The 57,671-nt window shown below is 45.6% G+C and carries 48 protein-coding genes and 1 tRNA gene (1 of these 49 running past the window's edge); 37 read left to right on the top strand and 12 right to left on the bottom strand.

All coding sequences use genetic code 11. From position 1 onward, the window contains the following. Window positions 1-64: the start of an RIP metalloprotease RseP gene (rseP, locus tag QUA20_RS21625; RefSeq protein WP_333191076.1), read on the bottom strand. The gene continues 1,037 nt to the left of window position 1, outside the view; the window shows 64 of its 1,101 coding nt (coding positions 1-64); its start codon is at window positions 62-64; its stop codon lies off the left edge, out of view. 60 nt (window positions 65-124) lie between these two features. On the opposite strand from rseP, the gene QUA20_RS21620 reads away from it, so the two are divergent. The 7 genes from QUA20_RS21620 (at window position 125) to QUA20_RS21590 (ending at window position 7,341) form a co-directional block, all read left to right on the top strand. Then, window positions 125-250, top strand: coding sequence for a hypothetical protein (locus tag QUA20_RS21620; RefSeq protein ID WP_333191075.1), 126 nt, complete (start codon window positions 125-127; stop codon window positions 248-250). Window positions 251-304: 54 nt separating this feature from the next. Continuing rightward, window positions 305-982 (top strand): ATP-dependent Zn protease, encoded by a 678-nt coding sequence (locus tag QUA20_RS21615; protein ID WP_333191074.1) that lies wholly within the window; start codon window positions 305-307, stop codon window positions 980-982. Between the two features lie 119 nt (window positions 983-1,101). Then, window positions 1,102-1,653 (top strand): hypothetical protein, encoded by a 552-nt coding sequence (locus QUA20_RS21610; RefSeq protein ID WP_333191073.1) that lies wholly within the window; start codon window positions 1,102-1,104, stop codon window positions 1,651-1,653. 63 nt (window positions 1,654-1,716) lie between these two features. Next, window positions 1,717-2,040, top strand: coding sequence for a Uma2 family endonuclease (locus QUA20_RS21605; protein ID WP_333191072.1), 324 nt, complete (start codon window positions 1,717-1,719; stop codon window positions 2,038-2,040). Window positions 2,041-2,045: 5 nt separating this feature from the next. Beyond that, window positions 2,046-2,219 carry a Uma2 family endonuclease gene (locus QUA20_RS21600; protein WP_333191083.1) on the top strand — a complete coding sequence of 58 codons (174 nt, stop codon included), beginning with the start codon at window positions 2,046-2,048 and terminating at the stop codon, window positions 2,217-2,219. Between the two features lie 300 nt (window positions 2,220-2,519). Then, window positions 2,520-3,944, top strand: a complete 1,425-nt coding sequence (locus QUA20_RS21595; protein WP_333191071.1) for an MFS transporter — start codon at window positions 2,520-2,522, stop codon at window positions 3,942-3,944. Between the two features lie 1,039 nt (window positions 3,945-4,983). Further along, a complete protein-coding gene (locus QUA20_RS21590; protein ID WP_333191070.1) occupies window positions 4,984-7,341 on the top strand; it encodes a polysaccharide biosynthesis tyrosine autokinase in 2,358 nt (785 codons plus the stop codon). Window positions 7,342-7,570: 229 nt separating this feature from the next. Here the strand turns inward: QUA20_RS21590 and QUA20_RS21585 are convergent, their stop codons facing one another. After that, window positions 7,571-10,030 carry a CBS domain-containing protein gene (locus QUA20_RS21585; RefSeq protein ID WP_333191069.1) on the bottom strand — a complete coding sequence of 820 codons (2,460 nt, stop codon included), beginning with the start codon at window positions 10,028-10,030 and terminating at the stop codon, window positions 7,571-7,573. 268 nt (window positions 10,031-10,298) lie between these two features. On the opposite strand from QUA20_RS21585, the gene QUA20_RS21580 reads away from it, so the two are divergent. The 20 genes from QUA20_RS21580 (at window position 10,299) to urtE (ending at window position 29,430) form a co-directional block, all read left to right on the top strand. Next, the gene (locus QUA20_RS21580; RefSeq protein ID WP_333191068.1) at window positions 10,299-10,973 is read left to right on the top strand and encodes a HEAT repeat domain-containing protein; all 675 of its coding nucleotides are present in this window, start codon (window positions 10,299-10,301) and stop codon (window positions 10,971-10,973) included. Window positions 10,974-11,150: 177 nt separating this feature from the next. Then, window positions 11,151-11,405: a hypothetical protein gene (locus tag QUA20_RS21575; RefSeq protein WP_172188171.1), complete on the top strand. Its 255-nt coding sequence runs from the start codon at window positions 11,151-11,153 to the stop codon at window positions 11,403-11,405. A 233-nt stretch (window positions 11,406-11,638) separates the two neighbouring features. Beyond that, window positions 11,639-12,754: an inorganic phosphate transporter gene (locus QUA20_RS21570; RefSeq protein ID WP_333191067.1), complete on the top strand. Its 1,116-nt coding sequence runs from the start codon at window positions 11,639-11,641 to the stop codon at window positions 12,752-12,754. A 138-nt stretch (window positions 12,755-12,892) separates the two neighbouring features. After that, window positions 12,893-13,234, top strand: a complete 342-nt coding sequence (locus QUA20_RS21565; protein WP_333191066.1) for a metalloregulator ArsR/SmtB family transcription factor — start codon at window positions 12,893-12,895, stop codon at window positions 13,232-13,234. A 104-nt stretch (window positions 13,235-13,338) separates the two neighbouring features. After that, on the top strand, window positions 13,339-14,043 hold the full coding sequence (locus tag QUA20_RS21560) for an MIP/aquaporin family protein (protein WP_333191065.1): 705 nt from the start codon (window positions 13,339-13,341) through the stop codon (window positions 14,041-14,043). Window positions 14,044-14,050: 7 nt separating this feature from the next. Next, window positions 14,051-14,707, top strand: a complete 657-nt coding sequence (gene arsH, locus QUA20_RS21555) for an arsenical resistance protein ArsH (protein ID WP_333191064.1) — start codon at window positions 14,051-14,053, stop codon at window positions 14,705-14,707. A 36-nt stretch (window positions 14,708-14,743) separates the two neighbouring features. After that, window positions 14,744-15,139 carry an arsenate reductase, glutathione/glutaredoxin type gene (gene arsC / locus QUA20_RS21550; protein WP_333191063.1) on the top strand — a complete coding sequence of 132 codons (396 nt, stop codon included), beginning with the start codon at window positions 14,744-14,746 and terminating at the stop codon, window positions 15,137-15,139. A gap of 295 nt (window positions 15,140-15,434) precedes the next feature. After that, on the top strand, window positions 15,435-16,421 hold the full coding sequence (gene arsS / locus QUA20_RS21545) for an arsenosugar biosynthesis radical SAM (seleno)protein ArsS (protein WP_333191062.1): 987 nt from the start codon (window positions 15,435-15,437) through the stop codon (window positions 16,419-16,421). Between the two features lie 140 nt (window positions 16,422-16,561). Next, window positions 16,562-17,287 (top strand): TVP38/TMEM64 family protein, encoded by a 726-nt coding sequence (locus tag QUA20_RS21540; RefSeq protein WP_333191061.1) that lies wholly within the window; start codon window positions 16,562-16,564, stop codon window positions 17,285-17,287. A 440-nt stretch (window positions 17,288-17,727) separates the two neighbouring features. Beyond that, on the top strand, window positions 17,728-20,151 hold the full coding sequence (locus QUA20_RS21535; RefSeq protein ID WP_333191060.1) for an ATP-binding protein: 2,424 nt from the start codon (window positions 17,728-17,730) through the stop codon (window positions 20,149-20,151). A 261-nt stretch (window positions 20,152-20,412) separates the two neighbouring features. Continuing rightward, window positions 20,413-21,312: a methyltransferase domain-containing protein gene (locus QUA20_RS21530; protein ID WP_333191059.1), complete on the top strand. Its 900-nt coding sequence runs from the start codon at window positions 20,413-20,415 to the stop codon at window positions 21,310-21,312. Between the two features lie 64 nt (window positions 21,313-21,376). Further along, window positions 21,377-22,105, top strand: a complete 729-nt coding sequence (locus tag QUA20_RS21525) for an HAD family phosphatase (protein ID WP_333191058.1) — start codon at window positions 21,377-21,379, stop codon at window positions 22,103-22,105. A 120-nt stretch (window positions 22,106-22,225) separates the two neighbouring features. Further along, window positions 22,226-22,298 (top strand) — tRNA-Ala (locus tag QUA20_RS21520). 562 nt (window positions 22,299-22,860) lie between these two features. Further along, entirely contained in the window at window positions 22,861-24,180 is a 1,320-nt protein-coding gene (urtA, locus tag QUA20_RS21515; RefSeq protein WP_333191057.1) for an urea ABC transporter substrate-binding protein, read from the top strand. A gap of 308 nt (window positions 24,181-24,488) precedes the next feature. Further along, the gene (locus QUA20_RS21510; RefSeq protein WP_333191082.1) at window positions 24,489-25,643 is read left to right on the top strand and encodes an ABC transporter permease subunit; all 1,155 of its coding nucleotides are present in this window, start codon (window positions 24,489-24,491) and stop codon (window positions 25,641-25,643) included. Between the two features lie 27 nt (window positions 25,644-25,670). Beyond that, complete coding sequence (gene urtC, locus QUA20_RS21505; RefSeq protein WP_333191056.1) at window positions 25,671-26,813, top strand: urea ABC transporter permease subunit UrtC; 1,143 nt, start codon at window positions 25,671-25,673, stop codon at window positions 26,811-26,813. 185 nt (window positions 26,814-26,998) lie between these two features. Next, window positions 26,999-27,727, top strand: coding sequence for a TIGR00266 family protein (locus QUA20_RS21500; RefSeq protein WP_333191055.1), 729 nt, complete (start codon window positions 26,999-27,001; stop codon window positions 27,725-27,727). Window positions 27,728-27,854: 127 nt separating this feature from the next. Continuing rightward, window positions 27,855-28,601 carry an urea ABC transporter ATP-binding protein UrtD gene (urtD, locus tag QUA20_RS21495; RefSeq protein WP_333191054.1) on the top strand — a complete coding sequence of 249 codons (747 nt, stop codon included), beginning with the start codon at window positions 27,855-27,857 and terminating at the stop codon, window positions 28,599-28,601. Continuing rightward, entirely contained in the window at window positions 28,570-28,692 is a 123-nt protein-coding gene (locus QUA20_RS21490; RefSeq protein ID WP_333191053.1) for a hypothetical protein, read from the top strand. The genes urtD and QUA20_RS21490 overlap by 32 nt, the downstream gene beginning before the upstream one ends. A gap of 39 nt (window positions 28,693-28,731) precedes the next feature. Next, the gene (gene urtE / locus QUA20_RS21485) at window positions 28,732-29,430 is read left to right on the top strand and encodes an urea ABC transporter ATP-binding subunit UrtE (RefSeq protein WP_333191052.1); all 699 of its coding nucleotides are present in this window, start codon (window positions 28,732-28,734) and stop codon (window positions 29,428-29,430) included. A 191-nt stretch (window positions 29,431-29,621) separates the two neighbouring features. Here urtE and QUA20_RS21480 read toward each other — a convergent pair whose 3' ends face one another. From QUA20_RS21480 to QUA20_RS21455, 6 genes are all read right to left on the bottom strand, one after another. Beyond that, entirely contained in the window at window positions 29,622-30,362 is a 741-nt protein-coding gene (locus tag QUA20_RS21480) for a pentapeptide repeat-containing protein (RefSeq protein ID WP_333191051.1), read from the bottom strand. A gap of 62 nt (window positions 30,363-30,424) precedes the next feature. Continuing rightward, entirely contained in the window at window positions 30,425-30,901 is a 477-nt protein-coding gene (locus QUA20_RS21475) for a chemotaxis protein CheW (protein ID WP_333191050.1), read from the bottom strand. Between the two features lie 193 nt (window positions 30,902-31,094). After that, on the bottom strand, window positions 31,095-33,908 hold the full coding sequence (locus QUA20_RS21470; protein WP_333191049.1) for a hybrid sensor histidine kinase/response regulator: 2,814 nt from the start codon (window positions 33,906-33,908) through the stop codon (window positions 31,095-31,097). A gap of 217 nt (window positions 33,909-34,125) precedes the next feature. After that, window positions 34,126-39,915 (bottom strand): PAS domain S-box protein, encoded by a 5,790-nt coding sequence (locus tag QUA20_RS21465; protein WP_333191048.1) that lies wholly within the window; start codon window positions 39,913-39,915, stop codon window positions 34,126-34,128. Window positions 39,916-40,005: 90 nt separating this feature from the next. Continuing rightward, the gene (locus QUA20_RS21460; protein ID WP_172188842.1) at window positions 40,006-40,503 is read right to left on the bottom strand and encodes a chemotaxis protein CheW; all 498 of its coding nucleotides are present in this window, start codon (window positions 40,501-40,503) and stop codon (window positions 40,006-40,008) included. A gap of 258 nt (window positions 40,504-40,761) precedes the next feature. Continuing rightward, entirely contained in the window at window positions 40,762-41,127 is a 366-nt protein-coding gene (locus QUA20_RS21455) for a response regulator (protein WP_333191047.1), read from the bottom strand. 700 nt (window positions 41,128-41,827) lie between these two features. On the opposite strand from QUA20_RS21455, the gene QUA20_RS21450 reads away from it, so the two are divergent. Further along, window positions 41,828-42,889 carry an IS630 family transposase gene (locus QUA20_RS21450; RefSeq protein ID WP_333191046.1) on the top strand — a complete coding sequence of 354 codons (1,062 nt, stop codon included), beginning with the start codon at window positions 41,828-41,830 and terminating at the stop codon, window positions 42,887-42,889. Here QUA20_RS21450 and QUA20_RS21445 read toward each other — a convergent pair. Next, window positions 42,886-43,098 (bottom strand): hypothetical protein, encoded by a 213-nt coding sequence (locus QUA20_RS21445; protein WP_333191045.1) that lies wholly within the window; start codon window positions 43,096-43,098, stop codon window positions 42,886-42,888. The two genes, QUA20_RS21450 and QUA20_RS21445, sit on opposite strands and share 4 nt — an antisense overlap. A 90-nt stretch (window positions 43,099-43,188) precedes the next feature. Here QUA20_RS21445 and QUA20_RS21440 point away from each other — a divergent pair, with 90 nt between their 5' ends. The 4 genes from QUA20_RS21440 to QUA20_RS21425 all read left to right on the top strand — a co-directional run bounded on the left by QUA20_RS21440 (window position 43,189) and on the right by QUA20_RS21425 (window position 48,097). Continuing rightward, a complete protein-coding gene (locus tag QUA20_RS21440) occupies window positions 43,189-44,043 on the top strand; it encodes a phosphoadenylyl-sulfate reductase (RefSeq protein WP_333191044.1) in 855 nt (284 codons plus the stop codon). Between the two features lie 188 nt (window positions 44,044-44,231). Next, window positions 44,232-45,164: a class II fructose-bisphosphate aldolase gene (locus tag QUA20_RS21435; protein ID WP_172188838.1), complete on the top strand. Its 933-nt coding sequence runs from the start codon at window positions 44,232-44,234 to the stop codon at window positions 45,162-45,164. Between the two features lie 287 nt (window positions 45,165-45,451). Then, window positions 45,452-47,662, top strand: coding sequence for a Tex family protein (locus tag QUA20_RS21430; protein WP_333191043.1), 2,211 nt, complete (start codon window positions 45,452-45,454; stop codon window positions 47,660-47,662). 90 nt (window positions 47,663-47,752) lie between these two features. Further along, window positions 47,753-48,097, top strand: coding sequence for a Uma2 family endonuclease (locus tag QUA20_RS21425; protein WP_333191042.1), 345 nt, complete (start codon window positions 47,753-47,755; stop codon window positions 48,095-48,097). Here the strand turns inward: QUA20_RS21425 and QUA20_RS21420 are convergent. Both QUA20_RS21420 and QUA20_RS21415 read right to left on the bottom strand, forming a co-directional pair. Then, window positions 48,058-49,113, bottom strand: coding sequence for an NAD(P)-dependent alcohol dehydrogenase (locus QUA20_RS21420; RefSeq protein WP_333191041.1), 1,056 nt, complete (start codon window positions 49,111-49,113; stop codon window positions 48,058-48,060). The two genes, QUA20_RS21425 and QUA20_RS21420, sit on opposite strands and share 40 nt — an antisense overlap. A 368-nt stretch (window positions 49,114-49,481) precedes the next feature. Continuing rightward, window positions 49,482-50,561, bottom strand: a complete 1,080-nt coding sequence (locus QUA20_RS21415) for a PIN/TRAM domain-containing protein (RefSeq protein ID WP_333191040.1) — start codon at window positions 50,559-50,561, stop codon at window positions 49,482-49,484. A gap of 375 nt (window positions 50,562-50,936) precedes the next feature. Here QUA20_RS21415 and hemW point away from each other — a divergent pair, with 375 nt between their 5' ends. From hemW to QUA20_RS21395, 4 genes are all read left to right on the top strand, one after another. Further along, a complete protein-coding gene (gene hemW, locus QUA20_RS21410) occupies window positions 50,937-52,283 on the top strand; it encodes a radical SAM family heme chaperone HemW (protein WP_333191039.1) in 1,347 nt (448 codons plus the stop codon). A 227-nt stretch (window positions 52,284-52,510) separates the two neighbouring features. Further along, window positions 52,511-52,771: a hypothetical protein gene (locus tag QUA20_RS21405; protein WP_333191038.1), complete on the top strand. Its 261-nt coding sequence runs from the start codon at window positions 52,511-52,513 to the stop codon at window positions 52,769-52,771. A gap of 102 nt (window positions 52,772-52,873) precedes the next feature. Continuing rightward, window positions 52,874-53,146: a DUF1830 domain-containing protein gene (locus tag QUA20_RS21400; RefSeq protein WP_172188826.1), complete on the top strand. Its 273-nt coding sequence runs from the start codon at window positions 52,874-52,876 to the stop codon at window positions 53,144-53,146. A 268-nt stretch (window positions 53,147-53,414) separates the two neighbouring features. Continuing rightward, entirely contained in the window at window positions 53,415-54,980 is a 1,566-nt protein-coding gene (locus tag QUA20_RS21395; protein WP_333191037.1) for an FAD-dependent oxidoreductase, read from the top strand. A gap of 171 nt (window positions 54,981-55,151) precedes the next feature. On the opposite strand, the gene QUA20_RS21390 is transcribed toward QUA20_RS21395, so the two are convergent. Then, window positions 55,152-56,021 carry a lipid kinase gene (locus QUA20_RS21390; RefSeq protein ID WP_333191036.1) on the bottom strand — a complete coding sequence of 290 codons (870 nt, stop codon included), beginning with the start codon at window positions 56,019-56,021 and terminating at the stop codon, window positions 55,152-55,154. A gap of 224 nt (window positions 56,022-56,245) precedes the next feature. Between QUA20_RS21390 and QUA20_RS21385 the strand changes: the two genes are divergently transcribed. Further along, window positions 56,246-57,544, top strand: coding sequence for a HEAT repeat domain-containing protein (locus QUA20_RS21385; RefSeq protein ID WP_333191035.1), 1,299 nt, complete (start codon window positions 56,246-56,248; stop codon window positions 57,542-57,544). The last annotated feature ends 127 nt before the right edge of the window (window positions 57,545-57,671 follow it).

The following is a 57,671-nucleotide window of genomic DNA, read 5'->3' as shown; positions in this document are numbered from 1 at the left end:
AGTGGCCGAGTTCGTGAACGACAATCAAGATACCTAAAACTGCGATCGCTGCCAAAACTGACATGAAGGATTCCACTAACACTTTTACTGGACTTTGATTTATTTTAATATCTTTTTAATATCGGTGGCTTCGGAGCGACAATTTTCAGTCAAACTGGAAGATGGAGTTTTTGTCGGAAGTCCCGGGCGCTGCGATCGAACCGATGCTGCAAAACCGATCGCGCGATCGTACCTGAGTTTACCTCATTAGCAATTCCTCATTACCAATTCCCCATTACCAATTCCCCATTACTAATTCCCAATTATGAAAGACACTTCTTTGAATATTATCGCTATTTCTATCTTTGCCATCACCGTTTCAATATTGTTGGGCCCCGCATTCAACTTGCCAGAAGCCGTACCTGCGATCGCCACTTTTTGCCTGTTGGGGCTAGCCACCCTCGATAGTTTCCAGTGGCAAGGTCAAGGCGGTACAATTTTATTAGATTGGCTGGGAGGAACTTCCAAACAAAAGCGCGATCGTATCCTTCACCACGAAGCCGGACACTTCCTAGTCGCCCACCTATTGGGAATTCCCGTAACCAGCTACGCCCTCAGCGCTTGGGAAGCATTTAAACAAGGCCAAACAGCTCAAGGCGGCGTCCGATTTGAAGACGAACAATTAGCATCTCAACTGCAAAATGGCACTCTTTCCTCCCAACTTTTAGACCAATACTGCACCGTGTGGATGGCCGGAATAGTCGCCGAAAAATTTGTTTACGGCAGCGCACAAGGAGGAGCAGAAGACCGTACAAAAATTAGCGCAATTTTAACACAACTGCGCCGTCCCAGTTCAGAAATTCAACTCAAACAAAACTGGGGTTCGCTGCGAGCAAAAAACCTGATTGAAAGCCACAAATCAGCTTACGAAGCCCTAGTCGCAGCAATGGAAGAAAGAGCAACCGTCGCCGAATGCTGCGACATTATCCAGAAAAATTTATAAACAAAAATTACGCATTATTGCCTCGATCAACCCGGTTTATTTATAAATTTCTCACTAAAACCCATATTTTGCGTAAAAACCGGGTTTTTCTGCATAAATTTTATAGGGATTAAAAATTAATGTCAGAACCAAAAAATGCTGCAAAAACACTGCAAACAGCGAACCAAAATACAGAAAAATTGCTGTGGCTGTTCGGTTTTCGCATCGACCCCGACACCGAAGTACCAAATCTATATACTCTAATTGTCTACGGAGAACAAGAGCAGCCTTTAGTAGCCGGCGGTCAACTTGTATTTTTTACACGTCCAGAACTAGCGATTAACGCTCTCCAATTGTGCAATATCGATGTCAGCCAACTGGGAAAGCCACCCACACAAATAGATGCTATTTGTGACATTGCAGAAACGCTGTACTTGCTCGATGCAGAAGATATGGACGAATCAGGGACTATTCTTAACTGTTTGAACGCGCTGTTAAATTTAGTTAAAGCCACATTAACACCGATGCCCACAGAGTACAAGCCCGTGCTTTATGCTTTTGCAGACCACCTAAATATTGATGAAGAGTTTGCGAGTTTTTTAGCTGAAGAGGACATCCAGCGTTCGGAGATGGTCAATGCTATTTTGTGGTGTGTGGGAGCAATTACAGCAAAATCTAGATTGCTGACATAGCAATTTAATATAAAACTAGAATGTGCATCGATAATAAATAATATCGCCAAAGGAAATTGTGCCATGACTGTAACAGATTTACGCTTGTGGACTGTAGACGAATATCGCCGCATGGCCGAAACTGGCATTCTCAATCCCGATGAACGAATCGAATTAATTGACAGGAAAATTATCTCAATAAGTGCAAAAAATCCTCTCCACGCAGCAACTAATCTCTGTGCAGCGGACTATCTGAGAAATCTGCTGGCAGGACTTGCTTTAATTCGCATCCAAGACCCGATCGATCTGAGTGATAATTCAGAACCAGAACCGGATATTGCTGTAGTGCAAATCGACCCCCGGCTGTACCAAGATTTTCATCCCGCACCGCCAACATTTTCTGATTAGCATAAATAGCTGATACCACTTTAGAAACAGACCGCAAGCGAAAAGCACCGGCTTATGCTAAGGCGGGAATTCCTGATTATTGGATACTTGATGTTAACACGCCGCAAGTTTATGTTTTTCGCGAACCGATGGGGAGAAATTACAGGCAAGAAACTATATTTGATGAAGATGTAATTTGATCGATGCTGGCATTTCCCGAAATAGAAGTTCAGGTAGGGCGATTGTTTCCTTAACGTACAGTCTTGAACGCATGGAGGCTAGAAACCCGGTTTCTACGAATAATTTCCGAACCGCAACGAGAAATCTACGAAGAAACCGGGTTTCTGAGGTATGGGTGCATAAGTCCAATTATCAATTACCAATTACCCATTCTTCAGAATAATCCCGATCGCTACAAAAAACTTAGTATCAGGGCGTAGCGCGAGTTATACTCCTACTGGAAAGACTGTGACTGCCAAAAAATCCCGAAATCAAAGTTTATGAGCAACACTTCCCCGCCTCACCCAGCCGCCGACAACGCCGAAACAAAAAAACTCAGTTTCTCAACAAAATTAGCATACGGTGCCGGCGACCTCGGCCCCGCAATTACTGCGAATGTTTTGGTATTTTTCCTGCTGTATTTCTTTACCAACGTCGCCGGTTTGGCTGCAGGTACTGCTAGCAACATTTTGCTGATCGGCAAGGTTTGGGATGCCATAAATGACCCGATTGTGGGGGTTTTGAGCGATCGCACATCTCACCGCTGGGGGCGCCGATATCCTTGGATCGTTTACGGGGCAATTCCTTTCGGCATCTTCTTCTTTTTGCAGTGGATTGTTCCCAGCAAAGATCCAACGATACTATTTTGGTACTATGTGGCGATCGCCATTTTGTTTAACACGGCCTACACCGCCGTCAACCTGCCTTACACCGCCCTCACTCCAGAATTAACCCAAGACTACAACGAACGCACTAGCCTTAACAGTTTTCGGTTTTCTTTCTCGATCGGCGGCAGCATTTTGTCGTTAATTTTAGCGCAAAATATCTTTGAAAGAGTTCAAGATGACACCCAAAAATACTTAATCTTAGGCGCACTATGTGCAGTAATCTCAGTATTGCCTTTGTACTGGTGCTTTTTGGGAACCCGCAAACACGTACTCTCTCAATTGTCAGAAAATCCAGTAGCAGACGATTCAACATCCTTGCCACTGAAAGAACAGTTGCGGATTGCATTTAACAATCGCCCTTTTTTGTACGTAATTGGAATTTACCTCTGTTCTTGGCTGGGAGTGCAATTAACTGCTTCTATTTTGCCCTACTTTGTAATCGACTGGATGAAACTGCCAGCAGCAACTTTTACCCAAACTGCGATCGCAGTTCAAGGAACTGCACTCGCCATGTTATTTGTTTGGAGTAAAGTCAGCGAGAGATACGGCAAAAAAGCCGTATATTTTATGGGCATGAGTTTGTGGATTATCGCCCAAGCCGGACTGTTTTTCTTACAACCAGGTCAAGTAGTCCAGATGTATTTGCTAGCCGTCATGGCAGGTGTCGGAGTTTCCACTGCTTATCTCATACCTTGGTCGATGATACCGGATGTCATTGAACTCGACGAACTCCAAACAGGAGAAAGACGCGAAGGCGTGTTCTATTCGTTTATGGTGTTGCTACAAAAAATTGGTTTGGCGCTCGGTTTGTGGTTTGTGGGACAAGCATTAGAAGGAGCTGGATTTCTCGCCACAATTCAGGGACAGGCTGCGCCAGTACAGCCGGAGTCTGCACTGTTTGCTATTCGAGTTGCGATCGGGCCGCTGCCCACAATTGCTTTAATTGCTGGCATGATTCTTACATATTTTTATCCTATAACCCGCGAAGTTCATGCAGAAATATTGTTGAAACTCCGAGAAAGAAAAGCACAAAATTAGTAAGCTAATAAGGAGTAGTTGGCAAGTAGTAAAAGCGAAAAGTAACAACTACCAATAGCTAATCCGATCGAGATAGATAGCAATCCTCCCATCCTGTGCTAGCTCTTTTTTTTTCTTTAACAATGTGTCATCTTCTTATTGTATCGGTTAATTCAAAAAAAGCCTGTTGCGCGTTTCCCGAAAGGATTGTTATAGCTTGCTCGGAGGGCGAATCAAAGCGATAGTTTTAGTCATAGCCCCGGAACGCAGAAACCTAGTTTTTTTTACGAAAATACATAAATCGCGCAGCGCCATCCGCCCCGGTAGAAAAAGTCCGAATGCTTGAGTTGTTCGAGATGTCGATCGAGTTTGAGATCGCAGATTATTAAATTTTATGTCAGTCGCGGACTTTTGAGAGAAATTTGTGATATTATGGAGGAGGTGAGGAATTATATAGACTTAAGCAGTCCTCCAGCTCCTCAAAAAGTTTATAATTAAAAGAAGAGACAGATTTTTATCGGAAATTGATTCGATTAGTTGCCGTTCCAAAAATCTGCTGAATGCTCCTAATTATATCTACATGAAAAATGGAAAATTTTTTAGCCAGTGAGTTAGCGAATAAGTTAACAGGTGCTGCTGTCGCTGTAGGCGAACACAAAAATGGCATAGATGACTAGGCAATCGGCGCAACCTCTGGCTGAGGTGTTACGGTCAATTGTAAAAGTTTGGTAAAGCTATTGCGCCCCTGCGGCGAAGCTGAGCGACACCAGAAAAAGTTTGCTTCGCCCCCCCCGAAACCCTAAATAGATGCACGATGCAGCCGACCGAAATGCAGTCGGATACAATTCTCAAGCAGTTGTAAAACAACTTTTGCAGCCGGCAAAGCATAGGGATTTAGTTATTTTTGTATATTATGTGAAAGTAGTGAGAACTATTAGAAGGAAGTGGGCTCGACCAAGCAAGAATCTCCTGTGATATCCTTAAGCCAATGCTCAAAGTATCAACCAAAAGGCTTGCAGAACAAAGCTGATTTAACCAACAAAATTTTAAAGAGGTCTACATGGAAAGAGAACAGGACGCTCATATCGTACCCATTAGCAACCAGAGCCGACAGGTGCAGCAATTTTCCGTTGAGGAGGGAGAAGAATTAAGCGCGCAGCCTCAGAAAGGATTGAATCTAAAGCCGTTGTTGAGGACTTTTCAGCGAAAAGCCCTAATCATTATTGGGATTATTGGTCTAATAGGCGGTGGAGTTACTTATCAGATCAAGGGCAGTAAGCAAACATATCAAGGCGATTTTCGGATGCTAGTGGAACCCGTGACAACGGAGGCAAGAATTGCTGACCCCGCTGCCCTAGCGAATCGCGGCGAGGGGGGGGCAGTGCCTAGTCGAGAATTTTTTAGTTTGGACTACGCAACTCAACTTCAAATTCTCCAGAGTCCTCAGATGCTGTCGGCTATTGTTAAACAAGTCCAAAAACGATATCCACAATTTACCGAGGCAATTCTTCAAAAAAATTTAGTCGTTTTGCGGATGGGTGAAGATGAGATGACGCTCACTAAAATTTTGGAAGTTCGCTTCATGGGGACTGATCCTCAATTAGTTGATTTCGTTTTACAAGAAATTAAAAAGAAATATTTAAAATATAGTCTTGACGAACGCAAGACTCGCATTGGTGAAGGTGTTAATTTTATTGAAGACCAGCTTCCGGGACTCAATAAGCGCGTAAATGACCTGAAGTCGGACTTACAGGTGATACAACAGCAACAAAAGATTACCGATCCTAAAGAACAAGGGGCGCAATTGATCCAGCAAATTCGCACCGTAGAAACTTTAGAGTTAGAAACTCAAAGGCTGCTGCAGGAACAGAAAACGCTGTACGCGAACTTGCAAAAACAATTAGATTTTACACCAAATGAAGCTATTGCTGCTTCAGCTTTAAGCGAAGAACCTCAATATAAAGAGTTGCTGACCAAGGTTAAGGAAGTAGAAGGTCAGATTGCTGTAGAAACAGCTCGTTTTAAATCGGCTAACCCTATAGTGGAAGCTTTAGAGCGCAAGCGGACAAATTTAGTAGCTTTGCTCAACCAGCAAACTGACCGAATTTTAGGGCAAAATTTAGTAGGAAGCCAAGCCAATTCTAAAGTTCAGAATTTTCAAAATTCAATTCGCATAGGCTTGATTAAACAATTGGTTGATACTGCCAACCAAGTTCAAGTCTTAGAAGCTCGCAGTCAGGCGATCGCCCAAACTAAAAACGATTTGGGCCGACAAGCCAGAGAATTTCCCAGTATAGCCCGCCGCTACAACGAACTGCAACAGCAATTAGACATCGCCGCCCGCACCCGCGATCAACTTTTAAGTCAGCGGGAAAGTCTGCGCATCCAAGCAGCTCAAAGCCAAGTACCTTGGGAAATAATTTCTGAACCCCGGATACCGCGAGATATTAAGGGCAACCTGATTCCAGTTGCATCAAAAAATAAAAACAAATTTATGATGGCAGTGATTGGGGGGCTAGTGTTGGGTCTGGGATCTGCTATCCTCATTGAAAAAATCCGCAATATTTTCTACAGTGTTGATGACGTTAAAGATGGGGTGGAAGCACCTTTATTGGGAGCAATTCCTCTTGACAAAAATGCTAAGAAATTTCCGCCTTCTATTGCTAATGCCTATGCTTATCTTGAAGGAAAAGAGGGTAATAAGAAAAATGCTTCGGAATTTATAGAAGCTTTTGACTCTCTTTATACTAATATCCGCTTTCTTTCTTCAAATCGAACGATTAGCTCTTTGGCAGTTGGTTCAGCTACAGTTGGCGAAGGCAAATCTACCGTTGCTTTAAACTTAGCTCACGTGGCAGCGCTGGCGGGTCAGCGCGTGCTGTTAGTAGACGCGAACTTGCATTCGCCCAGCCTGCACTTGTTGTTGGAACTGCCTAATGTTAAGGGATTGAGCAACTTGCTCGACAATAAAAATGAACCAAATGAAATTATCCAGCGATCGCATCTAGCAGATAATCTTTTTGTATTAACTGCCGGTCTCCCTATTCCCGGTACTGCTAGACGCCTTGCCTCATCTCAGATGCAGTATTTAATGGAAGAACTTCAGGCAACATTTGACTTAGTGATCTACGATACGCCGCCGCTCGTTGACAGTAAAGATGCGAATTTTTTAGCGGCGCGCACCGATGGAATACTGATGGTTATAGCAATTCGCCAAGTCAAATTTTCTGTCGTCCAAAAAGTTTTCAGTCAATTAGAAAATTTTGGCATACCCTGCTTGGGTACAGTTGCGAATCATGCCACCAAAGGCAAGAAGTATCAACCATCTAAATCATCAGTTGTTGAAGAGAAAAATGAATATTTGAATTTTTCACCAGCACCGTCTGGCATCCGCAAACTAGCTTCCAAAAAAGAGTGACACCCAAAAAAGCTGGCACCCAAAAAAAGGATACAAGCCCCCGACAGGAGTCATGGAACTCCCAAAATTTTAGACTCTTGTTCAAGCTCCCAGATTCGTCTGTGGAGTAAATCGAAAATCTAAAATCGTTCGACTGAGCGCGACTTGACTAAGCGCTCGGCGAACCTCTCAGGCCGAAGTCTAAAATCTAAAATCTAAAATCTAAAATCTAAAATTGATTGATGGCGGACTAATTTTCATCAGGGTTGGTGGGAAATGTGACGGTAAAATTAGTCCAGCCATTGCTGCTTTCAACCTCAATTTTCCCCTGCAACTGTTCGACAAGTTTTTGAACCAAAGCTAAACCCAAACCTGTACCTCCTTGTTTCCAAGGATCGGCGTTGGGAACTCGATAAAATTTCTCAAAAATTCGAGGCAATTCCTCTATGGAAATGGACGATTGATTGCTGAGTTTAAATTGGATTTCTGAAGCTAGAGCAATTGCTTGTCGCGAATTCTTTCTTTGTCCTCGTTGTTCGCAGTATTCGTTTTTGCACTCAACTTTCAGAGAAATTTCGCCGTCATTGGCAGTATATTTGCAGGCATTGTTGAGGAGCTCTGCTAAAATTCGTCCCAAACTAGCTCGGTTGGAACTGATCGTGGGAAGGTGGCGATCGCACTCTACTCGCAAATCCTGGTGGCGGTCATGGGCCCGGGTGTAAAACGGGTCGATAATAGTAGGCAGCCAGGCTTCTAAGTTTACTGGTTCGAGGTCGATCGGACAAGTTGCGGCTTCGAGCCGCTGCAAATCTAGCAAATCATTAATCAAATCTGTTTCTCTAGTACATTCTGTTTCTAAAATTTCTAAATAAATCTGGCGCCTGTCTGGTGTGGGAGAAATTCTCAGCATATGAATAGCCATTTTTATATTAGCTAAAGGCGTCCGCAGTTCGTGAGAAACTGTGCTGAGAAATTCATCTTTGAGGACGTTTAAATGCTGGAGTTCGTGAACTTTTTGCTGCAATTCGGCGGTGCGTTCTTGGACTTGACGTTCGAGGTCGGTGTTCAGATTTTGCACTTGCTGATAGAGTTGGGCTTGCTGAATCGCGATCGCGATTTGAGTTGCCAGTTGCTGCAGCAAATCCACTTCCGAAGGCTGCCACTGCCGGGATTCGGAGCACTGATGGACGCACATCATTCCCCATAAATTGCCGTCTTCCAAAATTGGTACAATCAAATAAGCTTTAATTTGCGCTTGTTGAAACCGCGCATATTTTTCGGCGCTCAAACGGGCTTGGTCGATGTCGGGGACGGCATAAATTTCCTGTTCTATCACCGAAGCAGATTCTTGCCAAATATTATCGGGCAGGATTTCTCCCAAGATTGAAGGCCAATTTTCGGCAACGGATTCTGCCACTACAATGCCGTAATTGCTGGACTCTAAATGCAGGATTGCTACTCGATCGGCTTGCAAAACTTGGCGGACTTCATCGACGCTGGCGTGGAGAATTTCTTCGAGGTTTAAGGATTGGTGAATCCGCAAGGAAATGTGAGTTAACAGCCGATCGCGCTGCAATTGTTCGTGGAGTTTTGCAGTCCGTTCCCGCACCTGCTGTTCTAGTTTTGCGTTGCGGCTTTGCAGCAGTTCCACTTTTTCGGCTTGCAGTTGATAAACCGACTGCTGCAACTGTTTGACAACTCGGTACATTTCGGTGGGGTCGAGGACTCTGAGCAAGCTGGTCTGAGTAATAATTCCCAACAGTTCTCCGCGCCCCCCGCACACGACCAACCGCTGCACTTGTTGCTGCTGCATTTCTTTGTGCGCCGTCCACAGGGAATCGGAAGGTTGAAGAAATTGCAGGGGAGTTCTCATGACTTTTTGAGCTGGGGTTTGCTCGAAATTTAGTTCTAGAAACTGTGCCTGCACGATGTCATATTCGGTAAGAATTCCCCGGGGTTGGTGAAACGAATAGTGAAAAATGGAGGTATACTCATCTTTGGGCTTCTCCATTGTTAATTCTTTGTTTTTTGTAATGACTACACAACTGACTTGATGCTCTGACATCAGTTCGGTTATACTCTTCAGCGAAGCGGTGTGGGGCGCTGTAATTGGCGTAGTCATCAATTCTGCTACTCGCCGTAATTTGAGAATATTTGAAGGCTGCAATACTTGGCGAATTCTTTCCCGCGTCAGCACTCCTACCAAGTGGCCCCATTGATTGACGATCGGCAAATAGCGAATCTTGTGCTGGCGAAATAAGGATAAAGCAGTAAACACGTCTTGGTCATCGGATTCTGTGAGGGAGACCGACACCGGGGACATCACTTCGGAAATTGGTATTTTGTGCAGGGCTACTTTATGCTGACTGTCTATTTTGCCAGAAGCTATCAGCCTCACAAGGTCGGCGGGAGTTAATATGCCGATTAACAGTCCGCGGCTGGGGTTCTCGGATAAATTGCCTGTGGTCAAAGTCTGCTGATTCTCCACTACGAACACGCAGCGGGCCCGCACCTTGTCCGGCGCGGACGTTTCGGTCACAGATCCCCGGTCTGAGGGTAAAGGTGTTTTGACTAGGGGACAACTGTTTTGCAACTGACTCATCAAGGCGATCGCTACTGCTAAGGAAGTTTCTGGCCCGGCAGTGAGAGGGTAGCGATCGATCGCTTGTTCTAAGGCTGAGGAGTAAAAGGGCGGGTGGTAAAACGACATAGTTGATTGCAGGTTGTCAGAGGGCGGCTAACTATCGGGCAAAGCCTTGGGGAACGGCAGAAACACCTCGCCTGTGCTTGGGATTTAAATAATAAACTTTCTAATTAATTATTTTTACGCAATCTGAGCTTTAGATTAATCGTCTCACTAATCCGCAATCTTACCGATCTCAAATCCTTGGGCGGTTTTTACTGCCTGCTTTTCCCCTGAGACTCCCTTATAATCAAAATAACCCGAATGTAAAGTTTTACTACAAGATTTACTCATAATGACAACTTTAAGCTTAGAGCAAATTGCAGCCAAGTTAGAAAGCCAAAATTCAGCGGATCGAATGGTGGCTTTGGCCAACTTGCGGAACGTGCCTGCTGCAGAGGCGGTGCCTTTGATAAAAAAGGTGTTGAACGACGAAAGTTTGCAAGTGCGATCGATGGCTGTGTTTGCTCTCGGGGTCAAACCGACAGCAGAGTGCTATCCCATTCTAGTCAAATTGCTAGAAACTGACCCAGATTACGGCATTCGCGCTGACGCTGCGGGTGCTTTGGGCTATCTAGAAGATATCAGAGCTTTTGATGCTTTGGTGCGGGCTTTTTACGAAGATACTCAATGGCTGGTGCGCTTCAGCGCTGCTGTTTCTTTGGGGAATCTCAAAGATCCCCGGGCTCGCGACGTGCTGCTAAAAGCTCTCGACAGCGAGCAGGTGGTGATCCAGCAGGCGGCAATTTCGGCTTTGGGGGAAATTAAAGATCTTGGGGCGATCGATCGCATCCTCGATTTTGCTCAGTCGGAAGATTGGCTGATCCGTCAGCGGCTGGCTGAAGCTTTGGGCAATCTGCCGAGTGTTAAGAGCGTTTCGGCTTTAAAATACTTAGAAAAAGATAGCAATTCTCAAGTATCTGAGGCGGCAACTATTTCTCTCGATCGTTTGTCAAAAGCAGAAGCGTGACATAAAACTTTTAGTATCTTGAGAAACCCGGTTTATTCAATAAACCGGGTTAATCCTTATTTTAGCAAGCTTAATAAAATTTATAGAGTATTCAGTAAAACCAGAATGTATTATTTAAGCTGCGAGGGTAAATCGCAAGTTAAAATAGTTGTCGATCTCCTTTAACCCAAACTAACCATGAATCAAGCGCCCAATCCTTTTAACTCAAATCCCTCCAATCCGCTAGACCCCTTGGAGCAAGAAGTTGACGAGCAAGGTGAAGCATTGCCGAGACAGTACCACCCGGCAACTAAAAAAACTCTGCAAAAAGTCTTTATTATCCTGGTAGTTGTCGGGGCAATTATTGGGGGAATTCTATCTATAGGGGTGATTTCGCTGATGCAGAAGGCGGGATTGACAGATGTGCCAGCAAGGGTACAAAATCCTAAGTGAATGGGTGGGGTGAATGTACCGGAAGCGATCGCCGAGCCTTAATTATAGTATCGTTCAATCTCGTGCCCATGTTGCTTGCGCGAAATTAAGACGCGATCGCTCGCCTTCCAAATAAATCTTAATATTTTCATTATTTTATTTGAGGCAACTGTGTCTATACAATCAAATTCGGTGCTGTAGGATCCCCGGCCAAAAACTATTTCAAATAAGCCCTACTTATTCTGAATAATAAAATGTTACTTATTGCGCTATTTATCGCCACATTTTTTTTAGCATACTGCAATGGTGCTAATGATAATTTTAAAGGCGTGGCAACACTGTTTGGCAGTCAGACGACGAGCTATAAAACAGCAATTACTTGGGCAACGATCGCAACTTTTGCAGGTTCAGTATTTTCTATTTTTTTAGCAGAAACGCTGGTAAAAAGCTTTTCGGGAAAAGGGCTAGTTCCAGACGAGATCGCCAATGCCCCAGATTTTCATTTGGCAGTCGCGATCGCTGCGGGTTTAACCGTTATTCTTGCTACCTTAACTGGATTCCCTATTTCCACAACTCACGGTCTTACAGGTGCTCTTGTAGGTGCAGGTTTAGTAGCAATTGCTACTGAAGTTAATTTTACAGCATTGCAGAACACTTTTCTAATGCCTTTGTTGCTGAGTCCCATGATTGCGATTCCATTAGCAGCTTTAATTTATGGGCTGTCTCGCTACCTGCGAGTTTATTTAGGAATCCAGAAAGAATGGTGTATTTGCGCTGGTCAAACTCAACAGATTATTCCCATTCCCCAGCCCGATGCAACTAACATACTTAAGTGCATTACAACCGCTGATGTTGCGGTCGATTCTCTAGATAAATGCACGCAAAGGTACTTGGGAAATTTCTTACAAATTCCCAGCCAAAAGTTAGTGGATGTTTGCCATTTTATGAGTGCGGGAATCGTCAGTTTTGCCAGAGGATTGAACGATACTCCGAAAATTGTTTCGCTGATGTTAGTCGGTCAATCAATATCAGTTCAGTGGGGAAGTTTAGCAGTAGCTTTGGGAATGGCGATCGGCGGTTTATTGAATGCTAAAAAAGTTGCCGAAACAATGAGCAAAAAGCTGACAGCAATGAATACCGGTCAAGGGCTGGTGGCAAACGTAGTGACGGGATTTTTAGTTATTGCTGCCAGTCGCTATGGACTTCCAGTTTCTACTACTCATGTTTCGGTAGGTTCAATTTTTGGTGTCGGATTGATTTCAAAAAAAGCTAATGTGCGCGTTTTCTATCAGATTCTACTATCATGGATTTTGACCTTGCCAATTGCTGCGTTAATCAGCGGCTGTGCTTACTGGGTGTTGCATCGGTAAGAGAATTAATCGTTAGTCCTAGAAGAGAAAGAGTTCGCAGTTGATTTGGGATTGTCATCAAAGGATAACCCGATCAAATCTAACGGTAAAAAAAGAAATCGTGCCGGGAGCTTTTGAATAAAATTTTAAGGGTAATTTATGGTTAAAAATTCTCCGATCGCGCCACCTGTTGCAGATAAATTGATTGCTGCTGGCTTTCACGCTCTTTCTGACCCCCTGCGGCTTCAGATTTTGGAGTTGCTGCGGGAACAGGAGTTGTGCGTGTGCGATTTGTGCGATCGACTTGAAGTCCCTCAGTCTAAACTCTCTTTTCACCTCAAAGCCTTGAAGGATGCAGCTTTAGTGCGCAGCCGCCAAGAAAGCCGCTGGATTTACTACAGACTCAATTTGACCCAGTTTGTCGCCCTCGAACAGTATCTCGCCCAATACCGACGCTTCAGCCCGATCCTGCCGGCGCGCCCGTGTTCCGACGCGGGTTAACCCATCAATATTTCTTAATCACTCAAATACTGATATGGCTTTTTTGATAATTGACATATCAATTTTTATTGATATGATGGGATGGCAACAATTAGTTCTGAGCGATGGATGCAACAGCTCATAGGTTAGCTTGTGCTCGCCCCGATTGCAGGCGAGAGGCGATCGCGGAATTTCTAGGTACATTTATTTTGGTTTTTGCAGGCACCGGCGCGGTGATGGTTAACAAAACTAGCGCTGGTTCCGTAACTCATTTAGGCATCAGTTTTGTATTTGGGGCAGTAGTAACGGCGATGATTTACGCCCTAGGACACATCAGCGGCGCACACTTTAATCCAGCCGTAACTTTAGGGTTTTGGGCGAGCGGTTTTTTCCCAAAATACAAAGTTTTGCCTTACCTTTTAGGGCAGTGTGCGGGTGCGATCGCAGCTTCTCAATTGCTGCTAATTACCCTAGGTAAAGTAGCAAACCTCGGTGCAACTATTCCTCTCAAAGGTAACTGGTTGCAGTCTCTAATTTTAGAAACAGTTTTGACCTTTATCTTAATGTTGGTCATCCTCGGTTCTGGATTAGATAGACGCGCTCACATCGGCTTTGCCGGGATAGCAATTGGCTTAACTGTAGGCTTAGAAGCTGCATTTATGGGGCCGATTACCGGAGCGAGCATGAATCCGGCACGATCGCTCGGCCCGGCTTTAGTTGGCGCCATTTGGGAACACCATTGGGTTTACTGGGTGGCTCCGATTTGGGGAGCGCAATTAGCAGTCGCAGTTTATCGAGAACTATCTAACGGATTTCGGGATTTTAATTAAAAGTATCATGACAAGTTTTACGCACAAACCGAGAATTTTGTTTCTATACGGTTCTTTAAGAGAGCGTTCTTACAGCCGCTTGTTGGCGGAAGAATCGGCGAGAATTATTGAGGGTTTCGGTGCCGAAGTTCGATTTTTCAATCCTCTAGAATTGCCCATTTACGGCAGCGTTCCCGATACTCATCCGAAGGTTCAAGAGTTGCGGGAATTGAGCCTGTGGTCGGAGGGTCAAGTGTGGTCGAGTCCAGAAATGCACGGCAATATTACGGGTATTCTGAAAAACCAAATTGACTGGATTCCTTTAAGTATTGGGGCTGTCAGACCGACTCAAGGCCGAACTTTGGCGGTGATGCAAGTCAGCGGCGGTTCGCAGTCTTTTAATGCTGTCAATACTTTGAGAATTTTGGGTCGCTGGATGCGGATGTTTACGATTCCGAATCAGTCTTCGGTTGCTAAGGCTTATCAGGAATTTAATGAAGATGGGACGATGAAGGATTCGCCTTACCGCGATCGCGCGATCGATGTGATGGAGGAACTGTACAAGTTTACCTTGCTGTTGCGGGAGCAAACGGATTATTTGACCGATCGCTACAGCGAACGCAAGGAACAAGCCGCTAAAAAGACGATCGACGTAGCAAATCGCGCCCTTGAAACATCTAACTAACAACTAACAACTAACAACTAACAACCAGCAAAAACCATGAAAAAAGTAATGTTTGTTTGCAAAAGAAACTCCTGCAGATCGCAAATGGCAGAAGGATTCGCTAAAACCATCGGAGACGGCAAAATTGGAGTCACCAGTTCCGGTTTAGAATCAAGCAAAGTTCACCCAACAGCAATTCAAGTCATGTCAGAAATCGGCATTGATATCACCGATCAAACATCTAACCCATTAAGCCAATTCAATGCCGAAGACTACGATGCAGTAATTTCTCTCTGCGGCTGCGGTGTGAATTTACCCGAAGCGTGGGTATTGCGAGAAGTGTTTGAAGATTGGCAACTCGACGACCCCGACGGACAACCCATCGAAACTTTTCACCGCGTTCGAGATGAGATTAAAGCACGAGTTGAGAAATTAGTGGACTCTCTAAAGTAAGATTAGTGTCAAAATTAGAATTCTTGCCTTGTCGGTTTTAACTCAGCTCTTGCAGTATTGTCAATAAGCCTTTTATGAACAGGCAAGATGCCTGTTCCACAAAAAAATTAATCTCTTGTGGAACAGGCATCTTGCCTGTTTTCAATAAGGGTGCAAGATGTGAGTTTCAATTAACTTTGTAGCGATCGGTTAAAATTTGTCGCTGTCGCATCCAAATAATTAGTGCTAAATTATGAGAGGCGTTCCGGCCGAACGCCTCTACATTCGTTGCGTTCAGAGACTAAAAGGTTAGCACATGATTCAGACAGCAGTCACGCCTTTCAAAAACAAACTTCACTCAGCTTTAACTAAAAAGCAGATTACAGTTTTACAAATTAATCTCGGCAAACGCTGCAACCTCGCTTGCACTCACTGCCACGTAGAAGCTAGTCCGAAACGAACAGAAGAACTTTCCCCGGAAATTTGCGACCAATTAATGCAAATCATTCGCCGTTTTCCTCAAATTCAAACTGTTGACCTCACTGGCGGTGCTCCCGAAATGCTTTACGGTTTTAAACCGCTGGCGGAAGCTGCCAGGGCGGCAGGTAAAGAGGTAATTGTTCGTTCTAATTTGACGATTTACTTTGAAAAAGGTTTTGAAGATATTCCCGAATATTGCGCGCAGCATCAACTCAGAATTGTGGCGTCGCTTCCCTGCTACCAAGCTGACAATGTGGATAAGATGCGCGGCAGCGGTGTTTTTGACAGTTCGATTCGGGCACTGCAAAAGCTAAATCAGTTGGGATACGGGAAAAACCCAAATTTAACTCTGGATTTGGTGTACAATCCACAAGTGCCGGCAACAGATAAGTTTTCGCTAACACCGGAACAGGGCAAGTTAGAGCAAGATTACAAGGTTTATTTAGCAGAACATTTTGGGATTTGTTTTAATCAATTGTTCGCGATTACTAATTTGCCGGTGGGACGGACTAAGTTTCATTTGGAACATAAGAAACTCCACAAGCCTTATCTCGGGTTTTTGGAGGAGAATTTTAATGCCGGTACTCTGGAACATTTAATGTGCCGTAACGAATTGTCGATCGACTATTTGGGCAATGTCTACGACTGCGATTTTAACCAGATGGAAAATCTGCCGGCAAAAACAGGCAGCGGGGAAAAGATAACTGTTGCTAAATTGCTCGAATCTGGCAGTTTAGATTTGATTCAAGAGGTGCAAACTGCTGCTTATTGTTACGGCTGTACGGCGGGTTGCGGTTCTAGCTGCGGCGGTACTTTGATTTGAGAAGGAAGAAGGAAGAAGGAAGAAGGAAGAAGGAAGAAGGAAGAAACTATGCTCTTGGGCCCGATTCCCGATTCCCGATTCCCCATGCTTTTGGGCCCAATGCCCCATGTCCATATTATTGAGAGTGGAGATTGTAAGCAATGAATGATTCGCGATCGCCCGGTGAAAATCCGCCGCCATCCAACAGTTGGAAGCTGATTTTAGGGATTGGTTTAGCTGTGGCTTTAATTGCAGCGACTAAGTTTTTTAATTTCCAAGGAATTTTGAAAAATGCGCTGGAGTCGATCGCGAGTCTCGGCCCTTGGGGCCCGGCAGCTTTTATTCTAATTTACATTGTAGCAACGGTTCTATTTATCCCCGGTTCTTTGCTGACTCTCGGTTCTGGCGTTTTGTTCGGAGTCGTTGGCGGTTCGGTTTGCGTTTCCATCGGCTCAGTTTTAGGCGCAACTTGCGCTTTTTTAACAGGAAGGTATTTAACTCGCGACTGGGTTTCCAAACAGATAGAGGGCAATCAAAAATTTAAGGCGATCGACTCCGCAGTTGCCTCTGAAGGATGGAAAATTGTGTTCCTGACGCGGCTTTCTCCCATTTTTCCGTTTAATTTGCTTAACTATGCTTTTGGAGTCACGCAGGTATCTCTAAAAGACTATTTTTTCGCATCTTGGATCGGCATGATTCCGGGAACTGTCATGTATGTTTATATCGGTTCCCTGGCCGGGAGTTTGGCTGCACTCGGATCGCCAGGGCGATCGCGCACTTCTGCGGAGTGGACTCTCTACGGCATTGGTTTGCTAGCAACGATCGCCCTCACCGTTTATGCAACCCGCTTCGCCAAAAAAGCTTTAGAGGAAAAAATTTCCCCTTAAAACCGCAGCGCAAATTGGTAAAATTGTCAAGAGGGTTTTGCCCATACATTATAATACCTTGCTAATTTAAAAAGCTCCGTATTTTCTCTGTGTTATTTACAATTATTTTGTTATACAAACAAGATAGATATTAAAGATATCGTAAAGCACTCACCTCAAGTAGGTAAACCGAAGGTCGAAATATAAAATTGATGCCACAATAGAATGCGAGTGTCCTACCAGAATAAAAACTGGTTGCAGTCAGGAATGCAAATCCTACCATTTTAGACTTGAGATTAAAGGATTGAAGAATTGGGAATAACTAATCACTACTAGCGTTTTTATCTCGGCTACAGTTGCATTCTTTTCTTAAACTGGTGTCACTACTTGCCTGATATTAATTCTGCCGAAGGACCAAGGAAGAATGCCGTTTGATGAATTTGACTCTGAGGGAACATTTGATGATGCAAAACCCAGCAAATCAAGCCAGATCTATGTCTGCGCCGCCGCACCCAACAAAAAAGCTGCGCCGCTTTTGGGACAACATCAGCAGTTCTGCTCAATCAGGGTGGCAACAAGCGCACAGTCTTTGGCAGCACAGACGGCAGCGCCGCCATTTGCTGACCCTGCTAATTCTGGCCACCACGGCTTTAACCATTAGCACAACTGCTTGCATCAGCTATTTTTTTGTGCGCGGACTAATCCTCGACAATTTAAAGCAAATAGCACTATTAAAACTAGAAAAAGGCACCGACGAAATCGACCGCTGGCTCAGCAGCCGCAAAGCAGAAATAGAAACCATTGCTTACGATCCTACGGTTCGGACTCTCAATTGGCAATTAGTCGAGCCCCGGTTGCAAGGAGAAATATACAGATTAAAAGAGTATTTCATCCTGTCATTAACTCAATCCGACGGCTCATTTATAAACACTTTAGGCAACCGCGGAAACACCAAAGACCGCCAACACTTTCGCACAACAATGGCAGGGTATGTCAACGTTTCCGACCCGCTGATCGGCCGCAGTACAAAAGTTTCGACCATCATCATTTCAGCTCCTATTTGGCCCTTGCCTCCCGGTTCCAATAAAGTAATTGGAGTGCTCGCAGGCGCTATAAAATTAGACAGAGTAGCATCTGTGGCTAACAGCTTGCAGTACGGTTCCGAAAGTTATGCTTTTGCGATAAATTCACAAGGAGTGCCAATTGTTCATCCCAACACTAACTTAATTGGAAATATCGATCGGCCGGCCCCAAGCTTTTTACACTCACAAGACCCCGCACTCTCCACAATTGCGCGGCAGATGATCGATCGCCAGACGAACATCGAACTGGTAAAAATAGATAACAAATGGGTGTATGTGGCCTATGCTCCCCTCAAGGAAGTTAACTGGTCGATGGCTTTAGTAATTCCCCGCGAAAATATTGAATCTCAACTGCAAGCATTAAATTTGCTGACATCTGTAGTCGCCGGACTGCTCGGCCCGGCAATGCTAGCAGCAATTTGGCTAATTTACTCTTCCGAAAACAATCGCGCTCAAGCGGAGCGAGAAGCGATGCTCAACCGGATTGCCGGACGCATTCGGGCTTCCCTAGAATTAGACAAAATCGTGCAAAGTACAGTCGAAGAAATAGTAAATTTGCTGCATCTAGAACGGGCGGCTTTTGGTTGGTACGAACCGCAAAACAAAATGTTAAAAATTATGTCGGAATCTTGCCAATCGGATTCTCCGACACCAGCCATAAAGTTTGATCCTTACTTTATCGAAAATGTGTTAGTACGGAGCGGTCAAAGCGAACCAATTATTCTTTCTAGCGACACTTTGGCGGAGTGTGCAGCTCAACATATCGAATTTAAAGCTAATAGCTATTTAGCCGTACCTGTTCAGACTCAGAACCAGCCGCAGGGTTATTTAATTTGCAGCCACGCTACTCATTGGCTGTGGAGCGAGGAGGAAATTCAACTGTTAAAAGCTGTGGCAGACCAATTGGCGATCGCAATTACTCAAGCTCACCTTTACAGTCAAACCCAAGACCAAATAAAACGGCTCAATAGTGCCTTAAATGAACTGAAAACAACTCAAACTCATTTAGTGCAGAGCGAAAAAATGTCATCATTAGGTCAAATGGTGGCCGGGATAGCGCACGAAATCAACAACCCCGTTAACTTCATTTCCGCTAATTTGCCTCACACCAGCAAATATACTAAAGATTTGTTAGACTTGGTGAGTTTATACAAACAAACTTTCCCAGAGGTTCCCCAGGAAATCGCAGATTTTGTAGAAGAAATTGAGTTAGAATTTATCGAGGAAGATTTGCCGCATATATTGGATTCTATGAAAATAGGAACTGAACGCATTCGCAGCATAGTTCTTTCTTTGCGCAACTTTTCTCGCCTCGATGAATCAGACAAAAAGCTGGCGGACATTAACGAAGGTATGGAAAATACCTTGCTGCTGCTCTCCAATCGCCTCAAAAATAGAGTTTATATAGTCAAGAAATACGGAAAAGTACCTTTAGTCGAGTGCTATCCGTCTCAGCTCAATCAGGTGTTTATGAACTTGCTGAGCAATGCGATCGATGCCTTGAACGAGATCGATCGCCTGGATAAAATCATTACAATTTCCACGGGAGTAGTTCGCGAAAATGGCGGTAAATTTCTGAAAGTGGCGATCGCCGACAACGGCCCGGGCATTCCCGACAGCGTTAAAGACCAAATTTATAACCCATTTTTTACTACCAAACCCGTGGGCAAAGGCACTGGTTTGGGGTTAGCAATTAGCTACAAAATTGTAGTGGACGGACACGGCGGCAGCATCGAAATTTCTAAACCTCCGGGCGGTGGCACGGAGTTTTTGGTAAAAATTCCTATTAGTAACGGCAAGTAAGACTATTTTAGATTTTAGATTTTAGATTTTAGATTTTAAATTTGGGAATGCCTATAATACAAGGTTTTGGATATTATCTACAGATCCATTATTTTTGGAAAGTGGTATCAGGAGGAAGTGGGAAGGGAAGCCCACGGAGTTTGTAACCGAGGTAAGGGATAGAGGTTCGAGGGAAGAGGGAAGAGCGACTCAACAGTTTTAATGAATGCTAAGTTGACGGCCTTTGGCTAAAATTAGAATAGTTTTTGTTAAAGGAGTTTTATGGCTGTTGGCAAGGATACAATTTTCGAGCGCTTTTTGTCGCCCTTGATTCGACTGGCGATCGACGAAGAAGCACTGAAACGACTCTACGAAGGTATCGACTGGGAAACAGCGGGCGATCGCTACCGACAACCCGACCTAGTTTATCCCGAATATTACAGGAGCCAAAACTTTCACGGCATTAAAGGCGGCTACCTCAACCCCAGTGCCGCCGTTTCCTACGATCCAATCACGCAATATGTTTTGCCTCCCCACGAAACAGTAGTCAGGCAAGGCTTAATAGACGCTGTGCGGGTGAAACCGCGCCGAATTATCGATTTGGGATGCGGCACCGGTTCGACAACGCTCATCCTCAAGCAGGCTTTTCCCGAAGCGGAAGTTGTCGGCCTGGACTTGTCGCCTTATATGCTGGTAGTCGCCGAAATGAAAGCGCAAAAAACCGACTTAAATATCCAGTGGTTGCACGGAAATGCCGAAAGCGTTGCTTTTCCCGATGCCAGCTTCGATTTAGTCGCAGCTTCCTTGCTGTTTCACGAAACGCCACCTGCTGTATCGCGGGCAATTTTGCGAGAAAGCTTCCGACTGCTGAAGGTTGGGGGACAAGTGGCAATTTTGGACGGAAACCAAAAAACTTTGCGCCAGACAGAGTGGCTGGCTGATATCTTTGAAGAGCCTTATATTAAGTCTTACGCGGCTGGCAGCCTCGATGCTTGGGTGGGGGCGGCTGGATTCGCGGCGGTGCAAACTCACGAACACTGGTGGGTAAATCAGGTAACGCAGGGTGTGAAACCTTTGCCTGGGGAAGATTTGGAACAGGTGCGGGTGGCGGCGGGGTGGAATCCTATCGATCGGGCTCCTGATTTTGGTGGCGATTTACCAGGCATACCAGCTCCCGCTTGATTTATTAACTGTTGATTGTTGACTGTTAAGAGGCTAATAACTAATGATTAATGACTCATGACTAATGACTCTAAAAGCAGTTTTATTTGATTTTAATGGTGTAATTGTTAATGACGAGCCGATTCACGAGAAAATAATCGATCGATTGATGCTGGATGAAAATCTCCAGCTCAAACGTGGGGAGGTTCGAGAAGTTTGTTTGGGAAGGAGCAATCGCGCTTGCATTACCGCACTGCTCGAGCGCCGGGGACGATTTTTGACAGAAACATACCTCGCTCGGCTGCTGCTGCGCAAGGCCGAAGCTTACAAAGTTCAAATAAATACTTTGGAGAAACTGCCGATTTATCCCGGTTTGACAGAATTTATTGCCAAAATTCGGGCCGCCGGACTGAAAATGGCCGTAGTTAGTGGGGCAATGCGATCGGATATAGAATTGGTGTTAGATCGGGCCGGTTTGGCAGCAAACTTTGAGTTAATTGTCGCAGGCGACGACTTGAGGGCGAGCAAACCAGCACCCGACGGCTATCTATTGGCTGTGGAACTTCTCAACCAGAAATATCCCGAATTTAACCTGCAACTGATCGAGTGTTTGGCGATAGAAGATACTTTTGCGGGGATTGAAGCGGCGAAAAAAGCGGGGATTCAGGTTGCGGGTGTGACTCACACTTACCCGTTTCACATGATCCAGCGCCAAGCTAATTGGACGGTGGACTATTTTGCTGATTTAGAGTTGGACAGAGTGGCGGAACTTTGCTCGATCGCCCCCACTGAGCCGGCTGCGCAAAACACTTGACGTTTTTAGCAGTTACGTGCTAACGTAGGTGACGGTCTGCGAACGTGAGAGCGAGCAAGACCTGTAAGCCTTTTAAATTCGGCAATCCCGCATCTAAAATGCTAAATTAAAACTCAATCAGGGGAATTAGCTCAGTTGGTAGAGCGCTGCGATCGCACCGCAGAGGCCAGCGGTTCGAGTCCGCTATTCTCCATACATCAGGGGCACTTCTACAAGTGACGATCGCACTTTGCTTTGAGCTCAAAGCAAAGTGCGATCGTCACCTGCTTTGATACAAGCCTATTTGGTGCGATCGACCCGGTGGGTGCCTAAGTTCTAGCATCAATAACCTGTTGAGAGCGAGCAACCCGCTTTCTATGTTGTGCGATCGACCCGGTTTGTGACTAACTCGTAGCATCAATAAGATAATTTAAGATAATTTATGTAAAGAAACCGGCTTTCTAATGTCACACTAATTGCTGAAAAGACGTATTTTGGTGTCTAAACCCGGTTTCAGAACAGAATTGAACGGTAGGCCCGTGCACCAAACCCTTATTTCATCGTGAAGCTCAAATCTAAAATCTTACATCTAACATGGTATCAGCCGGGTTTCTGCCGCAGTTGCCATCAATCCCCACAAAGCATTCATTTTGTGAAAAACACTAAGTTTTGTAGCTAAACATACAACAGTCTGATGAGCCTAGTCTTAATATCAAGTCGCTATGTGTTATTATTCTCAATCATCTGACTCATCTATTCAAGAGTAACCAGAAAAAATGGCAAAGCGATTCGATCGGCGGAAATTTCTTTTATACGGTTCTGCTACCCTAACATCAAGTTTATTTCTCAAAGCTTGTAGAACTCCCACTCCAACAGCAACTCCAGCCACTTCGCCCACATCAACAGGAACTACACCAGCAGCAGGCAGTGGAAACACGATCAAAGTAGGAATTTTGCATTCCTTGAGCGGCACGATGTCAATCAGTGAAAAAAGCGTTGTCGATGCCGAACAATTAGCGATCGAAGAAATTAATAAAGCTGGCGGTGTCCTCGGAAAACAAATCGAAACAGTAGTAGAAGATGGCAACTCAGACTGGCCGACTTTTGCCGAAAAAGCCAAAAAATTGATCGACCAAGATAAAGTTGTCACTGTCTTCGGATGCTGGACATCCGCCAGCCGCAAAGCAGTATTGCCAGTATTTGAAGAAAAAAATCATATGCTCTGGTATCCCGTACAATACGAGGGTCAAGAGTGTTCCAAGAACATCTTTTATACTGGGGCAGCGCCGAACCAGCAAATCGAACCAGCAGTTGACTGGCTGCTAGAAAATAAAGGCAAAAAATTCTTCTTAGTCGGGTCTGACTACGTTTTCCCCCGCACGGCAAATACCATTATCAAGGCACAGCTAGCAGCCAAAGGCGGCGAATTAGTTGGGGAAGATTACATTCCTTTGGGCGGGACAGAAGTCACGCCAATTATTACTAAAATTAAGGCAGCTTTGCCAGACGGGGGTGTCATTTTCAATTCCCTAAACGGCGACAGCAACGTAGCATTTTTCAAACAGTTGCAGGGTGCAGGTTTGGGGCCGGACAAATATCCGTCAATGTCTGTCAGTATTGCGGAAGAAGAAGTAAAGGCGATCGGCGTAGAATATCTTAAAGGCCATTACGCCGCCTGGAATTACTTCATGACTGTGGAATCTCCGGGAAATACAAAATTTGTTGAAGCTTTCAAGGCAAAATACGGCAAAGATAGAGTGACTAACGACCCGATGGAAGCAGCTTACATCATGGTTTACCTGTGGAAGCAAGCCGTCGAAAAAGCTGGGACAGCCGACGATTTGGAAAAAGTGCGGGCAGCAGCTTTGGGTCAAACTTTTGACGCGCCGGAGGGCAAAGTTACGATGGAAAACAACCACCACATCTCTAAATTTGTGAGGTTGGGCGAAGTGAGAGACGACGGTTTGTTTAACATCGCTTATGCTACGCCAGAAGCAGTGCTGCCGGTTCCTTGGAATCAGTTTGTCGCTGAAACAAAAGGCTTTTCTTGCGATTGGTCAGACCCCGCAAAAGGCGGAAAATTCAAGAGTTCATAATTAAGTTAATTTAATACTCTTTCCGGGTGCGCACTGCGCACCTTTCCCCTTACATAAATGTGCAGGTAAAACGTCGCTTCGGGTGCTTAGGGCGCACCTTCCCCTCATACAAAAAATTGCGGCTATATGGTGGCGCAATGCGTACCTTGACCCGATTTATTAGTTACCTAAAACATCGCTCGGTGCGCTGATGTCGCACCTTCCCTTCATACAAAAACTCGCATCTTTAGGCTGTGCATTGCGCACATTACTTGTTACATAATTGCACCAAATATTATAGTAGAAAAATAGGAGGATAAAAAGTGGCGATCGGCTTATTGGACGGTTTATTTAACGGCATTAGCATCGGCGCTGTTTTACTAATTGCAGCCCTGGGGTTAGCGATTATTTTCGGGCTGATGGGCGTGATTAATATGGCTCACGGCGAGTTGATGATGCTGGGGGCTTATACAACTTTCGTGGTGCAAAATGTCTTCAAAGGTATCGGAGGATTTGCGTTTGAAACCTATATTTTATTTGCGATTCCCCTAGCTTTTTTAGTAGCTGCATTGGTAGGATTAATTCTCGAACGCGGAGTGATTCGTTATCTTTACGGGCGGCCCCTAGAAACTCTGCTGGCAACTTGGGGCGTAAGTTTAATTTTGCAGCAGTTTGTCCGCAGCGTCAGTTGGGTGCTGGTAATTGGAATTGCGGTGTTTTGTTTGCTGTTTTTTGGAGGTTTGCGAGTGCTGAAGCAGCGATCGGATTTCGATCGCATTCGCAGCAAAATTATCGCCATCATTTTGCCTTTATCTTTGGGTATTTCCTGGGCGGCGAGCGCCTTTTTAGGGCAAACTTACCAACTCGCAGTAACTAAACCTTGGTTTGGCGCTCAAAACGTGGATGTGACTGCGCCTGCATGGCTGCGCGGCGGCATCCCGCTGGGCAATTTCCAGTTGCCCTACGCCCGACTTTTTATTATTGCGCTGACAGGAATTTGTTTGGCAGGAATTTACTTATTTTTGCAGCGTTCTGTGTGGGGACTTCGCATTCGCGCTGTGACGCAAAATCGCAGCATGAGCGCGTGTTTGGGCATTCCTACCGAACAAGTAGACGCGCTGACTTTTGCTTTGGGTTCGGGGCTGGCTGGTGTCGCTGGGTGCGCGATTAGTTTGATCGGTTCCGTAGGGTCAAATACCGGACAAAATTATATAGTCGATACCTTTATGGTGGTGGTTGTGGGCGGTGTCGGCAAGATTGTGGGGAGTGTAGTTGCTGCGATCGCGATCGGCACTGCAAATTACCTGATCGGTTCGGGAACCTTAGCAATAATGTTGGCTCCAATCAAGCCTTTAGCCGACTTCTTCACATTTTTCGCCACAACCAGCATGGCAAAAGTAATGGTATTCGCCTTAATTATGGCTTTTCTGCAAGTGAAGCCGGGAGGGATTTTCCCGCAAAAAGGGCGGACGGTAGAAAATTAAAAATTACAACTGCGAGGGTAGCGAAAAATGCAGAAAAAATATCAAAAAGCCTGGCTAAAAGAAGCGGCAATTGTCAGCGCGATCGCCCTCACATTCATATTCCTCATCCCAGGAATACTCCCCGATGTTCGGCTCAATCAATTAGGGCGATTTTTAGCACTAGCAATTGCCGCCCTCGGCATAGACTTGATTTGGGGATACACGGGATTGCTGAGTCTCGGACACGGCGTATTTTTTGCGATCGGCGGCTACGCCTTCGCCATGCACCTAAAATTGCAAATTCCCCCAACCGCCAGCAGTCAATTGCCAGAATTTATGAACCTCTACGGCGTTACCGAACTCCCCTGGTTTTGGCAACCATTTTATTCATTTCCTTTCTCAGCATTAGCAGTAGTTCTCATCCCCGCTATATTGGGCGCACTTTTGGGTTATTTAGTATTCCGCAATCGAATTCGAGGCGTTTACTTTTCAATTCTCACCCAAGCAGCAACTATTGTATTTTTCAACTTCTTTAACGGTCAACAAAAACTCATTAACGGAACCAACGGACTCACCGACTTTAAAACCCTGTTCGGAGCCACAGTAAATGACCGAGATACTCAATATATTTTCTACATTCTCACCATACTATTTCTAGCAGCAACTTACGCCCTCTGCCGCTGGCTGACCAGCGGGCGTTTCGGCCGCCTGCTAGTAGCCATTCGCGACGACGAAATACGCCTGCGTTTCTCAGGTTACAATCCCACAGGATACAAAGTTTTAGTCTTTGCAATTTCCGCCGGTTTAGCCGGGATTGCAGGCGCATTATTTACCGTACAAACCGGAATTATTTCGCCAAAAGCAATGGATATTGCCTTTTCAATTGAAATGGTAATCTGGGTCGCAGTGGGAGGTCGCGCCACATTATCGGGAGCAATATTGGGAGCGCTGCTAGTCAACTTTGGCAAGAGTTTCTTGAGCGAACAATTCCCCGAAGTGTGGCTATTTTTCCAAGGCGCGCTATTCCTAATAGTAGTTACAGTGTTGCCCGACGGCTTAGTAGGATGGCTGCAACATCAAGGTTTCGACAAAATCCGCACCCTGTTCAGAAGACCGAAGTACGCATCTACTTACCCCAGCCTGGAACAAGACCCCCAAGTGCAGCGCGAAAAAGAAGAACTTGAACATTGAGTGCAAAAAGATCGTGTATATATAAGTAGGCCGACATAAATAAATGTCACCAGGCAGCGAGGAACGAAGCAATCGCAATAGACTGGGGAAAAGCTGGGTTTCTCTCTGAGGAGGCGCAATATATATCTCCACCTACTTATATATCTTTAGCAAAGAGCTTCGTTCTTTAACTTGAGGGTAAACATATGGCAGATATTATTGACTACAAAATTTACGGCGACGATTTGCAACTCATCGAAATTGAACTCGACCCCAAAGAAGGCGTCAGGGCTGAAGCTGGAACCATGACATACATGGAAGGCGACATCCAAATGCAAACATCTACAGGCGGTGGCTTATTTCAAGGTTTCAAACGGATGCTGACAGGAGCGGGTTTTTTCATTACCACCTTTGTCAACGCCGGAAATCGCAAAGCCCGCGTCGCTTTTGCCGCCCCTTATCCGGGTAAAGTAATTCCCCTCGATTTAGGTCAACTTGGCGGTAAATTTTTGTGTCAAAAAGACTCTTTTCTCTGTGCGGCCAACGGCATTGAAATTGAGGTTGCTTTCACCAAGCGCCTCGGTGTCGGTTTCTTTGGCGGAGAAGGTTTTATTTTGCAAAAATTGCAGGGTGACGGGCTAGCTTTTGTTCATGCGGGAGGAACAATAGTTGAGAAAAATTTGGGAGCTGGCGAAGTGTTGCGAGTAGACACCGGCTGTTTAGTAGCTTTTGCTCCCACAGTAGACTACGACATTCAATTTGTTGGCGGGTTTAAAAATGCTTTATTTGGAGGTGAAGGCTTGTTTTTGGCAAAGATGACTGGGCCTGGAAAAGTATACGTGCAAAGTTTGCCACTCTCGAAGTTAGCTGAACGCATTTTAGCTGCCACTCCACCTCCAATTTCGAGCAGTTCTAGCAGTTTTAGTTTAGAGTAAACTGCAAGCAAAAAGTAGAAAATATGGTGTCACGGCAGGGTAAAAAATCTGCTTAATAAGGAGAAGATTTGCGTTACGCACCTACAAAGGTATCAGTTGTTGTCCATTAGTGAGTTAATTACTAATTATGAATGGAAAAGTATTAGAAATAGAAAACTTGACTGTTAGTTTTGATGGTTTTAAAGCTATCAACGGTTTAAATTTCAGCATGGATGCGGGTGAACTGCGAGTTATTATTGGCCCCAACGGTGCGGGGAAAACAACTTTTCTCGATTCGATTACCGGGAAGGTGCAGCCAACAGAGGGCAGGGTGTTATTTAAGGGACAAAATTTGCGCAAGTTGTCGGAAGATAGGATTTCGCGCTTGGGAATTGGCCGCAAGTTTCAGACGCCGCGAGTTTACTTAAATTTAACGCCGCGCGAAAATTTGGAATTGTCTTGCAGCAGCCCTAAAAATGTTTTTTCGACTTTGTTCAAGCCTGCTTCTACTGCTGAAAAACGCACGGTTGCCGGTTTGTTAGAAACAATTGGTTTAGTTGCTAAAGCTGATGTTTCGGCTGGTTTGCTTTCTCACGGGGAAAAGCAATGGTTGGAAATTGGAATGTTGGTGGCTCAATCTCCTGATTTGTTGTTGGTAGATGAACCTGTGGCGGGTTTGACGGATGAGGAAACGGTGTTAACTGGAGATTTGCTGATTTCGCTGGCCGAAAGTCATTCGGTGTTGGTAATTGAACACGATATGGAGTTTGTGCGGCAAATTGCGCAGCAGGTGACGGTGTTGCATCAGGGTGCGGTTTTGTGCGAGGGGACTATGGATGAGGTGCAAAATGACGATCGGGTAATTGAGGTATATTTGGGAAAACCGGAAGAGTAAGAGGAAGAAGGAAGAAGGAAGAAGGAAGAAGGAAGAAGGAAGAAGGAAGACGGAAGAAGGAAGAAGGAAGACGGAAGAAGTTATTTGTTAGTTGCTACCAATTTCCATGCCCAATTACCAATTAAAAACTATGCTGCAAGTTTCTAATTTGAATGTTTATTACGGCGAAAGTCACATTTTGCGCGATGTCGATTTAAGCGTCATGGCGGGGCAAATGGTTTGCTTGATCGGCCGCAATGGTGTGGGCAAAACTACTATGCTAAAAACGATTATGGGGTTGCTGCAACCGCGCGGGGGCACTATTGCTTTTGGTGGCGAATCTATTGCTTCTAAGTTGACTCACCAGCGGGCTAAAATGGGCATTGGTTACGTGCCTCAAGGACGCGAAATTATTCCCCGTTTGACGGTAAAAGAAAATCTCTTGTTAGGTTTGGAAGCGAAACCAACCAAAAGCAAAAATCCTGAAGTTCCTGATGAAATTTTTGATTTATTTCCTGTTTTGAAAACTATGCTCGATCGCCTGGGAGGTGATTTGAGCGGGGGACAGCAGCAGCAGTTAGCTATTGCTAGGGCTTTGATGGGTGAGCCGCAGTTGCTGGTTTTGGATGAACCGACGGAGGGGATTCAACCGTCTATTATTTTAGATATAGAAGCTGCGGTACGCCGCGTAGTTGCGACTAGAGGAATTTCTGTTTTGTTGGTGGAGCAACATTTGCATTTTGTGCGGCAAGCTGACTGGTATTATGCTATGCAAAAAGGCGGAATTGTGGCTTCTGGAAGCACTAGCGAATTAAGCGATGAGGTGATTCAGAGGTTTTTGGCTGTTTGATTCAGAAGGAAGAGGGAAGAAGGAAGAAGGAAGAAGGAAGAGGGAAGAGGGAAGCTGGAAACGAGGCAACGAGGCAGAGCCTCTAGATATTGATTCCCAGGCTCGGCCTGGGAACAAGGGATTCAGTCCGCGCACCATCCGGACTTTGTTTGATAAGAAGCGATTTCAATCGCCCAGGAAACGAGGCTGTATTATTGATTTTTCCTGCCGTCTGGCATTGTGGTGCCGGCCATACTTGCTCGATCGATACTAGCGCCATCTATATTAGCATTGCGGAGGTTGGCATCGGAAAGATTGGCATCCCTCAAGTCGGAAAATCGCAGGTCTGCACCGTCTAGATTTGTCTTTGTCAAGTTAGCTTTTCTGAGGTTAGCGTTGCTGATTCTCGCTCCTACTAATTCGGCTCCGCTTAAGTTTGTTCGAGCTAGATTGGTGTTGACAAAATCTGATATCTCGAAGCGACTACCGCTGAGGTTGGCATCTGATAAATCTGCTCCCGTAAGGATGGGATTTTTTAAGTTAATGTTAACTAATTTTACGGCTCGGAGGTCGCAGCGGGAGCAGCTTTGAGTTAGCAGCAGCGTTTCGACGTTGGCGTTGATTAGGTCGATTTGTTGCTGGGAGAAATTTTCTGCAAATTCTGGGGAGACGTAGCCGAGCTTTTTGGGGTCGTCTGCTTTTGGTTGGGGTGTTTGGATTGGGGGTGTTTGGATTTGTTGGGGTGTTTGGATGGGTTGGGGTGTTTGTGGTTGGGGTGTTGGGATTGGTTGGGGTGTTGGGATTGGTTGGGGTGTTGGGATTGGTTGGGGTGTTTGGATTGGTTGGGGTGTTTCTATTTGCCCGATCGCACTTAGTTGTAGCCCCACCTTCGGCAATTCAACAGTTGCTGCAAAAATTACTAGGGCGATCGACATTATTGTGAGTTTTTTCATAAATAAATAACTTTTGGCGAAAATACGATTTATATTGTATAGTACCTGGAAAAGTGAACACCCTACATTTCGCTAAATAGATCCACATTCAGATAAAAAACTTCGGAACCGTCAGGTGCGCGAATTAACTTTTCTATTACCGGAGGCAGTTGCTGTTGACGGTACAATTGGGGAATCTCGCAGAAGCTTTCTTGGGAAATTTCCAAAATTTTTGGCATATCAGGAATGGGAATCCCCAACAGATCGTTCTTATTTAAAATGCAAACAATTAGGTAGTTCGAGTCCTGTCTAGAGCCGTCACTGGGAAATATTTTAGATAAATTAATCAGCGTAATCAGTTCTTCTTGATGTCGCACTAAACTATTACCGCTCGGTAAAATACCGTAGGGATTAAAGTTTTTAACAATCCGCTCCACTCGTTCAATAGGAACAGCATAGTAAACATTTCCTATTTCAAAGGAAACAAATTTTTTAGGAATAATTCTAACAGTGCCTTGTTTCTGGCTTCGGAAGCGACGATTGTAATTGGCGTGAGTCATTCGATTTTAGATTTTAGATTTTAGATTTTAGATTGAAGAATTATTTGATTGAAGATTGAAGATTGAAGATTATTTGATTTTAGTAGGTGCGTTTGCTGGGTATCTTCCCTCTAAAATTCGCGTACTCAATTACTTTTTGCATAAGTTTGGTTTGAGATTAGGGATTATTTGAGTGGAGATTTGAGATTTTGGATTAAATTATTGAGTGGTGGAGCAATTTGGGGATGGCTTGTAAAAGTTGGGCCTCGCTGTAAGGTTTGGTGAAGTATTGATTTGCGCCTAATTCCATTGCTATTTGCCGATGTTTTTCGCCGCTGCGGGATGTCAGCATGGCTACGGGAATATTAGCAAACTGCTGGGTCGATCTGATCGATCGCAACAATTCAAATCCATCCATCCGGGGCATTTCAATATCCACGATCGCCAAACTGCAATCAAGACCATTTTGCAACTGTTCCAGGGCATCCACTCCGTCTTTAGCCTGTACCACCCGGTAGCGAGCACGAGTCAGCGTCAGAGACAGCAACTGGCGAATTGTATAGGAATCATCCACTACCAAAATCAGCGGTGACTGACTCGAACTCGGCGCAATCTCCTGCACTTTACCGGACACAGCGGCGATCGAACTATTTGCCGAAGGTTGACTCACCAAATCGTCCACATCCAGAATATTCACCACGCGCCCGTCCCCCAAAATCGTAGTCCCCAAAACCCCGCGAGGCTTGGATAGAGGTGGCGGCAAAGGTTTAACCACAATTTCCTGCTGGCCGATCAGCCGTTCCACGGCCACCGCCAGCATTCCTTCGGTAGAAGCCAAAACCAGGACGGGAATTTCCTCTAGGGTCAAAGGGTCAGGAGAGGGGGCATCCGGGGCGACGACGCTGTATTCGAGCAAATCTTGCATCCTCACCAAACGAATAAATTCCTCCCGCCACCAAAGCATCGGCTGATTGCCGGCAAGGTGAACTTCCGAGGCTTTAATGTGCAGAATTTCCTCGACTGCATCCAGCGGCACCGCTATTTTATTGTGATCGGTCTTCACCATCAAAGCATCAGTAATCGACAGCAGCAGCGGCAGTTTGATGATAAAACTCGTACCTTTTCCCAGGCGAGAGTCTACCTTCACAGTCCCCCGCACAGTCCGCAAATTTGTTCGCACCACGTCGAGCCCGACTCCCCGCCCCGAAAGGTCGCTGACCCCTTCTGCAGTGCTGAAACCCGGCCAAAACAGAAAATCGTAGAGTTCGGCAATGGAAAATTCTTGAGCTTGTTCCTCCGTCGCCAAACCCTTTGTGACAATTTTACGGCGAATGATTTCCGGGTCAATGCCTCTGCCGTCATCGGCGACAGTAATAATAGTTTGGCCGCCTTGGTGGCGGGCTTCTATTTCAATTTGACCGCTGGCGGGCTTGCCGGTTGCTTGCCGAACTTCGGGCATTTCGATGCCGTGGTCGAAAGCGTTTCTCACTAAGTGTATTAAGGGGTCGCGCAAAGCGTCGAGCAAACTTTCGTCTATTTTGGTATCTCTTCCCACTAGCAGCAGGTTGACATCTTTATCGTATGTGAGGCACATATCCCGGAGCGCTCTGGGCAAGTGATCGACGGCGCGGCTGAAATTCACGACTCGCAACTGCATGACGCGGCTGCGCAGTTGGTCGGTTATGCGGCGCAGTTGGTCCGTACTGCGCTCGAATTTCATGGCTAAGGTGTCTAATTTGGTGGCGGATTGAGAAATTGCTTGGGCAGTTTCGATGACTTCTGCGGCTGTCGAGTGGAACTCTGTATAACGATCCATCTCTAAGATATCGAAGTGAGCATGGGGTACAGAGGATTTGCCGTTAGCAATCATTGGGAATTCTGTTTCTGCTGCTGCAAGTTTTCCCAATCCAGACGAACCGTTTCCCCCTCTCCAGTCTGCAAAACTCAGCCTGTCGTATTCTTCTCGCAACTGACCGCCGAATTGGTTCAAATCTAGGATACTGCGGCGGATGCGCTTGACTTCGCCGCGCAGTTCGGATTCTTGAAGTTCTAAATTTGTACGGTTGATGACTAATTCTCCGACTAGATTCACCAATTCATTTAAGCGTTCTAAGTCTACGCGGATTGTCGGCCTTTGCGGGTTGGGGACTGGGGGAGAGGGGGAGGGGGATATTTCGGGGGGAGTGGGGGAGGGGGAGATTTCGGGGGGGGTGGGGGAGTCGCGGGGAGTGGGGGACGGGGAGATTTCGGGGATGTCGATCGCCCTTCCTTCCAATATTTGTTGGCGTGCAGTTTGCAAGTTTTGGGCGATCGCCCAACCCTCGGATTGCAACCGTTGTAGAGTCAAGTCTGGAGAGTCGATCAAATCTCTCAGGGGTGCGGCGACTTTCCCAAAATCCGGCAATTGCAGCATTCCAGCCAAACCCGAGAGTTGGTAGTAAACCTTATGGAGGGCGGTGACGCTTTTTGCCAAATCTGCCTCGGAAGCTTGGGAAAGCTCGGTTTCTAGGCGATTGAAGAGTGGCGGCACTTCGTGTTCAAAAATCAGTTTCAGAGTTTCCGGGGCGGGCGATTGGCTGGCTGCGGGGACTGGCGACTCTTCTGACTTGCCGTACTTGGCCTCGAACTGAGCAAAAATTTGGGCGATCACCTCCAAATTTTCTGTTTGATCGGGAGTTGTGACATCGGAGTGTTGAATTGATTCGAGGGCAATCTTTTTGAGAGCATCCACGCCTTGCAGCAAAACACTCACAGTAGTAGGTTCCAGGGCCGACAAGTCTGTGCGATCGCGCAAAATGACAAAACAGTCCTCCAGCGTGTGAGCCGCCGCCGATACGTTTTGAAAGCCCAACATCGAACCGGCACCTTTTATCGAGTGAGCCGCCCGAAACATTTCTTTAACTGCCGCTTCTCGCTCTTTCAACCCCGCAGCTTCCATCGCCAGCAGGTTCGTCTCCATTAACTGGAGAAACTCTTCGCATTCTGCATTATAAGCATCTATTAATTCGTTTAAATCGTCATCATTCATATTAGTCTTTTGTCTGTTGACAGTTAACTGTTGTCTGTTGTCTGTTGGCAGTTTTTTTATATATGATGTCCCGTTATTTAACTGTAATTGTTGCCAGGGTGGGTTAACTATTATCTATAAATTCGCATTCATGATATTTGTCAACCCGCCCCGACAACAACGATAGTTATTAGTGAGTCGTATAACAGTCACCAGTCACCAGTCAACAGTCAACTGACTAACTGCGGAAATTCGCCACCGACTTTTGCAATTTGCTGACAGAACCAGACAGATCGTCCAAAGAAGCCTTGACATCCGCGCCTTTTTGTGCTGTTGTATTAGCAATCTCATTGACTTGCTGCATACTACTAGAAACTTCCTCAGCCGAAACAGTTTGCTTAGCAGATGCGCGAGTAATATTTTCCACCAAAGCATTCATTTCTCGACTAACTTCGATGATGGCATTGAGGTGAGTTTTAGCTTCGCTTGCCAGCTTAGTGCCTTCCACTACCTCCAGCGTCCCCGATTCCATTGCCTTCATCACGCGGCTGATTTCTTCTTGAATAGTAGCGACAATTTCGGAGATTTCCTCAGTAGCGCCAGCCGATCTTTCTGCTAATTTCCGCACTTCTTCGGCGACAACTGCAAAGCCTAAACCTTGTTCGCCGGCTCGCGCCGCCTCAATAGTAGCATTCAGAGCTAATAAATTAGTTTGCGAAGCAAGTTGAGAAATCGAAGTCACAATTTTGCCAATTTGCTGCGAAGATTCGCCCAAACGCTTCATCATTTTTGAGGTAGAGGCGATCGTCAACCGGAGCCCGTTAATGCCTTCGACAGCTCGATCGACCGCCACACCGCCTGCTTCAGCCGTGTTAGAAGACTGCTGGGCAACTGTTTCGGCGCGCACCGAAACATCTCGCACGTCGCGGATCGAATGCACAATCCGCTCGATTTCCCGCATGATGGCAGATATTTTTGTGGCTTGAATTTCCGCCTGTTGGGTGAGTTGGCTGGTATTGTTAATTGACTCGCCGGTGGCAGATGTTACCTCTTCGGCTAAAGTTTGAATTCCCGTTACCACCTTCCGCAGAGAACCGATTAAGAAGTTGAAAGAGTCGGCGACAGCACCTAAAACGTCGTTAGTCACTTCCGCCCTGACTGTCAAGTCGCCTTGAGCAGCACCTTTAATTTCTCCCAACAATTTTAGGACTTGCTGCGTCAGAGAATCAGCTTCAGCTTTGCGTTCTGCTGCCAATTTTTCCAGCCGTTCTTCTGCCTCTTTACGCTCGGTGATGTCAAAGCGAATGGCGATATATTTGATGATTGTGCCGCTGGTATCAAAGATGGGGGATATCGTCGAATCTACCCAGTAAAACGAGCCATCTTTGCGTCGGTTTTTGATTTCCCCTTTCCACACCAAACCGCGAGAAATGGTCACCCACATATCTGGAAAAAATGATTTGGGATGGTAGCCGGAATTGATCAGGCGGTGGTTGCGGTGCAGGAGTTCTCCCATGCTGTAACCGGATATTTCAATAAATCTGTCGTTGACGTAGGTAATCGTTCCTTTGGGGTCAGTTTCGCTGACGATCGCCGATTCGTCGAGAGCATTTTGCCGCGTTTTGAGTTCTTGCACCAAGCGTTCCTGTGCCTCTGCCAACTGCTGCATTCGCTGCTGGGATGCTTTTTCCTGGGTGACGTTGCGGCAAACTATTACGCCGCCTTTAAGCGCCCCCGTTTCGTCTTTGAGCGGCCGGCCGTTAACTTTCACCCACAGGCCTTCTGGCTTGCCTGCGTGGCGGGTGAAAAGGTCTAAGTCGTCAAAGGCTTCTCCTCGAACCGTGCGCGCTAAAGGTATGTCGGCTGGGGGATAGGGAGTTACGGTATCGGGCAATAATAAACCGTATTTTGCCGACCATTCGTTGGGAAGAGTCTCTGTCGAACCCGTGCCAAACATATCTTGGGCGGCGGGGTTGAACAAAATAAAATTGCTATTTTCGTCGGCAGCAATTATGCCGTCGCCAATGCTGTTTATTAGCAGTTGCAAGAGATTGGTTTGCTGCCGAAATTGGTCTTCGGAACGGGCTAATTGGGCTGTTGTTTGTTGCAGTTGCACCATCGCCTGTTTGCTTTCGGTAATGTCGCGAGCGACTGCATACATGAGCTTTTGTTCGGTTTCAGGTCGCACTTTCCACGACAGCCACTTGTAGGAACCATCTTTGCAGCGGTAGCGATTTTCAAACAACTGTACTTCGGCGCCATCGGATATTTTTTCCGCTTCGGCTGTGGTTTCTTCGCGATCGTCTGGATGGACGAAATTGATAAAAGGTTGGTTTTCCACTTCTTCTAGGGTGTAGCCGAGTGTTGTTTCCCAAGCGGGATTGAGGCGCTTGAATTTCCCTTCAAAATCTATAATACAAACCAAGTCTAGGGAAAGGATAAAAAATCGATCGCGCTCTACTTCTGCTTTTTTGCGATCGGTAATTTCTACTGCTACTCCCCCAACGCCGATGGGTTTGCCGTCAGATCCGGGCAAAGGAAAGTAAGAAGCCAGCCAATCCCGCACGACGCCCGGTTGGTTGAAGGTGGAACCCGACACCTCAATATTTAAAAACGGTTGGTTGGTGGCGAGAACCTGCTCCAACATCGGCTGTAGGGTATCCATTTCAGGTAGAACTTCCCTCACCGTCTTACCGAGGTGTTCGGCAACTGAGGTGCCGGTGGTTTGCGCTAATTTCTCGTTGACTTGCACGAAGCGCAACTGGTCGTCAAAAATAAACATTGAGGCCGGGGCGGCTGTGAAAAATGCGTCAAAGCGGGTTTGACGCAAAACTAATTCTCGTTCTAGGGCTTTGCGATCGGTGATGTCGCGGCCTTCTGGAATTAGCAGCAAGACTTTGCCGCTGTCGTCTTTGATGGGTTTGATGGAGAAGTCAACGGTCGCCACGGCACCGCCGGCAACTAGCACATCCACTTCGTAGCGGACTACCTCGCCGGCCGCGGCAGAGACGATCGCTTCTCGTATCTGTTGCTTGGCTGCTGGGGAAATCTGCCACCACAGGATTTCCGAAAACGGGGTGCCTACTATGTCTTCTAGCAGCAAGTCTGCTGTGGCGAGGGCTGTTTGATTGGCTTCCAAAACGGTGCCGTCCGGTTTGAGCAGAGCTATGAATTGGAACGATTGGTCGAAAATGGCTCGGAACAGTCTTTCGCGATCGCGCAGCATCTCTTCTGAGCGTTTGCGATCGCTGATGTCGCGAGTAACTGTAGCTAGCCCCATAGGCTCGCCGGTTTCTGGGTGTTTGACTGTAAATAGGGTGAAGTCAACCGGAAAGTTTTGGCCGGTTTGAAAGTTCCTCAAGCGGAATTCGCCCTGCCAAAAACCGTCTCGCACAGTAGCCGGCAGGATTTCTTCTTTTAAGCTTTTAGCATCTTCTGGTGTTAGGAAGTCATATATAGTTTTGGTTTTGACTTCTTCAATATTTTGCAATCCTGCTAGTTTAATACCAGCGGCATTCAGGTACGTTGCGTCTCCCTCCAGGGTAGCCGTGCCCATAAAATCCGAGCTGCTTTCTACGATAGAAATCAATCTTTGCTTTTCGATTTCGGCTTGTTTGCGCCCCGTGATGTCGTTGTTAGTTTCTAAAATTGCTTTGGGTTTTCCCTGTTCGTCTCTCTGCAAATTCCAGCGACTGAATACGGTGATTTGGCTCTCGTAATTGGTGGTGTGAATTAGTTCTCCTTCCCAATAATCCTGCGCTTCTAACTGTACCCAGATATCTGCTAAAGGCTGGGGAAAAATGGTGTGCCATAGAGTATGGGTGAGTTTTCCCAAGGCTTCTTTTTTTGTCCAGCCGTACATCCGTTCTGCTCCTTGATTCCAATAATTAATCGTGCCGTCAATATCCCGAACGATCAAAGCGTCGCTCGCCAGGTCGAGCATTTGCAAGTTCTGCTCCAAGGCTTGTTCTACGCGCTTGCGTTCTTTAATATTGCGGGCGATAGTTGAAATAAATCCAACTTCTGAATTCTCGGATTTGTGGGCCACTATTACTTGAGAAACTGGTACTTCTTCGCCGTCTAAACTCTGCCAAACTGTCTCGCCACTCCACACCCCGTCCCGACAAGCTGCGGGGATGGCAACGTTGACAATAGTGTCGATACTTTTGGGGGATATCATCTCAGAAATGTTGATTCCGGCTACATCTGCGTTTTCGCCAAGTTTCAACATTTCTCTGGCGGCGCGGTTGAGATAAATGGTGCGCTGTTGGGTGTCGGCTATGGCTACCCAGTCTGTTGTGGTTTCTAAAATTGCTTTGAACCGCAATAGTTCTTGTTCGGATTTGCGGCCCTCTGTGATGTCGCGCGCGAAGCCGAGCATTCCTAAAATGTTGCCTTCTGCGTCTTTGAGGGGCAATTTCAGCGTGTCGAAGCTGTGTACTTTGCCGTCGGCTAAGGTGGCTAAGTCGTTGGAGTCGGGCGCTACCTGGTTGCCTGCCCGGAAGTTTTGGATTTGGTTCTGGGAATCGGTTTGGGCCTGGAAGCTGCCGAAGATTCGATCGACCGATATGCCGATTTCTGCGTCATCTTTGCCGATAATTTCGGCTTGAGTTTTGCCGAAGGCGGCGGCGAAACCTGCATTGACTAGGGTGTAGCGCGAGTTTCGATCTTTGACGAAGATGCAGTCTGGCGTAGCGTCAATGACTGTCCGCAGCAAGTTTTGGGAGCTTTCTGCTTCTGCGAGCGTGTGCCGCAGTTGTTCTTCCATTTGCACGCGCTTGGTGATATCTCTAATTGCGGAAACGAGAAATTTTCTGCCGTCGGCATCTACAAAGGTAGATTTTTTGGCGGAGAAATAGCAGGTGTTTCCTGCTGAGTCTGTGAGGATTTTTTGGCTTTCCCTGCTGGTATTTGTCAAGAAAACTAATTCGTCTGTTTCTCTATATGTGTCTGCTTGCTCTTTGGGCAAGAAGTCGTCGTAGGATTTGCCAATTAGTTCCGATCTGCGGTGACCTATGTGTTGACAAAAGGCATCGTTTAATGTTATCCAGCGGTGCTGTTCGTCTTTGACGTAAATCGGGTCTGAGATGCTGTTGAGGATGTTATTTAAGAATTGTTCAGAGGCTTTTAATTGCTCTTGGACTGCGGTGCGATCGCGAATTTCCTGTTCCAATTGTGCGTTTGTTTGCAGGATCAGCTCGGTTCTTTCATTCACTCGCTGCTCTAGTTCTGCAGTTAGCTGCTGCAATGCCACTTCTGTCTGTTTGCGGTGGGTAATGTCGCGGCCTTCGGCGAGGATTTGAAATACTTCTCCTGTCTTATTGAACAGTGGCTTAAACGACACGTCCATTACTGTCACATCGTTGTTGGGGCCGGTGATTTCGTATTCTTCGCGGACTAAATTGCCGATCGAGACTTGTTTAATGTTCGTTTTTAAGCGCTGCTGGTTGGTTGGGGATGATGCCCACCAAGGTGCGTGCCAAAATTTCAGCCCCAGCACTTCTGATGCTTGGAAATCGCCCAATTTTAGCGCTGTCTGATTTGCTTCGATCAGAGTACCGTCTGGCTCCAATAATGCGATAACTTGAAAAGCTTGGTCGAAGATTGCGTGAAATCGCTGGTTAGTTTCGCTCAGTGCTTGTTCTGTTTCTTTTTTAGAGTTAAGGATTTGGGTGGAACCTACTAAGAAGTCGTAGCGGTTGGACAAACTCAAAAAAGCGATCGCCGGAATTACAGTTATCCAATCCGACACTGTTTGCACCACCGGGGAGTGTGGCAGTCCCAGGTATTCGGCGGCGTGGCCGCTGTGACCGAAAGCGCAGCTCCAAAATATGCCTGCTGTGACTGTGGCGAAGATGTCGAACCCGAATTGACGGTTTCGCCACAAACCTAAGGTGATCAGCCAGGCGATGGCAAAGTAACACGCACAAATGATGCAGTTAGCAGCCCCAGCTACTACCGATGCGGAGAAGTCAGGCAATGTCAGGGTGAAAGTCGTTGCGATCCAGGTATAGAGAAGTTCGATCATAAAATTAAGGAGGGGCAAATCGGATGCCGGCGATCGTTAGTTAAATTTATTGATGGAAAGCAGTTGCTGATTTATCTGTATTCTTGATTTTTACCAGCGTTCCGAATGGGCGATCGCTTCTACATCGACAATCATTAGCAAGCGTCCTTCGGAATTGTACAGACCTTTTAAAAAGGGTGCTAAGTCGGGACTGACATCTATCGCTGAGACAGTGCGATCGGGATTTAGAGATAAAACTCCTTCGACGCGGGAGACGGCTAATCCTATACGCATTCTCGACAATCTCACGTCTCGCGGATCGGGCGCTTCTACCACTAAGATGCGGCTGCTTGGGTGGTAGGTATCAACCGGCTCGATGCCTGCAAACCGTCCGAAGTCTGCTGCTGCTAAGATTTCGCCCCGCAAGTTGGTTAATCCCAGCAAAAATGGCAGGGTGTTGGGAACCGGGGAAATCGGTTGTTCCTTGAGCGAAAGGACTTCCCGCACTGCCTCTAATTCTATGGCGAACAGACTGCCTCCTTGACCGAACAGGAGAAATTGCTTTGTTCCACTTGTCTGATTGCCCGCCCGGGGAGCAGTTGTTTTCATTGCTTATTTTTTGTTTTTAGTGTAGCTTACAAATTATGGTTTTGCTTTGGTCTAAAAACCGACCCCAGATCGAGTTTTTCAGCATCATTTTTGGTGCATAAAATGTTTCCGCTAAATAAATCGCGGATTTTGCAAATAAGCAGGTCGCTATCATTAAACATAAAACTTTTAGGGGTTTCAAAAACCCAGTTTATTAAAAAAAACGGGATTTGTCGGTATAATTTTTTTTGAGAAGCTGCCGATCGCTTTATGTTTTGTTTACGCGGAAAGCAGGCGCTGCACGATGTTGACGAGTTGCTGAGGTTCAAAGGGTTTGCTGACGTAAGCGTCGGCGCCTAAATCGGTTCCCCAAGCTTTATCGATCTCGGTGTTTTTATGAGTACAAAATACTACGGGCAAGTTTGCAGTTGCGCGATGGCCCCGCAATTCTCTGATCAATTCAAACCCGTTCATTCGCGGCATCACTACGTCTAAAACGACCAGAGCAGGACACTTTTTTTGGATCAGGGCGAGTGCCTCTTCGCCGTCGCCAGCGCGGATCACCTCCAGTCCGGCATCTTGAAGAATGCGGCAAATGATTTCTAGTTCGGTCTTTACGTCGTCCACTACTAAAACTTTTGACATGATTCCACACTTCCTTGCTGTTATTGACAGCAGACTATGTTTATTCAGAAGCTGGCGCGATCGGCGGTGAGAATATTCCGCTTTGCGAACAAATTAATGTACTTCTAAAGACAATATAGCCGATCGCATGGCTGAAGGTTGGCTGCCAGCGATAAAAAGCGATAAAAATTTACTTCGCTCACCGAATCACCCTGAATAAATTAATCTGTAAGTAGTAATTGGTAATTGGCTTTTTTGAAACCACCAGCTATTACTATAACGATCTATCAGGATAGAAAAACTGGATTTTCTAGGATTGGGTTTTAGCTTTATTCCGACCGATATAGTTGTAATTTCTCGCGATTAGCGAAACAACTTCCAAGCTTGCGATTGCTTTCTTTAGGTTCGCGAAAGTTAACGCACAGCGAACAATAACTTCATCAATTAGCAATTAGCAATTTCCAATTCCCAAAAGTTAAGCTTCAAGAATTACTCGCAAATTTCATCGCTTTTTAGTAAGCCGACCAGCAGTTGACGAACCGGATATGTCAAATTGCAAAGCGAGCCAAGTTGAGCATACTCTGAAGTTATTTATCCACAGTTTTTAAATCGATTATAATGTGGTATAGCACTCCTAAATGATTTATAAAAATTTATAAGTTATAAGAGTTAGGTCGTATGTTAATATTTAGGTCATAAATATAGCGTGAAATAAAACAATATGTGTGAGCAGCCAAATCTCAAACAGTTAAGTGATTTTATCGATAGCAACCCCGATCCTAGAGAACAGAAGCGAGCCCTAGCTATAATGATGTGGATTGAGGGTGTGCCTTGTTCTAAAATTCAAAAAATATTAAATGTATCAGCAGCATTTATCAGTCAATGTAAAGCAAAATTTATTAAGAATGGAGTTGAAGAAGTAAGACTGAAATATCAAGGATCAAAAGCATATCTAAGTCAATTAGAACGAACCGAGATTATCACATACTTAGAGGCTAAAGAGTTTTTGAGCTTACAGGAGCTTCGGGAATACATAGAAGACAAATATGATGTTCGTTTCAAATCAAATCAAAGTTATTATCAATTATTTGATGAAGCCGAGATTAGCTGGAAAAAAACTCAAAAAAAGAATCCTAAAAAAAACGATAAATTGGTAGAAACAAAAAAGATAGAAATAGAAAAAATATTAGAAGAAAACAGAGAAGAGATAGAAGCTGGAAGACTTGTGGTATATATGATCGATGAATGTCATCTACTTTGGGGAGATGTCTGTGGATATGTTTGGGGAAAGACTAAGATCAGAGTAGAAGTACCGATGACAAATCAAAAAGAAAGACAAACATATTTTGGGGCTCTCAATTATCAAACAAAACAATTTTTTGTGCAAGAATATGGAGCCGGAAATTCAGAAAATACAGTTTTGTTTGTAAAATACCTTCAAAGTCTAAATACAGCAGCTAGAATTTTAATATTTTGGGATGGGGCAAGTTATCATAAATACGCAGAAATGCGAGATTATCTTGGCCTGGTTAATCAGGATTTAGAAAAATCTGAATGGTTGATAAGATGTGAATTATTTGCACCTAATTCACCTGAGCAAAACCCTGTAGAAGATATTTGGCTTCAAGGCAAAAGATTTCTGAGAGAACATTGGTATCTCTGTAGAACTTTCCCACTTATTAAAAAACTATTTATGCTTGTAACTCACTCTCAAGTATTTAATTTTCCCAAGTTAGATATGTATGGCTTGTTTGATAAAAATTATAAATTAATACCAACTTAATCAGGATGGGTGAAGCCCAATGTTTTTACAATTGATTTAGGATTGCTATATAACCGATAATTAATAACTATTCTTTGGTAGCATATGATACTAGATTTAACATCATTTGCAGCAGTTGAAAAATACTGCACGGAGCGATCGCTCTGGCTGTTGCGCTCGTAGCCCCCGAAAAGTTCGGGGGGAGGCTCGTAGGGTGGCAGCAATGTCATGTCAAATAAGCCTTGAGCTACTTCTAAAGTAGAGGAGTGTTGGGTTCACCAAAACTTGAAGAAGCGGGCGATCGCCATCCTCGAGCTTGATTGTGGGCCCAGCCGAAAAGACTGCTGCAAAAAGCAGTCAAATTCATCGGTGATAGAGAGACGGCGATCGGCTATAATAAAGGTCTAGAGGAAAAGAACACCGATAACCCGAAAATAATGGTTGCCATCCAGAACAATCTCAACATTGCCGCCCTAGAAGCAGAATACAGTCAAAAAACACCGCGAGAAATTCTCAAATTTGCCCTAGAAAACTTTGAAAATATCTCAATTTCTTTCAGCGGTGCCGAGGACGTAGTTCTGATCGATCTAGCCTCAAAAATTACCAAAAATTTCCGCGTTTTTACCCTCGATACCGGCAGATTGCACTCAGAAACCTATCAGTTTTTGGAGCAAGTCAGAAAACATTACGGCATTAAATTAGAAGTAATGTTTCCCGATGCTGCTGAAGTACAAGCCCTAGTAGATGAAAAGGGATTGTTTAGTTTTTATCAAGACGGTCACAAAGAATGCTGCGGCGTGCGGAAAGTCAAGCCACTGCGCCGCAAACTGAATACTCTCGATGCTTGGATTACCGGTCAGCGCAAAGACCAAAGTCCCAGTACCCGCAACGGTATTCCGGTTATTGAAGTTGACACTGCATTCTCAACTCCCGATCGTGAATTAATTAAATTCAACCCCTTAGCAAACTGGTCTTCGGCAGAGGTTTGGGATTATATTCGCGCTTTGGATGTGCCTTACAACAAGTTGCACGAACGCGGTTTTGTAAGCATTGGTTGCGAACCTTGTACGAAGCCGGTATTGCCGAACCAACACGAACGCGAAGGTCGCTGGTGGTGGGAAGAAGCGACACTAAAAGAGTGCGGTTTGCACGCTGGTAACGCACAGAAACAGTAAATGAATTAGTCGTAGGGTGTGGAACGGGCGCCAAACGGAGAATAAATGCGTACCCAACAAATAGTAGGGTACGCAATCCGCACCCTACGCAAAAATTCGCAATTACAAAAAATAAAAATTAAGATGAGCTTGCAACCGAACTTTGATAGGATAATCGACATTCAGAACAGTTTTTAAGCCAGGTACTTATGCTCGCCTCAACTAGCGAATTGCTGAACACGGCCCGGAGAAACGCTTATGCGATCGGCGCTTTTAACGTCTACAACCTCGAAGGAGTAAAAGCCGTCATCGATGCCGCCGAAGCGCTGCAAAGTCCTGCTATGCTGCAACTTCACCCCAGCGCCCTCAAATACGGAAAATCGCCCTTAGTCGCGCTTTGCATGGAAGCCGCGCGCAAATCTTTAGTGCCGATCTCAGTACACTTAGATCACAGCACCTCAGAAAAAGACATTCATCTCGCCCTAGACGCCGGCATCAAATCAATTATGGCAGACGGTTCTCCTTTGCCCTACGAACAAAACTTAATATTTACGCGCGAAATGACTAAATTATCCCACGCTAACGGTGCGGTAGTTGAAGCAGAAATCGGCAGAATTAGCGGCACTGAAGACGGTTTGACAATCGAAGAAAAAGCTGCAAAAATGACAGATCCATTGGAAGCAGTAGAGTTTATCAAAGAAACTCAGGTAGATTTTTTAGCAGTAACAATTGGCAACGTTCACGGCAAATATTTCAGCGAACCAAAACTCGATTTCCCGCGTTTGGCAAAAATACGCGCTTCTGTTCCCGTGCCGTTAGTGCTGCACGGTGCTAGCGGTTTGCCGGAATCAATGATTAATCAATCTATTAAATTAGGAGTATCTAAATTTAATGTGAATACGGAAGTTCGCGAAGCTTATATGGACGTTTTAAAAACTAGCAGTTCTTTGTCAGATCCAGATTTGTTGGAAGTAATGGAAAAGGCGATCGATGCCATGCGATCGGTCATTTCTGACAAACTGCAACTTTTCGGTTCTGCCGGTAAAGCTTATCTGCATCAATCTCCCTACGCGGACGAATTGACCGCAAAGAGTACCAGCGACAAACCAGCGGAAACCAATCAAGTTTTTGTCAAATCTTAAAGGCTGTTTGTAGTGATGATTTCAGTCTTATTTTGAATAAAAAAACTAAAATCCTGGCTGCAAATCTGTTTGCAGTCAGGATTTCTGTAGTCTCTATGGCAATATTGAAAAATTACGGCATTTATGCTAACATCATGTTAACACTGCTAGGACAATCGATAAAACTCTCTAAAAGTCTTATTTATCTGATTTCCTGCTCTGTATCCTCTGCAGTTCATTTCCCTCTTAATTCCCACAAATCCTAAATAATTTATTAACCGCCAGCAATTGATCCGACATTCTGCACTATGATCGACATTCCTCAACTGATTGCTCAAGAACTTTCCATTAATCTGTCTCAAGTCAATAATGCTCTGGAACTTTTCGCCGAGGGAGCAACTATTCCGTTTATTGCCCGCTACCGCAAAGAACGCACGGATTTACTGAATGAAATTCAGTTGCGGGATATCTCCGATCGCTTCACATATTTGACTGAAATTGAAGAGCGCAAAAAGTCGATTTTAGATACGATTAGCTCTCAGGGAAAACTCACTGAAGAACTGCAAGCTAAAATCGAATCGTGTTTGCAAAAAAACGAACTAGAAGACCTTTATCTGCCTTACAAGCCCAAGCGGCGGACGCGAGCGACAATTGCTAGGGAAAAAGGTTTGGAACCGCTGGCAGAATTTATCAAGTCTCTGAACTTGCCTGCGGCTAAACTAGCCGATTTTGAGGCGGAAGCAGCTAAATACATTTCGGAAGAAAAGGGAGTTAAAACAGCAGAAGAAGCTCTAAAAGGTGCTGCGGATATTTTGGCGGAAGCGGTTTCGGAAAAAGCAGAATTGCGGGCTTATTTGCGAGAGTTTTTGATGCAAACAGGAGTCTTTGTCTCGAAAATTAAAGATGATTTCCCGGAAGGAAGCACTAAATTTGAAATGTACCGCAATTACCAAGTTGCGGCCAGAAGCGTTCAGTCGCACAATATGTTAGCGCTGTTTCGCGGGGAAACGGAAGGGGTTTTAGATTTGGAACTGGCTTTTGATGAATCCGCAGTGATGGCTTATTTGGAAGGTCAGGAAATTAGAACTAGGATACCGGAAGTTAAAGAGTTTTATCGATCGACTTTGAAGGATGCTTTCAACCGACTGATGAAGACTTCGTTAATTACAGAAGTGCGATCGCACAACAAAGCCGTCGCTGATATCGAGTCGATCGCCACTTTTGAAACCAACCTCCGCGAGTTGCTGCTGTCGGCCCCGGCGGGAATGAAACCCACACTGGCGATCGATCCGGGATTTCGCACAGGGTGTAAAGTTTCCGCCCTCGATGAAACCGGACAATTTTTAGAATATCAAGCAATTTTTCCCCACCAAGCAGCGGCTCAGCGACAGCAAGCTGGTAAAATTGTCAAGCATTTAATTGAAAAATATAAAATTGAATTAATCGCGATCGGCAACGGTACAGCTTCCCGGGAAACAGACGAATTTGTTTCGGAAGTTTTGGCAGAAATGGACAGGAAACCGATTAAAGTCATGGTGAATGAATCGGGTGCATCGATTTATTCAGCAAGCGAAGTGGCGATCGCCGAATTTCCCGACCTCGACATCACCGTCCGCGGCGCAGTCAGCATCGGACGGCGCTTGCAAGACCCCCTCGCCGAACTCGTGAAAATCGACCCGAAATCAATAGGAGTCGGTCAATACCAGCACGATGTTGACCAAAAACTGCTCAAAAAGAAACTCGACGAAACAGTCGAAAGCTGCGTTAATTATGTCGGAGTTGACTTAAACACAGCCTCCAAAGAACTGCTGACATTTGTATCGGGAATGACGGCAACAGTTGCCAAAAATATCGTTAATTACCGCAACGAAAACGGCGCGTTTAAAAATCGCCGCCAACTCCTGAAAGTTCCAAAACTCGGGCCAAAAGCTTTTGAACAAGCAGCCGGGTTTCTCCGCATTCGCGGCGGCGAAAACCCCCTGGACAATACAGCAGTTCATCCAGAAAGTTATCCTGTCGTGCAGGCGATCGCCAAGGATTTGGACTTGCCTCTGACTGAAATAACACAAATTTCGGAAAAAATTAAGACTGTAAACATCAAGAAGTATGTCACCGAAAAAGTAGGAGAACCAACACTCCGAGACATTATTTCCGAACTAGAAAAACCGGGAAGAGACCCGCGAGCCGAGTTTAAATATGCCACTTTCCAAGCAGGAATCAAAGAAATCTCCGACTTGCAAGTTGGGATGGAATTAGAAGGCATAATCACGAATGTAGCTAACTTTGGAGCCTTTGTTGATGTGGGAGTGCACCAAGATGGTTTGGTTCACGTTTCTCAATTAGCCGATCGATTCGTAGATGACCCCAAACAGATTGTTAAAGTCGGACAAGTTGTGAAAGTGCGGGTTTTGGAGGTGAATGAGAAGTTAAAGCGGGTTAGTTTGACAATGAAGCTGCAAGAAAAACCGCAACCGCAAAATGGCAATAGCGCGAGGCTTCCGGCCCCGCGCCGGCGTTAAAACTTTGGGGAAAAGCTGAAAAAGGGCGATGGCGTCCCGCCCCGCAAGCTACGGCTATAATTGTGTAATGCTCACTAACCTCAAATTTAGATGACTGCAAGTAAAAGCTGCACCTCTATCTCCCCCGAAGACTATTTAGGAACCGAGAAAGTCCGCCCCATAAAACACGAGTACAGGCAAGGGAAAATCTATGCAAAAGCAGGGGAAAGCAAACCTCATGCCATTATCACGGGGAACGTATCTGTACTTTTGAGAAACCATCTTCGGGGAAGTGGCTGCATACCTTACATGGCAGATATGAGAGTTATGCTCGATACACCTAATTTTTTTTACTATCCCGATGTAGCGGTGAGTTGTGATGAACGAGACAAAAATGCTGCCGTTCAATCATGGATTTATGGGTTTATGGCAACTTTTATGACACCATCTCGTTGATTGCCGAATAATTCATACGCTTCTTTTATTTGATCTAGCTTAAACCTGTGTGTGATCATAGGTCTCAGGTCGGCACGAGCGGACTGTATGACATTTATCAGCCGCCGCATACGTTCTTTTCCACCGGGGCAGAGGGTGGTAACAATTTTCTTATCTCCAATACCGGCGGCAAAGGCATCTACAGGAATGGCAAGTTTTCCAGAATAGACTCCTAGACTCGATACAATTCCGCCTGGTTTAACCACACGCAAACAGGCTTCAAAGGTTTCCTGAATACCGAGTGCTTCAATCGCTACATCTACACCGCGACCATCAGTCAAATCCAGGATCGCTTCGACTGGATTGCACTTTTTATAGTTTAAAACAATGTCGGAGCCAAGCATTTGGGACATTTCCAGGCGTGCTGGATTGCTGCTGACGGCAATGATTTTGGAAGCACCTCTGAGTCTGGCACCGACAGTGGCGCTCATACCAATTGGTCCTTGGGCAAATATGGCGACTGTATCACCAATCTTGATATTTCCGCTTTCGGCACCACTGAAACCCGTACTCATAACATCGGGACACATGAGCACCTGTTCGTCGGTTAATTCGTCAGGTATGGGAGTCAAATTTGCCATTGCGTTCGGCACTAGCATGTATTCCGCCTGAGAACCATCAATGGTATTGCCGAAGCGCCAACCACCCATTGGCTTACCGCCGCACTGCGCTTGGTAGCCGTCAAGACAGAAATTGCACTGACCACAAGGAGTTATAGCACCAACAAGAATACGCTGTCCTATTTCATAGCCGTGAACGCCTGCGCCGAGTTCTGCAATGACGCCAACTGGTTCATGTCCTAGTGTCCGTCCAGGCTGGACGGGTACTTCACCTTTGAGTATATGAACATCTGTGCCACAGATTGTCGTCGTGGTGATTTTCATCAGTGCATCAGTAGGCCCAATCTCAGGAATTGGTTTTTCTTGAATCTCGATTCGCCCTTTTTCTACAAAAACAGCGGCTTTCATCTTTCTCATAAATTTCTTACACAATTTTTAATAAGATAATACTATGGAAAATCAATAAAACGCTTTTCTTTCTGTCTCCTTGCTCCCCTATTTGTGACTGCCATTCGGCTTATATCCCTCTTTTGTCACTTTGGGGTGAAACCTTGAATCTTCATGGGCTGTATCCTCGAAAAATCGCCAATTTATCAGAGAGTGATGAAAGATCGCTACGTCCTAACCGCCGGGGCGGTTGCTATACTTACCGATTCCCAACATTTAAGACACAAAAAAAACCACTGCCCCGACTCGTCATACCGGGCGCGGTAGAGAGTCGGGGCAGATTGGGAACAGCGATCGCAATATTTGATTCTGATTGCCCTGGCCATTGTTACTCAGTTTCAAACAATAACGGACTCTTGAGGGCGGGCGAATATCATGCGGCCGGCGCTAGTTTGCAGGGCGCTGGTGACTACGACTCGGGCTTCGCCCCCGACATAGCTGCTTCCTGCTTCTACGACAACCATTGTGCCGTCATCCAAGTAACCGATTCCCTGAGAGGGTTCTTTGCCTTCTTTGCGGATTTTTAGTTCGATCGTATCTCCCGGCAAATAAGTGGGGCGCACCGCATGAGTCAAATCGTTGATATTCAAAACCGGCAGTTTTTGGACGGTAGCTACTTTCGATAAGTTGTAATCGTTGGTGAGCAAAATGCCGTCGATATCCAAAGCGAAGCGGACTAATTTCGCATCGACTGTCGCAAGATCTTCGTAGTCAGCCGAGTGAATTTGAATCCGTTCTGGATATGTTTCTTTGATGCGGTTGAGTACATCTAAGCCGCGGCGCCCGCGCACTCGCTTTTGATCGTTGGCGGAATCAGCTACCAGTTGCAGTTCTTGGAGCACGAATTGCGGCACGATAATTTGACCTTCGAGGAAACCAGTTTCTAGCAGGTTTTCAATCCGGCCGTCAATAATGCAGCTAGTATCGACAACTTTGGCACTTGCTGGTTTGAAAGTACCTTCGGCTACCAACACAGTGTCTAAGGTTTTCGGGTTGATCAGCCGCAAGAAAGCGCGGCCGTGGGTGTCGGTCAAACTGACGCCTGTGAAGCCGAACATGAGGCTTCCCAAGACTGCGACTAGAGGTTTGATGAAGCCGAACTCGCGGGGAATTGGCAGCAGGAACAGCGGAGCCAGCATTAAGTTAGCTACTAGCAGTCCGATGATTAAGCCGATCGCCCGCGTCAGTAACATCTCCACTGGCATATCGCGAACTTGTTTTTCCAGGCGCCGGTATGTGGTTTGAGCCACTAATCCCAGCACGAAGCCGATTAATGCTCCAAACGAGCCTAGTACAGAACTTAAACCTTGTATATTTGTAACTTGCTGCAGCAGATTGCTCGGCAGGAGTTCGACTCCGTAATAGCCTATGCCTCCGCCTGCGATTATGAATGAGATTATTATGATTGCGTCTAGCATTAGTTCTAGGTTAATGAATTTATTCACATTATATCTTTCGAGTGCTGATACTTGTTTTTATGCTGTGGTCGGATATCGCTATATTTACTCATGGATTTTCATAAACTTATATTTCGCGGTTGTACCCTTTGGGGGTTCAACCAGTGAGTTGCTCGGCATTTACCGCGCCCCGCCGAAAGCAGGCACGAAGTGCGAATAGAGCGCCCTGCGCGCTGTTCGGGAATTGTGGCAGATCGAAACTGGTACGAGGTTAAATTAAAAGAGCCGATCGTTCGCAGGGCTTTTTTGGTAAGAAAATGTCATAATATACATAATTATTCATGATTGTTTAATTAAAATTTTAGATTTGAAGTTGCGCTTTCGGCTTGAGATGTAATGAACCCTGCCACAGATTATTTAACATTTGAATTAAAAAAAAGTGTGCAAGCGACAAATTCCGGCATTCCCAGTTCGGCTTACCTGCACGTACCTTTTTGTCGGCGCCGCTGTTACTACTGCGATTTTCCGGTTTTTGTGGTGGGCGATCGCAAAAATGGCGAGAATTCCGGCACAATCGTGCAATACGTTGCTGTACTGTGTCAAGAAATTCAAGAAACTCCAAATTTAGGGGCATCTCTGGAAACAGTTTTTTTTGGTGGTGGCACGCCTTCGCTGCTTTCTGTCAGTCAGTTGAGCAATATTTTAGAGACTCTCGACGGCAAATTTGGGATTGCTGCTGGGGCGGAAATTTCTATAGAAATAGACCCGGGTACGTTTACTTTAGAACAGTTGCGGGGATATGCAGCGGCGGGAGTAAATCGAGTTAGTTTGGGAGTGCAAGCTTTTCAAGATGAACTGCTGCAAGCTTGCGGACGATCGCACTCTGTCGCTGATATTTTTGAAGCAGTAGAAATAGTGCGATCTGCTGGTATTGTCAATTTCAGTTTAGACCTGATTTCTGGACTGCCGCACCAAACTTTAGAACAGTGGGAAGCTTCCCTGAAATCGGCGGTGGAAATTAGCCCGACTCACCTGTCGAGTTACGACTTAATTGTTGAGCAGGGAACTGCTTTCGGGCGCTACTTTGAAGCAGGCGCGCAGCCGCTACCAGCAGATGAAACCGCTGCTCAAATGTACCGTTTAGCGCGGGAAATTCTGACCGGTGCTGGATACGAACATTACGAAATTTCTAATTACGCTCGATCGGGCTATCAGTGTCGCCACAACCGCGTTTATTGGGAAAATCGCCCTTATTACGGCTTGGGAATGGGGGCGGCGAGTTACGTGGAAGGCCGGAGGCTAACAAGGCCTCGCAAAACTCAAGAATATTATCAGTGGGTGCGATCGATGTCTCGCCTCAATTCCCCTGCTACCCCAAAGCTGGGAGGGGAAACCCAGCCAGAGATGGATCGACAAATTGAGCAAAATTTTCAACAAGTATCAGAAAATGACGTTTTGTTAGAAACGCTGATGCTAGGTTTGCGTTTAGCAGAAGGAGTTAGCCTGTCGGCGCTGACTGAAAAGTTTACGCAGCAAACGGTTGATAAAATTTGGCATGGTTTGCAACCATACTGGCGGCAAGGATGGGTGGAAATTATGACGGAGGATAGGGCGATTGCAACTTTAGGCGAGGGTGCGAAACTGCCGCTTTCGGGCAATTTGAGGTTGAGCGATCCCGAAGGTTTTTTATTTTCTAATACTATTTTAGCCGATTTGTTTAGCAAGCTAGGCGAGGATAATTAGCTCTGTCTGAGGAAGTACATCTCCAGGGAAGCTGCTCAGCAGTAAAGCGCGGTCTGCAAGTTCGGCAGGAAGAAAATTAAATTGCTCCCTAGCTTTATAATGTCAAAAATAACCTGTTTTCTATCGATCCCTAAACAAAACTTAAAAGGCGAACTAAGCCTTGAGATAGACGCCACGACTGGAATCTGGCTGTCATACTTAAGAGACAACATTTAAAAAATACCTTAATGGAAACTCTAACTTTAGAACGCAACAACATCCACAGCAATCCCAATCAGGTAATTAGCGAGCGTGGCTTAAATCCGGCTTCTAAGTGTAATTTTTGCGGTCACTATAAACTGCAAAGAGGTTCCGTAGGTCACTGTGAATTGTTCAACGCACCTGTTCGGGGAGAATGGAAATCTTGCACTTTAGCAATGCCAGCTTTTGCAGCTTCTTGGGAAGACGTGGAATGCGCCAAAGTTTCCCCAGGGGCCTTTATTAATTAACCTAAGAAATGTTGAAAAAATTTTGTTGTCACGGGTGATATGGTATATTAAGTTTAGGCCAGTCGCCGATGGATCGCACAGTTTCACAAACAAGTTAAAAATATGAATTTGACACTGAATGAGGTAATTTCCGAACGTCATGCGCGCATTTTGTGTTGGTATCTGAATACTACCAGTCAAGTGCAAATCGCTCGGATTACAAATATTCCTAATTGGTATTTTGAGCGGACGGTGTTTCCCGGGGAACGTTTTTTGTTTGAAGCGCTGCCGGAAGCTCAGTTAGAAGTTTGCAGGAGTGCGGAGAGCGGTGCTATTGTGTGCGAAGGAATTTTGTGCGATCGGCTGCGAGTTGAAGAGTTAAGCACGGCTGATTGAAGATAATTCCCCAGACTTACCGACGAAGGGTATAAACCCGGTTTTTTTTTGAGAAACCGGGTTTCTCTATGTGATGATAAAAAAAACTCCGTTCCCGATCGCACTCGCGACATCTGAAACCCGGTTGATTCGTATATTTCTCGTTACTAAGCCCAAAATTGTTAGAAACCGGGTTTCTCACCACCTCATGCTTAAGCCCTGAAACTGTCGGAAACGTTGATCTAAGCTAAATTATAAAAAATCAGCCACTGTTTAATACTAAAACCCGATGTCCCTCACCGAACAAATCCTCTCCCAACTGCCAGCAGACGCCCTCGGAGGCCTGAGAAAAGTCGATCGACTCTGGGAAAACCTCAAACAAAACACCGCACCAGCACCCCAAGCAGTCAAACACAGCCAACAACCCCTGGATACCCTCGAATTCGACATAGTTATCGGCGGCGGAACCCTAGGAATATTAATCGGTACAGCCTTAGCCGTGCGGGGTTGGCGAGTAGCCCTGCTCGAACGCGGCACCCTGCGAGGCCGCGAGCAAGAATGGAACATTTCTCGCAAAGAATTAGACGCATTCTTAGAACTAAATCTGCTATCTGTTGAAGAGATAGAAAAGGCGATCGCCACCGAATACAACCCAGCCCGCATCAGCTTTGCCAACACCCCCGACATTTGGGTGCGCGACGTACTCAACATCGGAATAGACCCTGTTTACCTCCTAGAAACCCTCAAGCAGCGATTCCTAGAAGCTGGAGGCAATTTATATGAAAATACACCATTTAAAACAGCCACAATTCACCCAAATGGCGTTCTTATTGAATCAGAAAATACCGCTTCACAAGCTGCTAAAAATTTATTTAAAAGCCGATTATTATTAGACGCAATGGGACATTTTTCCCCCATTGTCCGCCAAGCAAGACAAGGCAACAAACCCGACGCCGTATGTTTAGTAGTCGGCAGTTGCGCTCAAGGATTCCCCAAAAACGACAGCGGCGATATATTTGCATCCTTCACCCCAATGGAAAATCAGTGCCAATATTTTTGGGAAGCATTTCCAGCCAGAGACGGCCGCACCACCTACTTATTTACCTACATAGACGCCGACACAGAAAGATTCAGTTTAGAAACCTTATTTGAAGAGTATTTGCGCTTGCTTCCCCAATATCAAAACGTCGAACTCGAACAGTTAAAATTCCAAAGAGCACTCTACGGATTCTTCCCCTGCTATCGCCAAAGTCCTCTAAAAACGCCTTGGAATCGCATACTCCCAGTCGGAGACAGCAGCGGTAGCCAATCTCCCCTCAGCTTCGGCGGTTTCGGGGCAATGGTGCGCCACCTCAAACGATTGACTCTAGGAATTGACGAAGCTTTGACAAGCGACAGTCTCAGCAACAATTCCCTCGCACTTTTGCAACCCTACCAGCCGAATCTATCAGTTACCTGGTTGTTTCAGCGTTCGATGAGTGCTGCGATGAATCAAAGAATAGACCCCAATCAAATCAATCAGCTTTTGGCGGCAGTATTTCAGGTAATGGAAGAGTTGGGAGAACCGGTACTCAAACCGTTTCTTCAAGATATCGTGCTGTTTCCGGCTTTGTCAAAAACACTGTTTAAAACAGCAATTAGCCATCCCGGATTAGTGATGAAAATTATCCCGCAGGTTGGAATAGCTAATTTGCTCGATTGGATGGTTCATTATATAAATTTAGGACTTTATACGGGATTGCAGCCTTTGGGGAAAGCCGTAGAACCGCAGGTGAAGAATTTAGCGCCGGAGCAGCAATACTATTTTCACCGATTAGTTGAAGCGTGGCAATACGGCGCTGGAGGCGATTATTAAGTGAACAAGCTCTCCGGCCTGTTGCACAAGAAAATTACTCGTTACCAGGCTGGAGCCTGGTAACGCAGATCCGGAGGCTCTGCCTCCATTTTCGGCACCGAGGCAGAGCCTCTAGATATGGGTTCCCCGGCTCCAGCCTGGGAACCAGTTAACTGATATATTAGTTATGAGTTATGAAGGAGCTATAACTGCTAAAGCTTGGGGAATCACTCGGAATGTTGCAGGCGTGTGAGTGGTGATTTCACCGTCGGTATTAATCGGACGGCGTTTGCTAGTATTAACCTCAAATTCTTGAGCGTGCAAGGCACGAACGTTAGGCCAACTGGTATGATTTCCTTGCCTCATAGCTGGCAGCAAAGCAATGATTTCCCACCAGTTTTTTATTTCCAAACTGTACAAATCCAGTCGCTTGTCGTCGATTGTGGCATCTTCGGCAACTGTCATGCCGCCGCCGTAATAGCGACCATTACCAATGGCAATTTGAATAGTTTTAACATTAAAAGATTGGTCGTTTACTTTAATTTCTGCTCTGAAGGGTTGCGATGACAAAATTGTCTGGAAAGCAGTAAAAGCATACGCGAAAACTCCCCAGCGCTGCTTCACGTCTTTAGTCAGCCGCTGGCTAATTTGCACGCTCAATCCCAAACTCGCCACATTTAAAAAATGCTTGCCGTTCACCCAACCCAAGTCTATTAACCGAACTTTCTGGCTGGCAATTACTTGACAAGCTGCGGATAAATCTGTAGGAATGCCCAGAGTGCGAGCTAGGTCGTTAGCAGTTCCCATCGGCAAAATACCCAAGGGTAACTTGGTGTCTATCAAACCTTCTATGGCGGCGTTGAGAGTGCCGTCGCCACCGCCGATTATTACTAATTCGACTTTATTTTTGTAGCGCCGAATTGTGTCGGGAATTTCGCTGGCGTGGTCGGTAGATTCTACAATTAACTCAAAACCCAGTGCTTGCAATTCTACAGTGGCTTGAGATGATAACTTTTGCCCTTTTCGGGAGTGCTGGTTTACTAAAAGTAGAGCTTTCTTCATTTGTGGATTTTTAATGGGTAATATTGAGTGTTTTTAATTACAAAAAGTATAGCTTGATGGCTTAACTTTATGAAATTAATGCTTTAGTTCTATTTTACCGATTACGATGGATTGACAAAAATGTCAAAAAAGGGATAATTGTAGCCAAAGATTCCTAAAAAGTACCTCCGGCTCTGGGCTAGCAGCAAACAATCTCGCTTCTCGATCGAAGTAAAACTAAAATTATGTCTAATTTTTTAGAACAAGGGCAAGTCGCTGCCGATCGCCAAAACTGGCCTGGGTTAGTCGAATGCTTGCAGCAAGTGACAGCCAAGGGCAGCAAGCCGCAGGAACAACACATTTTAGATCGAGCTGTCAGTTTAGCAATACAAGCCTTAGAATGGGGCGATTTTCAAGACCGTTGGGAAATTGCTAAAGTATTGCCCAATCTGGGAAATGGCGCGATCGCACCTTTAATTGCCGTGCTCGAAGACGCAGACGCAGACACAGAGCCCCGGTGGTTTGCCGCCCGCATCCTCGGAAACTTCGATCGCCCGGAAGTGATTCAAGCTTTAGTAGAATTGGTCAAAAATTCCGACGAAGAATTGAGCCAAATCGCCGCTGAAACCCTAGGGAATTTCGGCCCGACAGCCATAGAATCCCTCGCAACTCTCCTACTCCAAGAAGACTCGCGACAGTTTGCAACAGCAGCACTCGCGCAAATTCGGCGCACCGAAACCATCCCACCGCTGTTGAGCGTAGTCGGAGACTCTCAAATTGCGGTGCGCGCGCACGCAATCGAGGCATTGAGCAGCTTTCGCGACTCCCGCATCCCCCCGGTACTGATAGCAGCACTCAAAGATCCGGCGACAGCAGTCAGAAAAGAAGCCGTGCGTGCTCTCGGCGCGCGCGCCTATTTAGATGCAGAATTAGATTTAGTTAACTTGCTCAAACCTTTGCTTTCGGACATCCGATTAGAAGTTTGCAAGCTGGCGGCGATCGCGATCGGGCGAGTGAAAACCGATGCTGCTGCGGCTGCTTTATTTGAATTGCTGCGATCGCCCACAACTCCGGTTGAATTGCAAATCGAAACTGCGCGCGCCCTAAGCTGGAGCGAAACCGCAGTCGCTTTAGAATATTTGCAGCAAACCTTAATTGCCGAATTGACTAACACAAACTCTCCTATTTGTCAAGAAATTATCACTGTTTTAGGGCGAGTGGAAAAACCGGAATTAAAAGCTAAAGCTGTTGAAATTATGCTCGATTTACTCGAAAGCAATCATCCCGGCGTGCATTCCGCGGCAATCAAACAATCTTTAGCTTTAGGGTTGGGGCAATTAGGAGATATTAGAGCGCTAGATGTGCTGATTCAACTGTTAGCAGATGCCGATAACAGCATCAGGCTGCACTGTACGGCTGCGCTAAAACAGCTAAATGCGATTGAGGCCAGACAGCAATTAGAAATTTTAGTTAACCAAGAGAGCCTTGAACCAAGATTAAAACAGGGAATTGCGATCGCCCTGCAAGAATGGCCGGAGAATTAAGAGGGAGAGGATTTGCGGAGGGTGATTTAGGAAGCTGAATGCCACGGATATATAGCAATCCTAAATGATTTATGAGATAATAGCCAAAATCACTACATAATTTATCTATGTTAGAAGAATTAACGGA

Origin of the sequence: Microcoleus sp. Pol7_A1 (assembly GCF_036701085.1) — a bacterium.
GTDB lineage: Bacteria > Cyanobacteriota > Cyanobacteriia > Cyanobacteriales > Microcoleaceae > Microcoleus > Microcoleus asticus.
Note: the sequence above shows the minus strand (reverse complement) of the source record. Positions and strands in the feature narration are given on the sequence as shown.

What these genes read in the sequence shown, in the direction of transcription:
- QUA20_RS21615 (WP_333191074.1), top strand. Translation starts at nt 305, where the DNA reads ATGAAAGACACTTCTTTGAATATTATCGCTATTTCTATCTTTGCCATC.
- QUA20_RS21610 (WP_333191073.1), top strand. Translation starts at nt 1,102, where the DNA reads ATGTCAGAACCAAAAAATGCTGCAAAAACACTGCAAACAGCGAACCAA.
- QUA20_RS21605 (WP_333191072.1), top strand. Translation starts at nt 1,717, where the DNA reads ATGACTGTAACAGATTTACGCTTGTGGACTGTAGACGAATATCGCCGC.
- QUA20_RS21595 (WP_333191071.1), top strand. Translation starts at nt 2,520, where the DNA reads ATGAGCAACACTTCCCCGCCTCACCCAGCCGCCGACAACGCCGAAACA.
- QUA20_RS21590 (WP_333191070.1), top strand. Translation starts at nt 4,984, where the DNA reads ATGGAAAGAGAACAGGACGCTCATATCGTACCCATTAGCAACCAGAGC.
- QUA20_RS21585 (WP_333191069.1), bottom strand. Translation starts at nt 10,030, where the DNA reads ATGTCGTTTTACCACCCGCCCTTTTACTCCTCAGCCTTAGAACAAGCG.
- QUA20_RS21580 (WP_333191068.1), top strand. Translation starts at nt 10,299, where the DNA reads ATGACAACTTTAAGCTTAGAGCAAATTGCAGCCAAGTTAGAAAGCCAA.
- QUA20_RS21575 (WP_172188171.1), top strand. Translation starts at nt 11,151, where the DNA reads ATGAATCAAGCGCCCAATCCTTTTAACTCAAATCCCTCCAATCCGCTA.
- QUA20_RS21570 (WP_333191067.1), top strand. Translation starts at nt 11,639, where the DNA reads ATGTTACTTATTGCGCTATTTATCGCCACATTTTTTTTAGCATACTGC.
- QUA20_RS21565 (WP_333191066.1), top strand. Translation starts at nt 12,893, where the DNA reads ATGGTTAAAAATTCTCCGATCGCGCCACCTGTTGCAGATAAATTGATT.
- QUA20_RS21560 (WP_333191065.1), top strand. Translation starts at nt 13,339, where the DNA reads ATGGATGCAACAGCTCATAGGTTAGCTTGTGCTCGCCCCGATTGCAGG.
- arsH (WP_333191064.1), top strand. Translation starts at nt 14,051, where the DNA reads ATGACAAGTTTTACGCACAAACCGAGAATTTTGTTTCTATACGGTTCT.
- arsC (WP_333191063.1), top strand. Translation starts at nt 14,744, where the DNA reads ATGAAAAAAGTAATGTTTGTTTGCAAAAGAAACTCCTGCAGATCGCAA.
- arsS (WP_333191062.1), top strand. Translation starts at nt 15,435, where the DNA reads ATGATTCAGACAGCAGTCACGCCTTTCAAAAACAAACTTCACTCAGCT.
- QUA20_RS21540 (WP_333191061.1), top strand. Translation starts at nt 16,562, where the DNA reads ATGAATGATTCGCGATCGCCCGGTGAAAATCCGCCGCCATCCAACAGT.
- QUA20_RS21535 (WP_333191060.1), top strand. Translation starts at nt 17,728, where the DNA reads ATGATGCAAAACCCAGCAAATCAAGCCAGATCTATGTCTGCGCCGCCG.
- QUA20_RS21530 (WP_333191059.1), top strand. Translation starts at nt 20,413, where the DNA reads ATGGCTGTTGGCAAGGATACAATTTTCGAGCGCTTTTTGTCGCCCTTG.
- QUA20_RS21525 (WP_333191058.1), top strand. Translation starts at nt 21,377, where the DNA reads ATGACTCTAAAAGCAGTTTTATTTGATTTTAATGGTGTAATTGTTAAT.
- urtA (WP_333191057.1), top strand. Translation starts at nt 22,861, where the DNA reads ATGGCAAAGCGATTCGATCGGCGGAAATTTCTTTTATACGGTTCTGCT.
- urtC (WP_333191056.1), top strand. Translation starts at nt 25,671, where the DNA reads ATGCAGAAAAAATATCAAAAAGCCTGGCTAAAAGAAGCGGCAATTGTC.
- QUA20_RS21500 (WP_333191055.1), top strand. Translation starts at nt 26,999, where the DNA reads ATGGCAGATATTATTGACTACAAAATTTACGGCGACGATTTGCAACTC.
- urtD (WP_333191054.1), top strand. Translation starts at nt 27,855, where the DNA reads ATGAATGGAAAAGTATTAGAAATAGAAAACTTGACTGTTAGTTTTGAT.
- urtE (WP_333191052.1), top strand. Translation starts at nt 28,732, where the DNA reads ATGCTGCAAGTTTCTAATTTGAATGTTTATTACGGCGAAAGTCACATT.
- QUA20_RS21480 (WP_333191051.1), bottom strand. Translation starts at nt 30,362, where the DNA reads ATGAAAAAACTCACAATAATGTCGATCGCCCTAGTAATTTTTGCAGCA.
- QUA20_RS21475 (WP_333191050.1), bottom strand. Translation starts at nt 30,901, where the DNA reads ATGACTCACGCCAATTACAATCGTCGCTTCCGAAGCCAGAAACAAGGC.
- QUA20_RS21470 (WP_333191049.1), bottom strand. Translation starts at nt 33,908, where the DNA reads ATGAATGATGACGATTTAAACGAATTAATAGATGCTTATAATGCAGAA.
- QUA20_RS21465 (WP_333191048.1), bottom strand. Translation starts at nt 39,915, where the DNA reads ATGATCGAACTTCTCTATACCTGGATCGCAACGACTTTCACCCTGACA.
- QUA20_RS21460 (WP_172188842.1), bottom strand. Translation starts at nt 40,503, where the DNA reads ATGAAAACAACTGCTCCCCGGGCGGGCAATCAGACAAGTGGAACAAAG.
- QUA20_RS21455 (WP_333191047.1), bottom strand. Translation starts at nt 41,127, where the DNA reads ATGTCAAAAGTTTTAGTAGTGGACGACGTAAAGACCGAACTAGAAATC.
- QUA20_RS21450 (WP_333191046.1), top strand. Translation starts at nt 41,828, where the DNA reads ATGTGTGAGCAGCCAAATCTCAAACAGTTAAGTGATTTTATCGATAGC.
- QUA20_RS21445 (WP_333191045.1), bottom strand. Translation starts at nt 43,098, where the DNA reads ATGACATTGCTGCCACCCTACGAGCCTCCCCCCGAACTTTTCGGGGGC.
- QUA20_RS21435 (WP_172188838.1), top strand. Translation starts at nt 44,232, where the DNA reads ATGCTCGCCTCAACTAGCGAATTGCTGAACACGGCCCGGAGAAACGCT.
- QUA20_RS21430 (WP_333191043.1), top strand. Translation starts at nt 45,452, where the DNA reads ATGATCGACATTCCTCAACTGATTGCTCAAGAACTTTCCATTAATCTG.
- QUA20_RS21425 (WP_333191042.1), top strand. Translation starts at nt 47,753, where the DNA reads ATGACTGCAAGTAAAAGCTGCACCTCTATCTCCCCCGAAGACTATTTA.
- QUA20_RS21420 (WP_333191041.1), bottom strand. Translation starts at nt 49,113, where the DNA reads ATGAGAAAGATGAAAGCCGCTGTTTTTGTAGAAAAAGGGCGAATCGAG.
- QUA20_RS21415 (WP_333191040.1), bottom strand. Translation starts at nt 50,561, where the DNA reads ATGCTAGACGCAATCATAATAATCTCATTCATAATCGCAGGCGGAGGC.
- hemW (WP_333191039.1), top strand. Translation starts at nt 50,937, where the DNA reads ATGAACCCTGCCACAGATTATTTAACATTTGAATTAAAAAAAAGTGTG.
- QUA20_RS21405 (WP_333191038.1), top strand. Translation starts at nt 52,511, where the DNA reads ATGGAAACTCTAACTTTAGAACGCAACAACATCCACAGCAATCCCAAT.
- QUA20_RS21400 (WP_172188826.1), top strand. Translation starts at nt 52,874, where the DNA reads ATGAATTTGACACTGAATGAGGTAATTTCCGAACGTCATGCGCGCATT.
- QUA20_RS21395 (WP_333191037.1), top strand. Translation starts at nt 53,415, where the DNA reads ATGTCCCTCACCGAACAAATCCTCTCCCAACTGCCAGCAGACGCCCTC.
- QUA20_RS21390 (WP_333191036.1), bottom strand. Translation starts at nt 56,021, where the DNA reads ATGAAGAAAGCTCTACTTTTAGTAAACCAGCACTCCCGAAAAGGGCAA.
- QUA20_RS21385 (WP_333191035.1), top strand. Translation starts at nt 56,246, where the DNA reads ATGTCTAATTTTTTAGAACAAGGGCAAGTCGCTGCCGATCGCCAAAAC.